57 protein-coding genes and 1 pseudogene (2 of these 58 only partly in view) are annotated in these 56,323 nt (G+C 64.1%); 26 read left to right on the top strand and 32 right to left on the bottom strand.

The features are described 5' to 3' along the window. The 3 genes from hemC to C479_RS08405 form a co-directional block, all read right to left on the bottom strand. A protein-coding gene (gene hemC, locus C479_RS08415) for a hydroxymethylbilane synthase (RefSeq protein ID WP_049907171.1) crosses the window boundary here: on the bottom strand, window positions 1-468 show its beginning. It extends 669 nt beyond the left edge of the window; the window shows 468 of its 1,137 coding nt (coding positions 1-468); the start codon lies at window positions 466-468; its stop codon lies off the left edge, out of view. Window positions 469-542: 74 nt separating this feature from the next. Further along, window positions 543-977 carry a hypothetical protein gene (locus C479_RS08410; protein ID WP_007700897.1) on the bottom strand — a complete coding sequence of 145 codons (435 nt, stop codon included), beginning with the start codon at window positions 975-977 and terminating at the stop codon, window positions 543-545. Window positions 978-1,058: 81 nt separating this feature from the next. Continuing rightward, entirely contained in the window at window positions 1,059-2,675 is a 1,617-nt protein-coding gene (locus C479_RS08405) for a uracil-xanthine permease family protein (protein WP_007700894.1), read from the bottom strand. Window positions 2,676-3,032: 357 nt separating this feature from the next. Between C479_RS08405 and C479_RS08400 the strand changes: the two genes are divergently transcribed. Next, on the top strand, window positions 3,033-3,701 hold the full coding sequence (locus tag C479_RS08400; RefSeq protein WP_007700892.1) for a hypothetical protein: 669 nt from the start codon (window positions 3,033-3,035) through the stop codon (window positions 3,699-3,701). A 13-nt stretch (window positions 3,702-3,714) separates the two neighbouring features. Here C479_RS08400 and hemL read toward each other — a convergent pair whose 3' ends face one another. After that, a complete protein-coding gene (gene hemL, locus C479_RS08395) occupies window positions 3,715-4,989 on the bottom strand; it encodes a glutamate-1-semialdehyde 2,1-aminomutase (RefSeq protein WP_007700890.1) in 1,275 nt (424 codons plus the stop codon). A 164-nt stretch (window positions 4,990-5,153) separates the two neighbouring features. Here hemL and C479_RS08390 point away from each other — a divergent pair, with 164 nt between their 5' ends. Continuing rightward, a complete protein-coding gene (locus tag C479_RS08390; protein WP_152415843.1) occupies window positions 5,154-5,954 on the top strand; it encodes a hypothetical protein in 801 nt (266 codons plus the stop codon). A 123-nt stretch (window positions 5,955-6,077) separates the two neighbouring features. On the opposite strand, the gene hemB is transcribed toward C479_RS08390, so the two are convergent. The 4 genes from hemB to C479_RS08370 form a co-directional block, all read right to left on the bottom strand. Next, window positions 6,078-7,166, bottom strand: a complete 1,089-nt coding sequence (hemB, locus tag C479_RS08385) for a porphobilinogen synthase (RefSeq protein WP_007700885.1) — start codon at window positions 7,164-7,166, stop codon at window positions 6,078-6,080. Between the two features lie 101 nt (window positions 7,167-7,267). Further along, entirely contained in the window at window positions 7,268-7,639 is a 372-nt protein-coding gene (locus tag C479_RS08380) for a fluoride efflux transporter FluC (protein WP_007700883.1), read from the bottom strand. Further along, the gene (locus tag C479_RS08375; protein WP_007700880.1) at window positions 7,636-8,082 is read right to left on the bottom strand and encodes a fluoride efflux transporter FluC; all 447 of its coding nucleotides are present in this window, start codon (window positions 8,080-8,082) and stop codon (window positions 7,636-7,638) included. Before C479_RS08375 ends, C479_RS08380 begins: the two co-directional genes overlap by 4 nt. Window positions 8,083-8,260: 178 nt before the next feature. Further along, window positions 8,261-8,503, bottom strand: a complete 243-nt coding sequence (locus C479_RS08370; RefSeq protein WP_007700878.1) for a hypothetical protein — start codon at window positions 8,501-8,503, stop codon at window positions 8,261-8,263. A 106-nt stretch (window positions 8,504-8,609) separates the two neighbouring features. On the opposite strand from C479_RS08370, the gene C479_RS08365 reads away from it, so the two are divergent. Together C479_RS08365 and C479_RS08360 are read left to right on the top strand one after the other, a co-directional pair. Further along, on the top strand, window positions 8,610-9,512 hold the full coding sequence (locus C479_RS08365; RefSeq protein ID WP_007700876.1) for an MBL fold metallo-hydrolase: 903 nt from the start codon (window positions 8,610-8,612) through the stop codon (window positions 9,510-9,512). Window positions 9,513-9,690: 178 nt separating this feature from the next. Beyond that, a complete protein-coding gene (locus C479_RS08360) occupies window positions 9,691-11,685 on the top strand; it encodes an AMP-dependent synthetase/ligase (RefSeq protein ID WP_007700874.1) in 1,995 nt (664 codons plus the stop codon). Between the two features lie 238 nt (window positions 11,686-11,923). Here the strand turns inward: C479_RS08360 and C479_RS08355 are convergent, their stop codons facing one another. The 4 genes from C479_RS08355 to C479_RS08340 form a co-directional block, all read right to left on the bottom strand. Next, window positions 11,924-12,523, bottom strand: a complete 600-nt coding sequence (locus tag C479_RS08355) for a metal-dependent hydrolase (RefSeq protein ID WP_007700872.1) — start codon at window positions 12,521-12,523, stop codon at window positions 11,924-11,926. A gap of 240 nt (window positions 12,524-12,763) precedes the next feature. Then, on the bottom strand, window positions 12,764-13,081 hold the full coding sequence (locus tag C479_RS08350; protein ID WP_007700869.1) for a nucleoside triphosphate pyrophosphohydrolase: 318 nt from the start codon (window positions 13,079-13,081) through the stop codon (window positions 12,764-12,766). A gap of 128 nt (window positions 13,082-13,209) precedes the next feature. Next, a complete protein-coding gene (locus C479_RS08345; protein ID WP_007700866.1) occupies window positions 13,210-14,187 on the bottom strand; it encodes a hypothetical protein in 978 nt (325 codons plus the stop codon). 54 nt (window positions 14,188-14,241) lie between these two features. Then, the gene (locus C479_RS08340; protein ID WP_007700863.1) at window positions 14,242-14,613 is read right to left on the bottom strand and encodes a hypothetical protein; all 372 of its coding nucleotides are present in this window, start codon (window positions 14,611-14,613) and stop codon (window positions 14,242-14,244) included. Between the two features lie 422 nt (window positions 14,614-15,035). Between C479_RS08340 and C479_RS16060 the strand changes: the two genes are divergently transcribed. Next, complete coding sequence (locus C479_RS16060) at window positions 15,036-15,407, top strand: hypothetical protein (protein WP_152415842.1); 372 nt, start codon at window positions 15,036-15,038, stop codon at window positions 15,405-15,407. A gap of 572 nt (window positions 15,408-15,979) precedes the next feature. Continuing rightward, window positions 15,980-16,822: a hypothetical protein gene (locus tag C479_RS16055; protein ID WP_152415841.1), complete on the top strand. Its 843-nt coding sequence runs from the start codon at window positions 15,980-15,982 to the stop codon at window positions 16,820-16,822. Window positions 16,823-17,274: 452 nt separating this feature from the next. On the opposite strand, the gene C479_RS08335 is transcribed toward C479_RS16055, so the two are convergent. Continuing rightward, window positions 17,275-18,411, bottom strand: coding sequence for a thiolase family protein (locus tag C479_RS08335; protein WP_007700860.1), 1,137 nt, complete (start codon window positions 18,409-18,411; stop codon window positions 17,275-17,277). Window positions 18,412-18,650: 239 nt separating this feature from the next. Here C479_RS08335 and C479_RS08330 point away from each other — a divergent pair, with 239 nt between their 5' ends. The 3 genes and pseudogenes from C479_RS08330 to C479_RS08320 all read left to right on the top strand — a co-directional run bounded on the left by C479_RS08330 (window position 18,651) and on the right by C479_RS08320 (window position 23,894). Beyond that, window positions 18,651-20,618: a beta-propeller domain-containing protein gene (locus C479_RS08330; RefSeq protein ID WP_007700857.1), complete on the top strand. Its 1,968-nt coding sequence runs from the start codon at window positions 18,651-18,653 to the stop codon at window positions 20,616-20,618. Between the two features lie 86 nt (window positions 20,619-20,704). Beyond that, window positions 20,705-21,622, top strand: a pseudogene (locus C479_RS16985) (DUF5806 family protein); the annotation flags it as partial. 445 nt (window positions 21,623-22,067) lie between these two features. Then, window positions 22,068-23,894: a histidine kinase N-terminal 7TM domain-containing protein gene (locus C479_RS08320; RefSeq protein WP_007700852.1), complete on the top strand. Its 1,827-nt coding sequence runs from the start codon at window positions 22,068-22,070 to the stop codon at window positions 23,892-23,894. 84 nt (window positions 23,895-23,978) lie between these two features. Here the strand turns inward: C479_RS08320 and C479_RS08315 are convergent, their stop codons facing one another. Next, window positions 23,979-24,590, bottom strand: a complete 612-nt coding sequence (locus C479_RS08315) for an MBL fold metallo-hydrolase (protein ID WP_007700850.1) — start codon at window positions 24,588-24,590, stop codon at window positions 23,979-23,981. 248 nt (window positions 24,591-24,838) lie between these two features. Between C479_RS08315 and C479_RS08310 the strand changes: the two genes are divergently transcribed. Together C479_RS08310 and C479_RS08305 are read left to right on the top strand one after the other, a co-directional pair. Continuing rightward, window positions 24,839-25,012: a DUF5786 family protein gene (locus C479_RS08310; protein ID WP_007700848.1), complete on the top strand. Its 174-nt coding sequence runs from the start codon at window positions 24,839-24,841 to the stop codon at window positions 25,010-25,012. Between the two features lie 7 nt (window positions 25,013-25,019). Next, entirely contained in the window at window positions 25,020-25,595 is a 576-nt protein-coding gene (locus C479_RS08305) for an endonuclease dU (protein ID WP_007700845.1), read from the top strand. A gap of 74 nt (window positions 25,596-25,669) precedes the next feature. On the opposite strand, the gene C479_RS08300 is transcribed toward C479_RS08305, so the two are convergent. Further along, window positions 25,670-26,011, bottom strand: a complete 342-nt coding sequence (locus C479_RS08300; protein ID WP_007700842.1) for a winged helix-turn-helix transcriptional regulator — start codon at window positions 26,009-26,011, stop codon at window positions 25,670-25,672. Window positions 26,012-26,149: 138 nt separating this feature from the next. Here C479_RS08300 and C479_RS08295 point away from each other — a divergent pair, with 138 nt between their 5' ends. The 3 genes from C479_RS08295 (at window position 26,150) to C479_RS08285 (ending at window position 28,326) form a co-directional block, all read left to right on the top strand. Further along, on the top strand, window positions 26,150-26,770 hold the full coding sequence (locus C479_RS08295; protein WP_007700839.1) for a uracil-DNA glycosylase: 621 nt from the start codon (window positions 26,150-26,152) through the stop codon (window positions 26,768-26,770). A 142-nt stretch (window positions 26,771-26,912) separates the two neighbouring features. Continuing rightward, window positions 26,913-27,659, top strand: a complete 747-nt coding sequence (gene hisH, locus C479_RS08290; RefSeq protein WP_007700837.1) for an imidazole glycerol phosphate synthase subunit HisH — start codon at window positions 26,913-26,915, stop codon at window positions 27,657-27,659. 196 nt (window positions 27,660-27,855) lie between these two features. Next, the gene (locus C479_RS08285; RefSeq protein ID WP_007700835.1) at window positions 27,856-28,326 is read left to right on the top strand and encodes a hypothetical protein; all 471 of its coding nucleotides are present in this window, start codon (window positions 27,856-27,858) and stop codon (window positions 28,324-28,326) included. 142 nt (window positions 28,327-28,468) lie between these two features. On the opposite strand, the gene C479_RS08280 is transcribed toward C479_RS08285, so the two are convergent. From C479_RS08280 to C479_RS08260, 5 genes are all read right to left on the bottom strand, one after another. Beyond that, window positions 28,469-28,618: a 50S ribosomal protein L40e gene (locus C479_RS08280; protein WP_007700833.1), complete on the bottom strand. Its 150-nt coding sequence runs from the start codon at window positions 28,616-28,618 to the stop codon at window positions 28,469-28,471. A gap of 84 nt (window positions 28,619-28,702) precedes the next feature. Further along, window positions 28,703-29,797, bottom strand: a complete 1,095-nt coding sequence (locus tag C479_RS08275) for an aminopeptidase (RefSeq protein ID WP_007700830.1) — start codon at window positions 29,795-29,797, stop codon at window positions 28,703-28,705. An 89-nt stretch (window positions 29,798-29,886) separates the two neighbouring features. Continuing rightward, entirely contained in the window at window positions 29,887-30,609 is a 723-nt protein-coding gene (locus C479_RS08270; RefSeq protein WP_007700828.1) for a queuosine precursor transporter, read from the bottom strand. A 204-nt stretch (window positions 30,610-30,813) separates the two neighbouring features. Then, a complete protein-coding gene (locus C479_RS08265; protein ID WP_007700825.1) occupies window positions 30,814-31,068 on the bottom strand; it encodes a hypothetical protein in 255 nt (84 codons plus the stop codon). 430 nt (window positions 31,069-31,498) lie between these two features. Next, window positions 31,499-32,086 (bottom strand): hypothetical protein, encoded by a 588-nt coding sequence (locus C479_RS08260; protein ID WP_007700822.1) that lies wholly within the window; start codon window positions 32,084-32,086, stop codon window positions 31,499-31,501. A gap of 612 nt (window positions 32,087-32,698) precedes the next feature. On the opposite strand from C479_RS08260, the gene C479_RS08255 reads away from it, so the two are divergent. The 3 genes from C479_RS08255 (at window position 32,699) to C479_RS08245 (ending at window position 36,341) form a co-directional block, all read left to right on the top strand. Next, window positions 32,699-33,847 carry a thiamine pyrophosphate-dependent enzyme gene (locus C479_RS08255; protein WP_007700819.1) on the top strand — a complete coding sequence of 383 codons (1,149 nt, stop codon included), beginning with the start codon at window positions 32,699-32,701 and terminating at the stop codon, window positions 33,845-33,847. Then, window positions 33,844-34,929, top strand: coding sequence for an alpha-ketoacid dehydrogenase subunit beta (locus tag C479_RS08250; RefSeq protein ID WP_007700816.1), 1,086 nt, complete (start codon window positions 33,844-33,846; stop codon window positions 34,927-34,929). The genes C479_RS08255 and C479_RS08250 overlap by 4 nt, the downstream gene beginning before the upstream one ends. 815 nt (window positions 34,930-35,744) lie before the next feature. Further along, window positions 35,745-36,341 carry a CPBP family intramembrane glutamic endopeptidase gene (locus C479_RS08245; RefSeq protein ID WP_241430175.1) on the top strand — a complete coding sequence of 199 codons (597 nt, stop codon included), beginning with the start codon at window positions 35,745-35,747 and terminating at the stop codon, window positions 36,339-36,341. Window positions 36,342-36,446: 105 nt separating this feature from the next. Here C479_RS08245 and C479_RS08240 read toward each other — a convergent pair whose 3' ends face one another. The 5 genes from C479_RS08240 to C479_RS08220 all read right to left on the bottom strand — a co-directional run bounded on the left by C479_RS08240 (window position 36,447) and on the right by C479_RS08220 (window position 42,149). Further along, on the bottom strand, window positions 36,447-37,727 hold the full coding sequence (locus tag C479_RS08240; RefSeq protein ID WP_007700811.1) for a YcaO-like family protein: 1,281 nt from the start codon (window positions 37,725-37,727) through the stop codon (window positions 36,447-36,449). 34 nt (window positions 37,728-37,761) lie between these two features. Continuing rightward, on the bottom strand, window positions 37,762-38,847 hold the full coding sequence (locus C479_RS08235) for a TOMM precursor leader peptide-binding protein (RefSeq protein WP_007700808.1): 1,086 nt from the start codon (window positions 38,845-38,847) through the stop codon (window positions 37,762-37,764). Continuing rightward, window positions 38,844-39,758 (bottom strand): SagB/ThcOx family dehydrogenase, encoded by a 915-nt coding sequence (locus tag C479_RS08230; RefSeq protein ID WP_049907170.1) that lies wholly within the window; start codon window positions 39,756-39,758, stop codon window positions 38,844-38,846. Before C479_RS08230 ends, C479_RS08235 begins: the two co-directional genes overlap by 4 nt. Before the next feature lie 628 nt (window positions 39,759-40,386). Continuing rightward, window positions 40,387-41,280 (bottom strand): ABC transporter ATP-binding protein, encoded by an 894-nt coding sequence (locus C479_RS08225; RefSeq protein ID WP_007700803.1) that lies wholly within the window; start codon window positions 41,278-41,280, stop codon window positions 40,387-40,389. Further along, window positions 41,277-42,149: an ABC transporter permease gene (locus C479_RS08220; RefSeq protein ID WP_007700800.1), complete on the bottom strand. Its 873-nt coding sequence runs from the start codon at window positions 42,147-42,149 to the stop codon at window positions 41,277-41,279. The genes C479_RS08225 and C479_RS08220 overlap by 4 nt, the downstream gene beginning before the upstream one ends. Before the next feature lie 222 nt (window positions 42,150-42,371). Between C479_RS08220 and C479_RS08215 the strand changes: the two genes are divergently transcribed. Next, a complete protein-coding gene (locus C479_RS08215; RefSeq protein WP_007700797.1) occupies window positions 42,372-42,569 on the top strand; it encodes a hypothetical protein in 198 nt (65 codons plus the stop codon). Between the two features lie 57 nt (window positions 42,570-42,626). Here the strand turns inward: C479_RS08215 and C479_RS08210 are convergent, their stop codons facing one another. Then, the gene (locus tag C479_RS08210) at window positions 42,627-43,406 is read right to left on the bottom strand and encodes a hypothetical protein (protein WP_007700793.1); all 780 of its coding nucleotides are present in this window, start codon (window positions 43,404-43,406) and stop codon (window positions 42,627-42,629) included. After that, window positions 43,403-44,452, bottom strand: coding sequence for an ABC transporter ATP-binding protein (locus C479_RS08205; RefSeq protein ID WP_007700790.1), 1,050 nt, complete (start codon window positions 44,450-44,452; stop codon window positions 43,403-43,405). Before C479_RS08205 ends, C479_RS08210 begins: the two co-directional genes overlap by 4 nt. A 737-nt stretch (window positions 44,453-45,189) precedes the next feature. Here C479_RS08205 and C479_RS08200 point away from each other — a divergent pair. After that, on the top strand, window positions 45,190-46,797 hold the full coding sequence (locus C479_RS08200) for an acetolactate synthase large subunit (RefSeq protein ID WP_049907207.1): 1,608 nt from the start codon (window positions 45,190-45,192) through the stop codon (window positions 46,795-46,797). Window positions 46,798-47,177: 380 nt separating this feature from the next. Continuing rightward, complete coding sequence (locus C479_RS08195) at window positions 47,178-47,846, top strand: O-methyltransferase (protein WP_007700785.1); 669 nt, start codon at window positions 47,178-47,180, stop codon at window positions 47,844-47,846. Between the two features lie 21 nt (window positions 47,847-47,867). Here the strand turns inward: C479_RS08195 and C479_RS08190 are convergent, their stop codons facing one another. From C479_RS08190 to C479_RS08170, 5 genes are all read right to left on the bottom strand, one after another. Then, window positions 47,868-48,287, bottom strand: a complete 420-nt coding sequence (locus tag C479_RS08190) for a type II toxin-antitoxin system VapC family toxin (protein WP_007700782.1) — start codon at window positions 48,285-48,287, stop codon at window positions 47,868-47,870. A 1-nt stretch (window position 48,288) separates the two neighbouring features. Then, the gene (locus C479_RS08185) at window positions 48,289-48,552 is read right to left on the bottom strand and encodes an AbrB/MazE/SpoVT family DNA-binding domain-containing protein (protein WP_007700781.1); all 264 of its coding nucleotides are present in this window, start codon (window positions 48,550-48,552) and stop codon (window positions 48,289-48,291) included. 178 nt (window positions 48,553-48,730) lie between these two features. After that, window positions 48,731-49,159 (bottom strand): hypothetical protein, encoded by a 429-nt coding sequence (locus C479_RS08180; protein WP_007700778.1) that lies wholly within the window; start codon window positions 49,157-49,159, stop codon window positions 48,731-48,733. 112 nt (window positions 49,160-49,271) lie between these two features. Beyond that, a complete protein-coding gene (locus C479_RS08175; protein ID WP_007700775.1) occupies window positions 49,272-49,559 on the bottom strand; it encodes an amphi-Trp domain-containing protein in 288 nt (95 codons plus the stop codon). A 78-nt stretch (window positions 49,560-49,637) separates the two neighbouring features. Next, the gene (locus tag C479_RS08170; RefSeq protein ID WP_007700771.1) at window positions 49,638-49,946 is read right to left on the bottom strand and encodes a hypothetical protein; all 309 of its coding nucleotides are present in this window, start codon (window positions 49,944-49,946) and stop codon (window positions 49,638-49,640) included. 136 nt (window positions 49,947-50,082) lie between these two features. Between C479_RS08170 and C479_RS08165 the strand changes: the two genes are divergently transcribed. The 6 genes from C479_RS08165 to arsN2 all read left to right on the top strand — a co-directional run. Then, a complete protein-coding gene (locus C479_RS08165; RefSeq protein ID WP_007700770.1) occupies window positions 50,083-50,739 on the top strand; it encodes a helix-turn-helix domain-containing protein in 657 nt (218 codons plus the stop codon). Window positions 50,740-51,062: 323 nt separating this feature from the next. Next, window positions 51,063-53,810, top strand: coding sequence for a S8 family serine peptidase (locus C479_RS16915; RefSeq protein ID WP_049907169.1), 2,748 nt, complete (start codon window positions 51,063-51,065; stop codon window positions 53,808-53,810). A 121-nt stretch (window positions 53,811-53,931) separates the two neighbouring features. Further along, on the top strand, window positions 53,932-54,222 hold the full coding sequence (locus C479_RS08155) for an antitoxin VapB family protein (protein ID WP_007700766.1): 291 nt from the start codon (window positions 53,932-53,934) through the stop codon (window positions 54,220-54,222). Then, complete coding sequence (locus C479_RS08150) at window positions 54,212-54,619, top strand: PIN domain-containing protein (protein ID WP_007700764.1); 408 nt, start codon at window positions 54,212-54,214, stop codon at window positions 54,617-54,619. Before C479_RS08155 ends, C479_RS08150 begins: the two co-directional genes overlap by 11 nt. A gap of 184 nt (window positions 54,620-54,803) precedes the next feature. Beyond that, entirely contained in the window at window positions 54,804-56,141 is a 1,338-nt protein-coding gene (locus C479_RS08145) for a DUF418 domain-containing protein (RefSeq protein WP_169317775.1), read from the top strand. A gap of 48 nt (window positions 56,142-56,189) precedes the next feature. After that, on the top strand, window positions 56,190-56,323 hold the 5' portion of the coding sequence (gene arsN2, locus C479_RS08140; protein WP_007700759.1) for an arsenic resistance N-acetyltransferase ArsN2. Its footprint extends 316 nt past the window's final position; the window shows 134 of its 450 coding nt (coding positions 1-134); its start codon is at window positions 56,190-56,192; its stop codon lies off the right edge, out of view.

Genomic DNA, 56,323 nt, shown 5'->3' with positions numbered 1-56,323 from the left:
CTCGATGCGCGTGTCGACGTTGCCACGGAGCGGTTCGACGGTGAGGTCGGGCCGCTGGTCGAGCAGCAGCGCGCGCCGGCGCAGGCTGGAGGTGCCGACGGTGGCGCCTCGCGGGAGGTCGTCGAGCGTGGTCCCCTCGGGGGTGAGGAGGACGTCCTCGGCCGGTCCGCGTTCGGGGACCGCCGCGGTGACCAGTTCGTCGGGCTGCTCCGTGGGGACGTCCTTCAGCGAGTGGATGGCCGCGTCGCAGTCGCCGTCGAGGACTCGCTCGTCGAGTTCGCGGACGAACGCGCCGGTCTTGCCCAGCCGGTGGATCAACTCGTCGGCGAGCTGGTCGCCGGTCGTCTCGACCGTGACGAGATCGACATCGTACCGCCGTTCCTCGAGTCGCTCGCCGACCATCCCTGCCTGTCGTCTGGCGAGCAGCGACCCGCGCGTCGCCAGCCGAAGTGTCCCCCGTGATTTCATGTCTTCCTCTCCGGGCCGAGGGTACGAAAACCGCACGCTATGGAGTTGCCCGACTCACGGTCTGGGACTGGTCGTCACGTTGCGTCGGCAGTGTCGCGCGCCGCGTCCATCGCGGCCTCGAGCGCCCCAAAACAGTCGTCGATTGCCGTCGGATGGATGGTGACCGGTTTCGCCTCGTCCCGCACGTGGACGCGGACGAGGTCGCGGCGTCGGAACGATCGGTGGACGCTCCAGAGGCCGGCGAGGACGAAGAACGCGCCCAGGGCGGGGTTTCGTGTCAGGCCGTACAGGCCGAAGGCGACCAGCGCCGCGCTCAGGAGCCCGAGGAACCAGTCGAAACCTTCGTGGGCAACCTCGTCGATCCGCTCGTAGGCGACGCTAATCCGTTCGTCGGTGCGAAGGACGAGCAGCCGATCGTCGGTGACCGCTACCTCTCCGCCGAGTCGGAGGTCGCCGCGGTAGCGCAACCGCTCGCCCGCCTCGAGCTCGAGTCCCGACCTGTTCGGCATCGTCACTCACTGGGGACGGGCCGGGTAAGAATGTGCACGCTTCGAACCGGGATCAGAACGCGGTGCGAACGTCGCGACGGATTAGTCAGCGGTCTCGGCTACCGTGGAGTCGTCACTCGACCGGAGTCGGTCGAACACTGTCTGGAACTCGGATTCGTCCTCGGCGAGCCGGTCCCACTGGGCCAGGCCGCGTTCCTCGCGGGTGCCTTTGATCGTGTTGTCGAGGAAGAACGCGATCAGGCCGCCGACGGCCATCGCCGTCGACCCGATGACGTAGATGGTGTCGGAGACGACTTGCGTGCCGAGAACCGACCCGAACAACGGCGTATCGGCCATCACTTCCTGTTGGAAGTACGCAGTCGTGGTCATCCCTTCGATATCGGCGGCTGCTGCTCCGACGTTGGCCATGTACTCCGGAATCGCGAGGCCGAGGAAGAGTGCGATACCGACAATAAAGACGTTCCGCGAGGCATCGAGATCGACGAATTTCAGATTCGAGAGCCCGACTGCGGCGATCTGCCCGAACATGGCGATGTACAGTGCACCGACGATGGGGCTCGGAATCGTCGTGATGAGCGCACCGAACGGCCCGAAGAAGCCGACGATCAACATGACGATCGCACCGATCTGAACGACGTATCTGGAGGCGACGCCAGTGATCCCGATCGCACCAACGTTCTCCCCGTAGGAAGTAGAGCCGTTGCCTGTGCCCATGATGCCGGCGAAGATGTTGCTGAGTCCTTCCAGTCCGATACCGTGGTTAATTCGCTTCTGACTCGGGGCGCCGACGCCGGCAATCCTGGCGACGGCGTAGTAGTCGCCGATACTTTCGACGATCGAGGCGAAAATCCCCGCGAGCATCCCAATCGCGAACGCGGCGGTGAACTCGGGCATCCCCCACTGGAACGGGACGATCGGCTGGACGAGCGTCGCGTTTGCGATCTCGCCGAAGTCGATGTATCCGAGACTCTTGTCAGTGGGAAGCATGTGCGACTCCTCGGTGTACACGCCCAGGACCGTCATCGCCCCCGCGAAGATCCAGGCGGTTGCGATCCCAAGGAGAACGGGAAACAGTTTCGCGTACCGGCTGTAGGAATCCAGATACTGCGAGAAGAGGACGATGAGGAACAGTGTGAGTCCCAGCAGCCACCAGTTCTGGTTGACCCGGGTGACATCGGCGGTGCCGACGAGTGAGAGTCCGATCAGGACGATCACCGGTGCGATGACGACCGGCGAGAGGTACTTCGTCGCCCGTCCGAGCAGGCCCGAGTAACCGAGGAACACTTGTACGAGTGCGGCCGCGATGACCGCCCCCTGTATCTCTAGCAAACTCGCCTCCCAGCCACCGCTCGTTGCGGCGATGATCGCGAGCGCGGGCGCCAGCAGCGCGAACGACCCGCCCTGGACGATCGGATATCGGTTCCCGACGGTCGTCTGAGCGAGCGTCGAGATTCCGGAGACGACGAAGAAGGTACCAACGAGTTGTGCCGTCGCCCAGGCTGGCATTCCCATCTCTGCGGCCAAAATGAGCGGCACCGCGACCGACGCGCCGACCATCGTCAGGTAGTGTTGCAACCCGAGGAAGATCGATTCGCCGAGCGGCGGTTTGTCCTCGATGCCGTACTCGACGAACGACGCCTCCTCGCGTGTGACGTCGCCACCGTCCGTCTCCGCGACTTCGTCTGTGTTCTCTGTCATTTATGTGTCCTCCGTGTACGCCTCCATCGAGCCCTCGAACCGTCCTGCCCTCGATGGTGGCCGAAGATCTCTCCCGTGTGCGTACAGGTCTGCGCTCAACCTGCGATGGAATGCGGATAAATCTTCCGAGACTCGATATCGGGCTGAGACGGGAGCCAGTGGGTTGGGGCGCCAACGAACCCGTGTTCGGTCCGTGATTGCTCGCAGCCACGGTCGGGTTGGTTGCCCAACTGACTTGTGTTCGGTTATGCATCATCCGGAACCAAAACACAGTGGTGGATTCGTTTGACATGTGCCGGTAAAACATCTCTTTCACCTAGGAATACTTCTTCAGTCTGGGGTTGCGTATGCAGGCGTATGGAACGACTCTCGCGACGCGAGGTACTGGGCGCATCGACGGCGTTCGTCGCGCTCAGCGCCGGCTGTTTGAACGATGGCGGCGTGATCGGCGGCGATACAGACTCGTCGGACGATCCCGCTAGTGGCGGATCGACGGACGAAGCAAACGACAGCTCGGTCCTCTCGTCGATCGAGACGGCCAACGAGATCAAGTCCGCCGGTTTCGTCCGATACAGTCACCCGCAGGCGCCGGAGCAAGCGACGTTCGACGTACTCGACTCCGTGGACGACGCCAAGTCCTGGATCGAGGAGGCGCCGATCGAGGCAGAGAGCGACGTGGCGACGGCACTGACCGAGACCGACTACGAGTCGGCACGAGCGATCGCGATCGAAGCCCGGGCCCCGGACGGCTGCCGCCGCCTCACGATCGAGGACGTCTCGCTCGAAGACGACGAACTCTCCGTCTCCGCGCGCGTCGAGAAACCCGACGACACGCCGGACATGTGTACCACTGCCATCGAGGCCGTCGGCGCCGTCGTCCGTGTGACGACGGTGGACGACCCGCCGAACACCGTTTCGGCCTCGGTCAGGCTCGCGGATGGCGGCTCGGTCGGGATGACGTCGGCGTCCGACTCCGCGTCCGCATCCGAGAGTCGTTCGGTCGGCGACTCGTCAGACGACGCCTGAGTTCGCGATCTCCTTAGAGTGCTTCCTTGTAGGCTTCGAGCGTTCGCTCGACGTCGTCTTCGGTGTGGGCGGCGCTGACGAACTGGCACTCGAACTGGTTCTGCGAGAGGAAGACCTTCTCTTCGAGCATGGACTCCCAGAAGATGCGCCGCCAGCGGTCGGTCTCGGCGCGTTTGACGTCCGCGGCGGAGGTGGGTTCCGCCCCGTCGCGCGTGAATATGACCTTGAACATGCTTCCGGTGCCGGCGACGGTGTACTCTGGTGCCTGGTCGGCGACGACGTCGGCGAGCCCGCCGCGCAGTTTCTCGCCGAGGCGATCGACGTGGTCGTAGACGTCGTGCTCGGCGGCGTACTTGAGCGTCTCCAGTCCGGCGGCCATCGTGACGGGGTGGCCGGAGAACGTGCCGGCCTGGAAGACGTCACCCGCGGGCGTGAGGTCTTCCATGATCTCGGCGCGCCCGCCGACGGCGCCGACGGGGAACCCGCCGCCGACGACCTTGCCGAAGGTGGTGAGGTCGGGCGTGATTCCGAATTTGCCCTGTGCACAGCCGAGGCCGCCGACGCGGAAGCCGGTGATGACCTCGTCGAAGATCAGGAGCGACCCGTGCTCTCGGGTAATCTCGCGAAGGAACTCGTGGTAGTCCTCCTGTGGATGGACGATACCGTAATTCCCGAGGATGGGCTCGGTGAGGACCGCGGCGATGTCGTCGCCGTGTTCGGCGAAGACCGCCTCCATCGCTTCCTCGTCGTTGAACGGGACCGGCCGGGTGTGTTCCGCGAACGACTGCGGAACGCCGGCCGAGGAGGGCTTCGGCTGCTCGGCGTCGCCCTCGACGAGTGTCGATTCCTGGGCGCCGTGGTAGCCGCCCTGCATGACGACGAGCTTGTTGCGCCCGGTGTGGCCGCGGGCCAGGCGGACCGCCGAGACCGTCGCCTCGGTGCCGGAGTTGACGAATCGGATCTTCTCGACGCTCGGGACGTGGCGCGTGACGAATTCGGCGAGGTCGACCTCGACCTCGGTCGGCGCGCCGTACATGGGTCCCTCACTCGCTTTGCGCTGGATCGCCGCGCGTACCTGTTCCGGCATGTCGTGACCCAGGAGCAACGGGCCCAGCCCCATCACCCAGTCGACGTAGCGGTTGTCGTCCTCGTCGATGACGTGCCCGCCGTCGCCCTTGCGGACGAAGAACGGGTAGGGCTCGATCGCCGCCCGGACGGCGGAGTTGACACCGCCCGGCATCACCGACAGCGCCCGATCGTACAGCGTGCGTGACCGGTCGTGCTTCATGCTTGCCGGTTGTCGGCCAGGCGGCAAAGATGTACCGAGGTTCCGCCGGTCGTTCAGTACCCATGTGTCCCACCGACTGGACCGCCTCTAGACGGTTGTCTGATCGAGAACGACACACCTATTGTAATTTGATCCGATAGGTGCGCTATGAAACGGCGCACGGCGTGGCTCGTCATCGCTGCGCTGGCTATCGTCTGTCTCGCGCTCGTGTTCTCCGTGGTGTATCCGTTCTCTCTCTCGACGATCGGTCGGGGCCGGATAGCGCCCAGACGCTCTTTTCGGCCGGTGACCCCGACACGTACGCGTACGAAGCGAGCTACACCCGCGACGGCGAACTGCAACGTGAAGAACGTGCAACCGTCGCCGAAGACGGTGCGGCGCTGGTACGGCATACGTCTCCCGAGTTGACGACCGAGTGGTACCAGCCACCCAACGCCACCGCTCACCACCTGATCAGGTATACGGTCGCCGATGGTGCCGCCATCGAGGCCGTCCTCCCGCTGGACGACATCGAGACGGATGCGGCACAATCGGTGCTCGACGTCGATCGTGACGCCGGGACGGCGCTCGTTCGGGCGAACGGCTCGATCGTCGACGGTCGACTCACCGAGCCCGGCGGGACCATCGTCCTGAGTGGACTCGATCGAATGAGCTACGACCGGACCGGAGAGTCCGAGTCGCAGACCGTTTACGAGCCTAAGAACGGCTGGTACGACGCGCTACAGGAGTATCGCGTCACCGGTGCGTCGGGCGAGGTCCACGTCGATACGGATACGGAGCGGGTCTCGTCGGCGGACGTCTCCTGGACAGAGACGCGTCCGGCTGACCCGTACCTCCGGTACGCGCTGGCCCGATTAGCCGGTGGCGACGAGTCCGTCTCCTTTTCGCTCGACTACGACCTCGCTGTCGACGCCGTCACGCTCGACGAACCGGAGTGGGCTGGGCCGCTCCGGGCGAACGAGTGACCCGCCGGGTGTCGAACCCTGCACACTGCAGACGGCACGGGTACTCGTCGAACTTGCAACCCGTCCGCGAGTGCTGACTTGTCCCGTGCCGAAGTCGTTTCTCTCTCGCTGACATCGGGTATCTCAGGGCTGGAGACGGTCCCCAGCCGGTCCGTCTGCGACGTCTTCGGCGAAGTAGGTCAGAATCAGATCCGCGCCGGCACGTTTGATCGACAGGAGCGACTCGAAGGCGGTTTCTTCGAGATCGAGCCAGCCGTTCTCCGCGGCGGCGTGGAGCATGGCGTACTCGCCGGAGACGTTGTACGCCGCGACGGGGTGGTCAAACTCGCGGCGAACGTCGGCGATCACGTCGAGGTACGGGAGCGCGGGCTTGACCATGAGTACGTCCGCACCCTCTTCGACGTCCAGCGCGACCTCACGGCGAGCTTCGCGGGCGTTCCCGGGATCCATCTGGTAGTGACGCCGATCACCGAAGGACGGCGCGCCGTCTGCGGCGTCGCGGAACGGGCCGTAGAATGCGCTCCGGTATTTCGCCGCGTAGGACATGATCGGCACCGATTCGAAGCCCTCGCTGTCGAGCCCCTCGCGAATCGCACCGACCATCCCGTCCATCGATGCGCTGGGGGCGACGACGTGGGCGCCCGCCTCGGCGTGCGAGACGGCGACCTGCGCGAGTTTCTCGATCGCGGCGTCGTTGTCGACGGTGAGCGTGGGTTCGCGATGCCCGTGTGGGATACCCGGGCCGGACGTACCGTCGGCGTCCGCCTCCCCGTCGCTGTCTCCCTCCCCGTCGGTCGCGTGTGGCGCTTCCAGTCCGTCCTCCAGCGGGCCACAGTGGCCGTGATCGGTGTACTCGCAGAGACAGACGTCGGTGAAGACGGTCGCGTCGGTTTCGGCGGTGATGCGACGGACCGCCGCCTGAACCACACCGTCCTCGGCCCAGGCGCGGGTCCCGGTTGGGTCCTTCGAGCGCGGGATGCCGAAGACCATGACGGCTTCGACGCCGGTCGCGAGCACTTCCTCGACGCGGGCGACACTCTCGTCGACGGGAACGCGTTCGTGACCCGGCATCGACTCGATGGGGACGCGCTCGTCCGTCGTCGCGTCGACGAAGATCGGGGCGATCAGGTCCGACGGCGAGAGGGTCGTCTCGCCGACGAGATCCCGGACGGGATCGCTCCGGAGCCGGCGGGGGCGCTGCGTGAGTTCCATGGCCGAAACGAGGGTCAGACGGCCCAAATATCCCTCGCTCTCTGGGGAGTCCCCTCGCGAACCCGGTTCTGGAGCACTTCGGGTGGTCGCCGATGTTTCCTTCATCCGACGAGCCAGCCGGCCACGCCCAGCCCGGCCAGCGAGCAGCCGAGGGTACCGACGGCGTTCGCCGTCGCCACCCGCCGCTCACCGCGCTCCCACAGCCCGACCGTTTCGACGGAGAACGTCGAGAAGGTGGTAAACGCCCCGCAGCAGCCGACGCCGAGGAGCTGCATCGTCGCGGGTCCTACCCCGCCAAACGCCAGGAGGCCGAGCGCGAAACTCCCGAGGACGTTGACGAGCAGCGTCGGCCAGGGAAATTCCTCCGCGGGGAGGGACACGTACACCCAGTGGCGGAGGATCGCCCCGATTGCCGCACCGGTCCCCACGAGGTGGGCGGGCGAAAGATCGGGCGCGAGGAGGATCTCGATCACGCCGACGCACCTCCCGCCGACTCTTCGCCACCGGCGTTCCTCACGGTGCCCGCGAGCCATCGACCGACGAGCACCGCCGCAAAACCGAGCGCGTAGGTCGCCCCGACGTAGCCGATCGCGGGCGCGGTATCCGCGAGCGCCAATCCGTTGTCTGTCGCTCCGCCCACCGTCGCCGTCTCTAGGACGAACGCGCTGTAGGTCGACAGCGACGAGAGGAAGCCGGTCGTCACGAGCACCTTCGCATTTCGGCTGATCGCCGGCGTATAGTACGTCTCGTAGACGAGAAACCCGAGCAGAAAACTGGCCAGGACGTTCACTGCGAGCGTCCCGCCGAGCGAGCCGGCGACGTCGCCGACGGCGAAGCGGAGGGTCGCCCCCGCGAACGCGCCGATGGCGACGATCGCGGCCGTCTCAAGTCTGGCGAGGACGATCGATAGCGACACGGTCGCCTGTTCGTTCGGAGATGGGCTATATCAGGCTACTGGTCCAGTGAACGTCTGATTCCACGTAACGTCCATCCGAGTAGCCGAGACTGTGGAGGGACGAAACCGGCGGTAGTCGACCGAGAATGCGAGCGGTCTGTGGGTGAGCGAGTCGGTGGGTCGAGGGAACTGGAACCCGTCAGTACCGGCCGCCGTCGCGGGTGAGCACCCAGCGACAGGTGGCCGAGATTCCGGGACCACTGTCGCCCCGGTCGTCGTCTGGGATCACGGTCCCGCACTCCTGGCAGGTGAGCGACCCGCCAGCGCGGCTTTCGACGTACACCGTTCGCTCGTGGTCGCATCCCGAACCGTCGAGTGGCCCCGTCGCTGCGCGCCCACGATCGGGGTCTTCGCGGATGTCGGTCGTGTACACGAGTACCACTGTGTTTGTCGGTACCACACATCAGTCTTTCCCCGAAACGACCCCGATCGCTTGCTGGCCGACCGAGAAACCAGTCTTTTTGCCCCCGCCCGTCCCCTATCGTGGTATGGGAATCGGCGACGTTACCCGGGTGACGGTCGGCGACTGCACGGACCTCCACTACGTCGACACAGGGATGTACGACACGGCCGAGTACGGTTCGGTCTACCTTCTGGACTACGAGCGGCCGGCGATCGTCGACTCGGGGATCGGGACGAACTACGAGCGCATCCTCGCCGCGCTGGACGAGGTGGGGATCGACCACGACGACCTCGCGGCGATCGTGCTAACGCACGTCCACCTCGATCACGCCGGCGGGGCGGGTTTCCTCGCCGAGGCGTGTCCGAACGCGACGGTGTACGCCCCGCACAACGGCGCGCGCCACGTTCGGGACCCGTCACGGCTCGTCGAGGGGACGAAGGCCGCGGTCGGCGATCAGTGGCGCTACTACGTCGAACCGAAGCCGGTGCCCGAGGATCGGCTGGAGCCCTACGAGGACGGCGACGTGATCGGCCTCGGGACCCACGAGTTGCGCGCCCACGCCGCACCTGGCCACGCCCCGCACCACTTCGTCTTCGAGGACCCTGCGAACGACGCCGTCTTCACCGCCGACGGCGCCGGCATCTGGGTGCCCGCCATCGACGAGGTCCGGCCCACCTCGCCGCCGCCGCAGTTCGACCTGGCGCAGTGTCTGGCCGACGTGGAGACGATTCGTGACCTCGATCCCTCGACGCTCTGTTTCGCGCACTTCGGCCCTCGCGAGACCGGTGACGTCCTCGATGCGTACGCGGAGACGCTCTCCGCCTGGGTCGAGTCGGTCAGGGAGCAGCGAGCAGAACTTGGTGACGACGAAGCCGTGATCGAACACTTCGCAGACGCGACCGACCTCGATAGCGTCTGGGGCGAGACGAAAGCCCGTGGTGAGGTCTCGATGAACGTCCGCGGCGTGCTGACGTCTCTTGACGGGTAAACTGCCTGTGTAAGGCGTTTGCGACGATGACAGCGGGTGTCCGCCCGCCGCCTCACTATCTCTTCGGATCACTGCAGATCTTGCACCGGGTCGATCGCCAGCAGGCGGCGAATAAACGCCGATAAATAGGTAACCGGATCCTCAGGCTTTATCATGCGTGAGGGACTCTCACGCGAGTATGGACTTGCTGGCGACGGAACGCGACTACGAGGACGAGGTGACACGAGAGACGACCCTCGGCCGGCTGTTCGAGGACGCCGCGGAACGGTACCCGGATCGACCCGCCCAGCTCTACAAGGGAGGGATCTACGACCGGACCATTACTGGATCGATCCTCCCACAGGCGCCACCGGGCGAGTGGGAGACGATCACGTACGGCGAAATGCGCGACGTCGTTCGCAAACTCGCGGCCGGCTTTCGCGAGCTGGGCATCGATGTTGGCGACCGCGTCGGTATCTTCGCCAACACGCGCATGGAGTGGGCCCAGACCGACTTTTCGCTCCTCTCGATCGGTGCGGTCGTCTCGACCGTCTACGCCGGCTCCTCGTCCTCGAAGGTCTCGTATCTCCTCGGCGACGCCGGTGCGGACGCCGTCGTCGTCGAGAACGGTGATATGCTCGATCGCGTCCTCGAAGTGGAGGACGAACTCGACCTCTCGTTCATCGTCACGATGGATACCGTCGACGAAGCCACTGCCCGTGACGACGTCTATACGCTGGCGGATGTCTACGACATCGGCAGCGACGCCTTCGACCCGGAGGCCTACAGCGAGTGGCTCGACGAACCCGACATGGACGATCTGGCGAGTCTGATCTACACCAGCGGGACGACCGGCAAGCCGAAGGGCGTCCAGCTCACCCATCGAAACTTCCGGGCGAACGTCACCCAGATACGAAAACGCGTCGCCCGAAAGCCGGAGACGCCAGCCGACGTCCCGTCGATCGACGAACACACGCGCGTCGTCTCGTACCTCCCGCTCGCACACGTCTTCGAGCGAACCTCGGGTCACTTCCTCATGTTCGGCAGCGGCGCCAGCGTCGCCTACGCGGAGAGTCCGGACACCCTCCAGGACGATTTCGCCGCCGTCGAACCGACGAGCGCGACGAGCGTCCCCCGCGTCTACGAGAAGATCTACGACGCGATCCGCGAACAGGCCAGCGAGTCCGCGATCAAGGAGAAAATCTTCGAGTGGGCGGTCGACGTCGGCGTCGAATATCAGGAGACCGACTCCCCCGGTCCGATCCTCGACGTCAAACGCAAACTCGCGGACAAACTCGTCTTCTCGACCGTTCGTGATGCTCTGGGTGGCAACATCGAGATGCTCATCAGCGGCGGCGGCAGCCTCTCGGCCGAACTCTGTGCGCTCTACCACGCGATGGGCCTACCGATCTACGAAGGCTACGGCCTCACGGAGACCGCACCCGTCATCTCCGTCAACCCGCCGGGCTTCCCGAAGGTCGGAACGATCGGCCCGCCGGTCGTCGATATCCAGACGGCCATCGACGAGAGCGTCGTCGACGACGATGCGTTCGCCAGCGACCCCGGCGAGGTCGGCGAACTCGTCGTCCGCGGTCCCAACGTAAGCGAGGGCTACTGGAACAAGCCGGGCGCCACCGAGCGATCGTACATCGACGAGGCACCGGGCGAGGTCCACGGCGAACTCGAAACTCCCGAACGCGCGCGGCAGTGGTTCCGAACCGGCGATATCGTCCACCGACGCCCCGACGGCTACATCGAGTTCCGCGAGCGCGCCAAACAGATCCTCGTCCTCTCGACCGGCAAGAACGTCGCTCCCGGCCCGATCGAGGATCGCTTCGCCGCGAGTTCAGTCGTCGAACAGTGCATGGTCGTCGGCGACGGCCGCAAGTTCGTCTCCGCGCTAGTCGTCCCCAACATGGAACACGTCCGCGAGTGGGCCACCGAGGAGGGAATCGACCTGCCCGACGATCCCGAGGCCGCCTGCACCCACGACCGCGTCCGCGAGTACGTTCGCGACGAGGTCGATCGCGTCAACGAACACTTCGAGGACTACGAGACCATCAAGAAGTTCCGCCTCGTCGGCACCGAGTTCACCGAAGCAAACGACCTCATGACGCCGACGATGAAGAAGAAGCGCCGCACGATCACGGATCGCTTCGAAGATCGCATCGAATCGATGTATCCGGAGGACTAACGAACTTTTTGCGTGAACGAGTTGCGGCCAAGAGCCCGCAACTCGTTCACGAAAAACTTCGATGAAAAAGCCGCCTCCGCGGGTGCCGTCCGCTCTGGCGGTCGATTGAGATACTATCGCTCACCGCTTCGGCGTTCGCGTTTTCGAGGCGCTTCACTATACTCTCGCTTCTTCGCTCGCATCGGATCTGACCCGGCAAGGCCCACCGACAGCGACACCGCGCCCATTCCGTTCCGCGTCACCCTATGACCGCCAGAAACCGGTGGCCTAGACGCTTCAGAGCGTGGAGGCACTCGCGGAGGACCGGTGCGCCGTCGTAGAGCCAGAGGGCTACGACGAGACCTGCCAGTCCGAGCTGTATCAGGACGTACGTCGAGAGGTCGCCGCTCGTGAGCTCCGCGTGATAGCCGTTCAGAAAGTAGGTAAGCTGTTCCTGAAAGCCCGGCGGGTCGCCAGCTGGTGGGACCGTACCGAACGGCCAGCTGATGGTCTGTAGATAGAGAACGCGATCCTGGACGAAGCCGTAGAGGAGGTCACCCGGCAGGTGGAACAAGTAGCCGACGGCGAGGGCAATGCCGATTCGGCGCTTCCCGAGCCGGTTGGCGAGCACGCCGGCGACGAGCGAAATCGGGAGTGCGAAGAAGATCGAGTGGCCGATGGCGTAGCCCGACTCGAAGACGCCGAACTCCCAGGCCAGCGGCTTGTCGACGAGATCGGGCACGAGTGCGCCGACGGCGACGGCGATCGCTTCCAGCCCGCTCGGTCCGTCGCGCCACCACAGGTGAGCGAGCAGCGAGTACGCCAGGTAGCCGACGAGGACGTGTTCCCAGGGCCACATCGTCAGTTCAGGTGGTCCGTGATCGCGTTGTTATGGAGGTGATACACGGGCCGACGCGGATGGTGTCGCCCTCGCCATCCTCGACGGCTGCTCGAAGTCGGTCGTTTCCGAAGATCATGCGTTCACTTCGGCCCGGGGATCGTAATCAGTTGTGGCGGCAGTCCCTGGGTCCGTTCGGATCACGTCTGGTCACTTCGTCGGCCGGGTGACCTGCCGGAGTCGATACCAGCCAGGTCGTCGCTACGATCGCTCGACCCGTTCGAGGACGATCCGTTCCTCGAACCGTCCCCGCCGGTCGGCTTTTCGGGCCCGTTTCTCCTGAAACGTCTCGAGGCTAACGCCACGCGTGCCCCGGATCGCGTGCACTACCTCCACGATATCCACTAGCTCCTCGACGTCGCGGCTTTCGAGGAACTCAGTGACCTCCTCGTCTAGCTTGTCGGCCAGCCGCTCGCGGTACGCCGCGTCGTCGGCGCGGTGGATCGTTGGTTCGTCGCCATCAGCTTCGATGATGGCGGGAATCTCGTCACGAACCAGTTTGTCGTAGACGTCGGCCATGGACCGCCATTCCGCTGGGATGGCTATAGGTGCTGCGCGACGTGGCGCGGGTCGACAGATTCGGTCGTCCCGGCTGTCGTGGTCGGATGCGTGTTGGATCGACACTCGGTGCTGTCAGGATTGGTCGACTAGCGACTCGTTCCGCGACGAGCACGGCCACGGACGACGCCGACGAGGAGCGCGATCGAGAGGAGTGCGGTGACTGCGGCCCCGGAAATCGCGACGAGAACGAATCCGGATGTCGCCCCCGGGTGGACGTACTGTCCAGCGAACCCGGCACCGACGCCGACGAGTGCGACCCCGGCTCCGACGATGGCGGCTTTCAGTCTCAGTCGGTGGCCTCCTCCCGTCAGCCCGCCGGCGTCACGATCGGCTGCGGTGCTCGCCGCTGGCTCGGTCGCGAGCGCGGCCGCGACGGCTGGCGCTCGATCTGTCGAGACCGCGAGCCACCTCGGTTCGTCCAGTCCGCGCGGGCCGCGACAGCGAAGCAGAGTGATCGCACCCAGGCGAACCGTCCACCAGTCCGTGATCGACGACTGGGTCCGGGTTCGACCGCGGTAGGTCACCCGGTCGTCGTCGGGATCGATCTCCCCACTCGCACGGCCCCGGTCCAGCAGCCTCGAGAGGAGTCCGCCCGCGAGTCCGGCGACCACAGCAATGGTGACCACGATCGGCCCGATCAGCGCCCAGCCGATGGCGTAGCCGAGCCCGCCCAGAAGGGCGGCGACTGCCGGCGCGACGACTCGGCGATGGACGTGTAGCGTCTGCCCCGTCGCGTCGGGGACGAGACCGTCGGCCGTGGACGTCGATTCGAAGCGTCCCCAGAGTTGCCGTGGGACGGGATGGGTCGCGACCGCGTCGAGATCGGCTTCGACGCCGTCGAGCCAGGTGCCGTCAGTTTCGACCCACGATTGCGCCCGTCCGATCGCGAGTATCACCGTAATGAAACCAGCGATGGGGCCAATTCCGGTCGGGACGACGGGGGACGCGAGCAGCAGTATCGACCCGAGGACGGCCCAGCCGTCGACCAGCACCAGTTGCCACCAGCCGAGCCACCGGAGCGTCGGATTGGTGGCCGGATCGAACGACCAGGAGACTGACGCCATACGGGCCGTCTCGTCCCGACGTGGGATTACTCTCCCGGCCGGATGGGGCGGCAATCAGGAACCGCCGCCATCGTCGCTGGCCGCATCGCCATTGTCGGCCTGACGCGCCATAGACGCCGTCGCGTCACCGTCGGATCTCCGTCCCGACCCCGACTGCGTCGCGGCCGGATCGGCCGGCTCGTCCCGTCTGGAGGGGTGAATCTCGTGTGTCTGTTCGCGAAATGGATCGTCGGCGGGATCGTAGAAGTGCTCGCTCCGGGCAAGCAGGTAGATCGCCAGGCCGGCGATCGGAATCCCCCCGACGATCGCCGCCCACTTCCGGGCGTTCATCCCGATGTCACCGGCGTCGTAGTGGACGAACGCCGCCAACAGGAGCTGGATCCCGATCGGAACGGCGATCAGGAAGACGAGCAGCGGAGTGACCATACGTCCGGTAGGGGGCGGAGGATGAAAATCGTGTGCCTCGCTCGCGGTCGATTACTACCACCGTCCGCCGCTTATCGAACGTCGAAGTCGATTGCAGCTCCCTGGCCGGTGCAGTGAGCCGCGACGGTCTCCCGAGGGCATATCTGTAGCCGTCTATGACCCGTATTCCGATTAGACGACCCTATCGTAAACTCGGGCTGAGTCCGGGCGGATGGGGTATGGGTACCATCCTACTGGAAATATCGGCTAGATTGGATTCGATGTGTAATACATGGCTCCGTTCACTATTTATGCAGAGGCCGAGTGGCGGATAGGTTAGCTATTAAGATATTAGGAATGTAGATAAATACAAATAACATTTATAATATTATTATGACTAACAACCGAAAAGCATATTGAAAAGGGAAATGTAGGAATTGATAATGGAGCGTCGAGTGCTTCTCGTTAAGGGTGGTCTTTTAGCAACGATGATAGCTGCTAGCGGTGGGTTATTTTGGAGTATAACGGAAAAAGATCTATCGGTGGATATAATCAACCACACAGGCGATACTAAATGGGTTACCCTGACCATTATAACCTCTTCAGGAGAACGTCTCTATAGTGAATCGTTTGATATTAATGGGAAAACGACTATAAGACAGCCCAATATTGCAGATGTGGGAGAGTGTGAGGCAAGACTTCACGTTGAGGGCCGTGAACATACCCATAAAATAGAGACAATGTTTTGCCACTCGCCTCAGATTGTTTTCGAGATTCATGGTGGACTCCTACTTGGCAGCCAGCATAGGTGCTAATATAAATGTATTTTTTGAAACTAGTCTCTCTCCCTAACTCCTCCATAAAAAATAAATTTGTTTATTTGCTATTTATTATTTTAAAAGTTGAGAATAATGGATAAGATTATTAAAATCCGTCTCTATGTTTCTGTATAGTTCGACAAGCAACCAAGAACATTGACCGAAGAAGTGCCCTCAGAAAACTCGCTGTCACATCAGCAACCGGGGTCTTAACATCAGGAACCAGCTTAGTGACTAATCCTGCGGTCGGTTCTGTGAGATCTAGTTCTAGCTTCCACGGGTATTCGTACGATCCGAATACAGTCGAAATCATGGGCTTAGCAACTGGTACTGTTGAAATTGATGGGGAAGAATTGATAGCAGAAATCGAGGTTGAGGATTCGACGAACTCATCTCGAGTTCAGACGTTCTCCTTACATAAGATGAAACCATCCCAAGACCTTCATAAGCGCGGGCGGAATTTACGCTCTTATATTGAATTCCGACAACAGGACAGGAAACAACCCGCTCAGAAGATTGTTTTGGGTATCCGAGGCTCATGCATATCAGGATGTATTAGGACCCCATCGATGGAGCGGACGGCGTTTGTGCTACAGCCTGATGATGCCAATAGACGACTTGCTGAGTTCCTTTACTCGGCACAGCCAAAAAGGCGAGAAACAATAACAAATGAAGACGAGTATAACCCACGCCCAAGCGAAAAACTCGGATATCGTAGTAAGAACGCAACCGGGGCTGCGGCCGGTGATTATAAGGATATAAATTGGACGATAAGACGGGACTATGGGAATAAATTTGATTCTGATGGCTGGAAATGGATTGCCTATCTCACTGGAGACGATAGCGATGATCGATACAACCATGATCAACTCCCCAACGACACTTTTAATCGCTGGAATCTCCAATCATATTTTATGAAAACCCCATCTCCTGATGATGGAAGCACCAATATCTGGGAGCACAGTTCAGAATATTATGTGACATGTACACCTGGTAGTGATGAGGACACTGAAGACCCGGATATTATGTTCCTCTCAGAACGACCCAATAATGACGACGGATCAACTTATTCTTTTAGTATAGGTATTGGAAAACCGTTTGGCGCGGGAACAATCTCGGTCGGTCCATCCATTTCGATCAATTTAGACACCAGCCATACTGACTTCCAGTACAATCATTCTCACTCGGAGTGGGATTTTGATATGCACTCTTTTCCAGATGAACAGGATACAAATCGTGGGGTTTGGTGGACCGTGGATACAAGTACCAGTAACTCCACTAAAGAGTTCCGATGGATTGTTAGTCATGGATGGTACTATGATGGAGAAACACCTGGGCGGGATCCTGGAATAATATATATGAATGAAGAGATTGAAAAAACATTTGAGCTCCCTGTCGCCCAGGTTAGTTAAAAATAAAATTATTTAAAATATTTTGGTTCACCTTCTCATTAGCTGATTTGGCAGGGGTGGTCACATCACCTCTTAGAAATCATAGTGTATAATGTGATATAATGCAAAGCCGATCTGTTTGGAAGCCCGGGAACATTATAGTGGGGTCTTCGGACGATTAACGTAATTGTGAACGCAGACTTGGACGGATTTTCAATTCCGTTCGCCACCGTGTTTCTCTAGTTCTTGAATGGTATTCGAAAGTGAAAAATCGCCCAAATGGAGGCGAATATCCGGCGCCATCAGTTCGCGCCGTGTCTACTCTCGCTGCACAAAGTCCAAGTTGATTCAATCGCTAGCTCCTCTGAGGGTGGCAGTTTTCAGCATAGGCACCAAAAACTGCCACCGCCTCACAACTTCATACTCAAACTAAACCTTTCGAAACGAGAAACAGGTGTATTTATATTGGACCTTTATCGAACGTCGAAGTCGATCGCCGCTCCCTGGCCGAAGCCGACGCAGAGCGTCGCGAGACCGCGGCCGCCGCCGCGGTGAGAGAGCTCGTGGATGAGCGTCACTGGCAGACGGGCACCGGACGCCCCGAGCGGGTGGCCGATGGCGATGGCGCCGCCGTTGACGTTGAAGATCTCGGGGTCGATGCCGAGCTCGTCGCGGGCGTAGACGGTCTGGCTGGCGAAGGCCTCGTTGAGTTCGACGAGATCGTAGTCGTCGATCTCGCGCCCCGTACGTTCGAGGAGGCCGCGGGTGGCGGGGACCGGGCCGATGCCCATCACGGTGGGGTCGACGCCGGCGACGTTGTTGTCGCCGACCTCGGCCAGAATATCCAGGTCGTGTTCGTCGGCGAATTCCTCACTCGTCACGAGGAGGGCCGCGGCGCCGTCGGAGATCTGCGAGGAGTTGCCGGCGGTGACGGAACCGTCGCCGGTGAAGACCGGTGAGAGTCCGGCCAGCTTCTCTGCCGTCGTTCCGGGACGGAGCCCCTCGTCCTCGGTGATCGTCCCCTCCTCGGTCTCGATCGGGAGGATCTGGTCGTCGAAGCGCCCCTCCTCCGTGGCTGCGACGGCGCGCTGCTGGCTCGTCGCGGCGTACTCGTCCTGTGCCTCCCTGGAGACCTCGTAGCGCTCGGCGACTTCCTCTGCGGTCATCCCCATCATGAGGTCGGTGACGACGTACTCTTCGGCGAGTTGTGGGTGGAGCGCCCGTTCGCCGCCCTGCATCGGCACGCGGGACATGTTCTCGACACCGCCGGCGATGATACAGTCACGCTGTCCCGCGCGGATCGCGTCGGAGGCGGAGATCAGCGCCTGCATCGACGAGGCACACCAGCGGTTGATCGTCGTCGCCGGAACGCCCTCGCCGAGGTCGGACAGCAGCGAGATGACGCGGGCGACGTTGTTGTCCTGTTCGCCGCGCTGGCCGGCGACGCCCCACATCAGGTCGTCGACCTCCTCGCCGGTGAGTCCCGTCTCCTCGAGGATGTGGTTGATCAGCGGGATCGAGAGGTCTTCGCTTCGGACGTCGGCGAAGACGCCGTCTTCTTTGCCCTGTGGCGTCCTGATCGCCTTCGCGATGACTGGCGTCTGTGTCATACCCGGACGCACGGGCGTGAGCCATATAAATGCCGGAGAACGGGCAGAGACGCGGGCGAAGTTTACCCCACCGGCTCGACGACGGCGACCAGGGACTGCGTGTCGAACGACAGGGTCATCCGATAGGACTTCGGTGCGATCGGATCGTCGCTGCTCGCCTCACCGGAATCCAGACCCTCGGTGAAAACGTCCTTTCACCTTACGCCGTTATCATGTAGGTCGGTGTCGTGGGTCGGCACATGGACGAGACACGAACGACGATACTCGCCGTCGCGCTGGTCGCCTTGCTCGTCGGCGGCGCGCTCGGTGGCGCGTTCGGGACGACATTCACCGACTCGCCGGAACCGACACCGGTTCGCGGTGACCAGGCCGACTGGCACGGCGATGGGACGCCCTCGCTCGCACAGTTCGACTCCGCGGCAGCGTTCGAGTCGTACTTCGCGGCGGCCGATCGAGGCCGGTTCGGAATGTACCTCGGCGCCGGCGTCGACGTGGAGATGGCCAGCGACGACGAAGCGATGGAGGAGAGCGACGGCGGCGGTGACGCGGGCGGGCAGGGGGATTCGGCCGGTGACGCCAGCGGCGCCAGTGGCAGCGACGGCCGCGACGTCTCCGGGACGAACGTCCAGGAGGCCGGGATCGACGAACCGGACGTCCTGAAGGCCGAAGGGGAGGCCGCGTACTACGCTGGCCACCGGTTCCGATCACAGTCGGACGAGACGACCATCGTCGATACGACCGACGCGGCCGATCCCGAACCCGTCGCGACGATCCCGGCCTCGGGTGAACTGCTGCTCGTTCCCGAGACAGACACGCTCGTCGTCTTCGACGGCGATCGACTCTGGGGCTACGACGTGAGCGATCCCGCGGCCCCCGAGCAGGTCTGGGATCAGTCCCTCGAGACCGGCCTCGAAACGGCGCGACTCGTCGACGGCGACCTCTACCTCGTTCTCGTCGATCGGCCCGACTCAGGCGCACCGTGCCCGGTCGCCGGCTACGGCGACGACGTCGCGTGTACGGACATCTACCGACCGGGCGTCCAGACCGACGCGGATGCCGTCTACACGGCCGCACGCGTCGATCCTGCGTCCGGCGAACTGCTCGACGAAACCAGCGTCATCGGCTCGACTCACTCTTCTGCGACGTACGTCTCGGAGAACGCGATCTACCTCACGTACACGCGATCGGTCTCCGAGTATCAGGTTCTCTCGGGCTATCTCACTGGGACCGGTACGGCCGACCTCGGTCTCGACGCCGAGACGGTCGACCGCATCGAGACGCTGGACGGCCTGAACATCTCCGAACGTGCCAAGACCGTCGAACTCCGGACGATCGTCGAGCGCTGGTTCGACAGTCTCGACGAGGAAGCGCGCGACGACGCCCGGGAGGCGTTCGACGAGGGGATCGCGGCCTACGCGGACGACAGGCAGCGCGACCTGACGAAGACCGGCATCGCACGCGTCTCGATCGACGGCGGCCTCGACGTGACCGCGAGCGGCGAGGTGCCGGGGACGCCGTTGAACCAGTGGTCGATGGACGAACACGACGGCCACCTCCGGATCGCCACCACGATCCACGGCACCCACGGTGCCGACTCCGAGAACGACGTCTACGTCCTCGACGACGCACTCGAGATCACGGGCTCCGTCGAGGGCCTGGGTGAGACCGAACGGATCTACGCCGTCCGATTCGAGGGTGACGAGGGCCACGTCGTCACGTTCCGCGAGACTGATCCGTTCTACACGCTCGACCTCGCCGACCCGCACGATCCACAACTGGAGGGTAAACTCAAGATTCCCGGCTTCTCGACGTACCTGCACCCGCTCGACGATGCGGGCGATCTCGTGCTCGGCGTCGGCGAGCAGGACGGCAAGGTGAAGCTCTCGACGTTCGACGTCAGTGACCGGACGGATCCCGCCGAGCTCGACGCGACAATCCTTTCGGACGAACGCTACTCCGAAGCGGTCCAGAACCACCGGGCGTTCCTCCACGACGCGGAATACGGCGCGTTCTTCGTGCCGGCCGGCGAGGCGAGTTACCTCTACAGCTACGACGACGGGACATTGACGCAGGAAAAACAGATCGACGTCGGCGGGCCCGGCGTCAGGGCGATGTACGTCGAGGACGCCCTCTACGTCTTCGGCGAGTCCGAACTGGTCGTCCTGGAACGCGGGACGTGGGAGGAAGTGGATCGGCACGAACTGTAGACCGTCTCACTTTTTCGACCGACCAACCCGTCCCGTTCGGCTGCCGGAGGGACAGTCTTATCTCGGCGGTTTGGCAATGACTCGCCATGAACGACCGAGCCGAGGCGGGCGACGACGACCCGGACCGATCCACCCGGGAGGCGTCGGAGTCGCCCGGCTCGACGCCGGAAACCGAGTCGACCGAGACGGCCGCCGACGACGAGGCTGACGAGCAGGCGACGACGGACGCTGGGACGGACGACTCCGAAGCGAACTCCTCTGCTGGCGCCGATCCATCGACCGAGGCAGCCGATAGTGACGGTGCAACGGCCGATGAGTCCGAACCGGCCCCGGATCCTGCCGACGGCGACACCACTCCGCCCGGTGACGAGGCCGGAACGGACGGTGTGGACGCCGATTCGGCCACTACGGGCGAAACCAGCGACGATGCAGTCCCATCCGACGGACCGACCGACGGCGAAACGGCGGCCGATCCGACACCCGGCGTCCCGGACCCGGAACCCGACGACGACCGATCCGTGCCCGAAGACGTCCGCAAGTACGCTCGCTTCAAGAAGATGGACGGGGCGCAGTACGACCGGGTCAACGAGTTCCTGCGCGACCGGACGTACGTCACGGCCCGCGAGTGGGCGATCGCCCGCCTCTGTGCCGACTTCCGGACCGAGACGGGCGTGGAGATGACCAAGATCGGCGAGAATCTTCCCGAGCTGGTGCCGTTCATGACCGACACGTACACGCCCCAGGCGGTCAACCAGGCGCGCTCGTCGTTCGACGACAAGGTCCGGAAAGCCGGCGCAACCTTCCTCTACGGGGCGATGTGTGACTTCTACACGGCCGAGGAGCTTGACGACGTGATGTACGAGGTCACCGAGGTCTCGAAGTTTCTCCTGGAGGTTGAAGGGGTCGACCTCTCGATCGAGGACGAACTCGAGGCCGAAGAGCGTATCTCGAGCGTGATGCGGGAGGTCCGCGAGGCGAGCAAGCAGCTTCGCGAGGAAGAGACGCTGGGTGTCGACGACGATGACGATCCGGACGAAGCCGTGGAGGACCACGACGACGACGATGGTTCCGAGAGCGGATCGACAGACGAAGGTGCCGAGAGCGGATCCGACGACGGTAGTGCTGCAAGCGAATCGACCGACGAAGGTGACGGCCGAGCAGGCGACGGGGGCGAAGACGGGCCTGCCGACGCCGAGAGCGAGCCAGGCGGCGAAACCGATGCCGGGTCGGATAGCGGAACCGAAAACGACGAGACACCGCCCTCCCTCGCCGATCGGGACGGTTCTGACGAGTGACGCGCCGTGTCGTCACTCTAGCACCGCCTCGTATACCGCGGCGAAATCAGATCCGACGTAATTCATCAGACTGTTTATCTTTGTTCCCGCGTTTCGACGCTCGAAACGGCCAGTATTTATTTGGTCTGTTCCGGGTGGATACGTACGTAGTCGGATGGAATTTGCGACGATCCAGGTAGCGGGTATCTACGTGTCCTGCGGAGTCTTACCGCTCCTGCTCGTCCCGTACATTCTCAGTCACCGGCACAAACCGGGCACCACCGGGTTACTCGTCACGATCGCTGGACTCTCCCTCTGGGCGTTCTCGACAGCTGCCGTGCGGTTCACGACGGCGTACTGGCCCCGACAGGCTATCATGTCCGTCTTCGTCGTCGGCATCACCTTCGGCGGCGTCGGCTACTTCTTCCTCACAGCGGAGTACAGCGGCGTCGTCGATCTGACGCCGCGGCTGCTCGCTGCAGTCCTCTCACCACTCGGCGCACTGTTGGTTCTCGCCTGGAGTGATCCCGTCCACGAACTCGTCTGGTCGGGGTCGACCCCCGGGAACATCACGATGGCCACGCCGGGGCCCGCATTCTACGTCTACATCGCGTACGTCCTGTTGGTCGCGACCGTCGGACTGTTCTGTATCGCGCGCGAGGTGGCCGTGGGGCAGGGAATTCGGCGATTTCAGGGCGCGCTGTTGCTGGCTGCTGTCCTTCCACTTCTCGTGATGGGGACGATCGGGGCGTTTTTCCTCTCCGGGTTCGCCTACCCGTGGGCGCCGTTGAGCCTCGTCGTCACGGTGTTTTTCTACACCTGGACGCTCTTTCACACGGACTTCCTCGAAGTCGGCTGGATCGGCCGGCATCGGGTCGTGGAGGAACTCGACGACGCCGTCGTCACCCTCGACGTCGACGACCGCGTCGTCTACTCGAATCCGGCAGCCAGGCGGCTCGCCGGCGTACGTGGCAGTGCGAGCGGTCACGCCCTGGAAACGTTCTTCGAGGACCTTCCCGGAGTTCGCGCCCACCTCGAGGCGGGCGGCGACACCTTCGAATTTTCCCGCGAACTCGACGGCGACCGCCGGCACTTTCAACTCGACTGCTCGCCGGTCACTCGCCGCGAACGACGGGTGGGCCGGTTGGCCGTCGTCCGTGACGTGACGCAACTCAAACGACGCGAGGAGACGCTCTTGGAGCGCGAACACGAACTCGATCTGCTCAGGCAGGTCCTCTCGCGAGCACTCCGTCACAACCTCCGGAACGACCTGTCGGTCATCCGTGGCTACGCGGAGCTCGTGGCGCAGGACCCGACGGTCGACGAAGCGGCCCTGGCGAGGGCGATCGTCGAACGCAGCGACGATATGGTCGAGATGAGCGAGAAAGCTGCGACCATCGAACGCCTCGTCACCGAATCGGACGCGACCAGTCTCCGCCGGCTAGAGTCACTCCTCTCGGAAATCGTCGCTCAACAGCGGACACGGTTCCACGAGGTCACCTACGAACTCGAAACGGGATCGTGTGGGGACGTGGCGGTCGACGACTCGCTCACGCTGGCGTTCGAAAACCTGGTCGAGAACGCCGCGGAGCACAGTAAAGCGACCCGCGCCGCCGGGCAGCCGAGTGACTCCGGCCCCCACCTACAACCGGGCGTCCCCGACCACGGTGCGGGAGCGTCGGACGACAGGGGCCTGGAATCCACCAGCTCAGCCCGCTCCTCCCCGATCGATGCGGATGGCCCGACCGTGACGATTCGGACGATCGAGACCGACGAGGGCGCCACCGTGGTCATCTCCGACAACGGGCCGGGCATCCCGCGCGAGGAACTCGTCGTCCTCGAGCGCGGCGAGGAGACGCCGCTCGAACATGGCAGCGGCATCGGTCTCTGGATCGTCTACTGGATCGTCGAACACGTCGGTGCGAGTATCGACTTCGAGACCGGCGACGACGGGACGACGGTCCGCGTCACGGTTACCGACGCGGCCGCCGTGTCGGCCTGACCGGTCGACGACGCCGAGCGCGACCGGTCTCGCCGATCGTGATCGACGTTCGCGATGCCAGACGCCCTCGTTCGGACCGTCTCGTCACTCGTCGGGATACTTCGGTTCGCGCCGCTCGGCTCGGTCGAGCGCCCGTTCGACGACGGTCCGGACGTCGCCGTGGAACTCGCCGCCGTGGCCCGAGTACATGTGCTCGACTGTTTCGGGGGTTCGTTCGAGGAGCCGCTCGATGCTCTCGATGAGCGTCTCGCGTGACTGACCGGCCATATCGGTGCGGCCGAAACTCCCGTCGTCGAACGCCCCGTCGTCGTGGACGACGACGTCGCCGGCAAAGAGCGTCGTCTCCGAGACGAACGAGACGTGATCGTCCGCGTGGCCAGGCGTGTGGACGACCTCGAACGACTCGTCGCCGATCTGAATCTCGTCGCCGTCGGCGATCGCTCGCGTCCGGAGCGGGTGGTCCGCGAACGCGTATATCTCCGGCCCGAACCTCCCGGAGACGGCCGAGAGCCGATCGATGTGGTCGCCGTGCTGGTGAGTGAGCACGACGGCGTCGAGTGCGTCGACGTGGTCCCGAATCTCGTCGATGACGCCGTCGTACGTCCCGGTATCGACCAGCGTCGTTCGCTCGCCGGGGACGAGGAAGACGTTACAGGTGAACGACTCGGCGCCCGTCGTGACGGTGTGGACCTCCATCTCGATGATAGCTGACGCGACGAACCGTCCTAAACCCGTCGTCCGGTTCGTCCTCGCCGATGGGTACCGTCGTCGTGAATGGAGGCTCGCGAGTGGGGGCGGCGCCGACTCTCTCTGTTTCTGCGGCTGGTGTCTCAGTCGCTCCACGGCTCGATCACCGATGTCCGAACGAATATGTTTGACAACGGGAACGTCCTGTCACTATCCAGCAGTGGCTTTTTGAGCGTCGGTCGTGTTGTGTTACACGTATGGGTTTTGGTAGTTACGACGAGTCCGAACAACAGGACATCGACGCAGACTTCGACGAAGACGACGCCGTCCAGTCGGAGGAAAACGCCCACAAGGGGACGGTCGAGTTCGACAACGGGGCATCGAGCGACGAACTGATCGATCGTCTGGCCGAGATCAAAGACGAGGAGTAGGCGACCGATGCCCGACCCACACGGGCGTCGGGTACTCGGCATCGCCGACTCGTCGCGCTCGGCGTGGTGTACGCTCGCGGGGGCCGTCGTCCGCGGCGATCGCGTCGTCGATGGGGCGTCGTTCGCCACGGCGACCGTCGGCGGCTGCGACGCCACCGACGCCGTGTTGCGTCTCGTCGCCGATCTTGACCGAGCGGATATCGCTGCGCTGTTGCTGGGGACGATCGCCCCTGCGTGGTACAACGTTCTCGACCTCGAACGGCTCCACGAAGAGACGCGGCTCCCGACCGTCGCCGTGACGTTCGAGGAGAGCGACGGACTCGAACAGCCGCTCCGGGAGGCGTTCTCCGGCGAGGCGCTGGCGGCCCGTCTCGAGCGCTACCGGTCGCTCCCATCCCGTCACGCCGTCACGGTCGGAACGGAGACGGTGTACGTCAGGGCCGTCGGTTGCGAGCCGTCGGACGCCGAGACCCTCGTCACTTCGTTCACGCCGGTCGGTGGCCGTCCGGAACCGATCAGGGTCGCCCGCCAACTGGCACGGGCCGGCGCCGCGTATCGAGAGCAGACGCTCGAGGACGTGTAACGGTCTCCGCGGACGTCCCGCGGTTTAGCTGAGCGCACCCACGAGTGGTGACTACGCTTCACCCTGGTTCGAATCTACTCTTCAGGCTGGTCCGAACTACGCGCCACCGCTTGGGCCGCTTCGCCGCCGTCCGTCGCCGGCGAGGATCCCTGAATGAGGGCTTCGAAGTCCTCGACGTCGTCGTACTCGTCCTGGTGCATGAGTGCCGTCTTCCCGAGCGGGGTCACTTCGTAGAGTCCCGAGCGATCGGCCGGGCCGACTTTTCGGACCAGGTTGTAGTCTTCGAGAACGGGCAGTCTCGTGTTGATGTTCTTGCGACTCTTCCCCGTGTGGGAGGCGAGATTCGGTGCGACGTTCCGACCCGTCTCCTTGAGCGCTTCGAGGATCAGAAAGTCGGTAGGCTGTCTCAATTTCACGAAATCACGCTCGTGGTGGCGAGTGGGGGTAGAACTAGGTAATACTTCCGGCCGCGCAGGGCCGTCTCGCCGGGCCGTGGCCGCACGTTTCACCGCCTGTGCGAAAGTCGTAGGTGCGTCCCGGGCGAAGCGCTCGCCATGGACGCCGAACAGGCCGAGCACATGGAGGGCCTCTGTGTTACCGACTGCACGCGCTGTCCCGCCCTCGTCGACTCGCGAAGCCGAATCGTCGACGGCACCGGCCCGGCCGACGCCGACGTGCTCTTCGTCGGCGAGGCACCGGGCGCGCAGGAAGACGCCACCGGTGAACCGTTCGTCGGCCGGAGCGGGACCGTCCTCGACGACCAGCTCCGGACGGTCGGCCTCGAACGCGAGTCGGTTCGCATCACGAACTGCGTTCGCTGTCGCCCACCCGACAATCGCGATCCGACGACGGACGAACTCGAGAACTGCCGCGGGTACCTCGAAGCCGAGATCGACCGCGTCGACCCCGACGTCGTCGTCACGCTCGGAAAGGTACCGAGCGAGCACCTCCTCGAGCGCTCCGTCGCCGTCACGTCGGAGACCGGCTCCGTCGAGGAGGTCCGCCTCGGTGAGGCTGACACGCCGCGACCCGTGCTGATCTGTCTGCACCCGGCCGCGACGCTGTACGATCGCAGCCAGGAGTCGGCGTTCGCCGAGACGATTCAGGAGGCGGCGGCCATCGCCGGCGTCTCGCCGACGGACGAGGGTGGCCAGTCTCGCCTCGGTGAGTACTGATAGTAACGATTCTCTGCTCGACCCGATCGGGTCTGCGGTCGGTCCGCGGCGCTGCGATCGGTCGATCCACTCGGAGCGGTCGGGCTGCCGACCCGCTCCAGCGAACGAAAGGGCCATGCCGTTCCTGCCCCGATATTCTTCCATGAGCGAGCAGGCAGGCCGGTCGTCGCCCGAGACGGTCGACGCGACCGTCGCCGTGGTCGACTACGGGCTCGGTAACCTCCACAGCGTCACACGCGGCCTCGAACGCGCCGGCGCGAGCGTCGAGATCACTGCCGATCCCGAGCGGTTCCACGCCGCCGACGGCGTCGTCCTCCCCGGCGTCGGCGCCTTCCGCGAGGGCGTCGAGAACGCCGATCCGCTCCGGGAGGACCTCCTGGCCGTCGCCGACTCCGATACGCCGTTGTTCGGCATCTGTCTCGGGATGCAGATGCTCCTCACCGACAGCGAGGAGGGGTCCGCCGGCGAGTCGGCCGTCAGTGGACTCGATCTGATTCCCGGCACGAACGTTCGCTTCGACGAGGGCCAGAAGGTGCCCCACATGGGCTGGAACGACCTCTCCGTCGAGCGCAACCACCCGCTCGTCTCCGGCGTTGCGCCGTCCGGGGCCGACGGGAACGGGTCCAGCAACGAACAGGACGCGAGTGCCCACGACACGGAACCGGACGACCGTTCCGTCGACGGCGAGTACGCCTACTTCGTCCACTCGTACTACGCCGTCCCGGACGACGAGTCGGCCGTCGTCGCGACGACCGACTACGGCACCCGCTTTCCCGCCGTGATCGCCGACGAGTCAGGAACGGTGTTCGGGACGCAGTTCCACCCGGAGAAGAGCGGTGAGACGGGACTGCAGATTCTGCGGAACTTCGTCTCACTCTGTACGGCGTGAGGGGTGGCCGCCCACGTTACGAGTCTGGGTCAGACTTGGGTTCGAACTGAATCTGTAACTAGTCGGTCGACGTGCGTTGGGGTGCCGTTCGAGGCGAGTACGATCTCCCTCGCTGCTCGTGTTCTCACGTTTCCGCTACAGTCAGCCGGTCGAACACATCCGTGGATTTATATTATACCGCATGATTCTGCAGTCTATGGAGGACCATTCGGTAATTGCCCTTCGACGCCGAACGATCATCGGCGGGACGCTCCTCTGGGTCGTCTTTCTCGGCCTCACGTTCTCCGCACTCGTTCTCGAGGGCGGCTCACTGCCGCTGGTGCTGGCGTCGACGCTCGCCCTCGTAGCCGGTGGCGCGCTGTTCAGCGTGCTCCTCTCGGTCGATATCAGCGTGGCTGGCTACCCGCTCGATCCGTTCCAGCGTGCCTCGCTCGGATACGTCCTCCTCGCCGCCGCCGTCGGCCTGGTGTACGCCCCGCGTGCGAGCGTCGGGCCTGGCGTCCTCGTTCCACTGAGCTGGATCGCGCTTCTCGTCGGCCTCGCCACCTGGGAGGCCAGCGCCCCACGGGCGGTTTCCGGCCCGTCGATGCGGCAGGTCGGCCTCATCGTCGCCCTCACGCTCGGTTTCGTGGTCGCGCTGCCGCTGGGGCTGAGCGTGCTCGGGTAACATCGGTCATGCGACGGTGCGATCGGCGAGTCACCGGGCGCCGCCGAATCCAAGCCTCGCTCCGCGAGATAGAGCGCCGTCCGAACGCGGCTGTTCGGACACGGAACGGCCGTAATCGTGTGAGAGTAGAGCGTTCGGTCGCTCAGGCGGAGCGCGATTCGGTCGCCTTCGGGCGGAGGTTGCCGTAGCCGCACTTGCGACAGCGATCCGCACCCTTCGCGTTCCGGGCGTTACATTTCATGCAGATCATCTTCTCGAGCGTTCGCGCTTCCGCGGCGTCGAAACTGGCCATACTCGGTCCGTAGCCCCTCTCGCATTTGAATCTGGTGATCCGTCCGTTCCCGTCTCGTCCTCGAGGGCAGTGGGGCAGCGGTGACTACCCGTCGAAGCCGTCTTCCCACTGGAAGGTGCCGTTTCGCTGCACCACGTCGCCGTCAATCTCCAGTCGTGAGCCCTCGCTGACGTCGGTGATCATGTCGACGTGGACGGCCGACTCGTTGCCCGTCTCGCCGTCGGGGAGACAGGAGTCGTACGCACGTCCGAGGGCCAGGTGGACGGTGTCGCCCATCTTCTCGTCGAAGAGGATGCTGTCCGTGAAGCGATCGATGCCGCGATTCATCCCGATGCCGAGCTCGCCGAGGCGGCGTGCGCCCTCGTCGGTGTCGAGCACGTCGGCGATCACGGCTGCGCCCTGCTCGGCGTCGGAGTCGACCACCTCGCCGTCCTCGAAGCGGAGGGTGACGTCGCGGACGGGCTGGTCCTGAATCGTCATCGGGACGTCGAAGGTCACCTCACCCTCGGTTGCGTACGGGGCGGTGAAGACCTCGCCGCTGGGCAGGTTGTGCGAGTCGTAGGCGACGGAGGCGGCGCTGTTGACTGCGCTTCGCTCCTCGATCGACATCGTGAGGTCGGTGCCCGGGCCGACGAGGCGGACCTCGCTGCCCGCGTCGAGGCGCGCTTTCAGCTTGGCCATCTCGTCGGCGAGCGCCTCCCAGTCGCGGAGGATGGCGTCGTAGGCGAAGTCGCGGTACTCCTCGTAGGCCATGTTCGCCTGCTGGGCGAGCGAGCGCGTCGGGTGGACGGTCGACACCCAGCGCGTGTCGAAGCGTGCCTCGCGGACGGCCTGGTGGGCGCTGCGGTAGGCCTGGCGCGTCTCACCGGGGACGTCGGCCGTCGCGCTCGTGTTGCGGCCGCCGCCGATGCGCAGGTAGACGTCCGCGGCCTCGTACAGCGCGAGTTCGTGGTCCGGTTCGTCGAAGTCCTCGCCGCTAGCGCGCTGGTAAGCGCGGGTGAGTTCGCCCGACCCGTACGTCGCGAGGAGGGTCGCGCCGCGTTCGCCGAGTTTCTCGGCGACGGCGACGGCCAGTTCGTGGGCGTCGGGGCCGACCGACAGGACGACGTCGTCGCCGGCCTCGATGCGGGCGCTCCAGTCGACGAGCACCGCGGCGTGCTCGCGGACACGTGGATCCATACCGCAGGGTCTGACGTGAGAACACAAACCCGCGTCGCTTCCGGTTGCGGTCGCCGGCTGTTGGGCGTCGGGAACCGATCGTCGGCCGCTCACTCGGCGGCGACGGCGCCGCCCGTCGGCCCCGTGGCCCGCTCGCGGACGAGTCGAACGACCCCGTAGACGATCGGCGTATCGACGAGGGCGATGGCCAGTTTCAGGATGTACTGCCCGATCATGAGGGCGGCTATCACGTCTACCGACCTGGGGTCGCCGCCGAGGATGATGGGGGCGACGTAGAACGCGACGGAGACGAAGATGACGGTGTCGATGGCCTGGCTCGTCCCCGTGGAAGCGATGTTGCGCAACCAGAGCTTCCCTCGGCCGGTTTCCTCGCGGATCCGGTGGAAAAACCAGACGTCCCAGTTCTGGCTGACGAGGTAGGCCAGCGAACTTCCGGCGACGATGGAACCGGCTGGTAGCACCACCGACTCGAACTCGCTGGCACCGACCGGGGAGAACTGATACACCGGTGCGGCGGCGGTCGAAAAGACCAGCGCCAGTGCGAGGAAGTTCATCGCGAACGCGGCGTTGACGACGATCTGGCCGGCGCGCTTGCCGTACAGTTCGGTGTAACAGTCACTCGCGAAGTACGTGACCGCGTAGGCGAGCGCCGCGCCGGGCATCACGAGCTCGCTGCCCGTCACCGGCAACGAGATCGGAATCGAGAACGCGAGCACCTTCGCGGCGGTCAACTGGGCGGTCACCAGCGCCGTGACGAAGACGGCGATGAGTGTCACCTGCGGGAGCGTCGGTGTGCCGGTCGACTCTGTCATTGGCGGTCGTACTGAGCGGACGTACCTAAATGATGCTATTGCGGTGCTATCCTACAATTCGCCGAGTCGTAGCTGGAGATTATCTCCTCTTCGCAAGGTGGTCGGGCCGTCGCCCTGCTCGGTCCGTCCGGTGCGCTGTTCCGCGCTCGCGAGACTGCCGCGGGGCTGCTCGATCCGTTCATCAGTCGTCGTAACGATTTCCGATCAGCTTCGAAGCCGACTCGAGTAATACAGAGGGACCAATAGGACGAGGAACACGCTCCCCATCCCGGCGACGGCCAACCAGATGACGGCGAGCGTCCGCTGGTCCAGATAGCCAGCCACCTCCGCGAGCCAGAGGATGCTGTAGAACCCGACGACGAGGAGGCAGGCGACGTAGATGCGCAGTCCCCAGCCCACGACGTGGTAGAGGCGGGTTCTGGTCACCCACGGCCGTGGTGGAATCGAGAGTCCGTTCATCGTGGTGGGGCAATTTCGTTCGCCGGTTTGATCGATTGCCGTTCGGCCGAATCGGGCAACTCCCGGCCAAACGACCGGTCACGCCCGCTCGGACGTCTGTCGTCCCGGTAACGTTCGAGTGAGGTATGTGGTGGGACCGTCATAACCGTAGTGGTTGTCTCGCGCTCGAATGGGGCCGGGACGGCAGAGCTAGCTTGCGTCAGTCAGGGCGGGCGCCCTTGCCGCTGGAGGCCCTAGGGGAACATGGTCCGGCAGCGGCCGGACCGAGACCGCTGAGCGACCGGAGCGCGGGCTGGTGGGCCGTCCGCCGCTTTCGGGTGCGTCTCGGAGGCGATTCGCCCGGTCGAGTACTTCCCTGGCGGGGCTTCGACCGGGCGCTCTTCGCCGGCAGGGCGACACCGAGCGTCGTCGAGCCGACGAGCCATCGCACTCACTCGTCATCGCTTTCGTCAGAGTCGTCTTCGTCGTCGCCGGTCACCGCCTCCCAGAGCGCGCCCAGTATGTCGTCCGATCGGTCGTCGCTTCGATCGTCGTCGGGCTCGTCGCCGGCGCCATCGCGGTCTCGGCCGGTGCCCTCGCGGTCCGAGTCCCGATCGGCCTCGTCATCGCTGTCCCGATCTTCGTCACGCTCACGTCCTGCTTCTCGGTCGTCTTCGCCGCCGCGGTCGTCTTCTTCATCGCGCTCGGTGCCCTCCCGCTCACCGTCATCGTCCGAGTGCTCCCTCACGCCGTCGTCACGCTCGCCTGCTTCGCCTGGGTCGCCGTCTCCCTCACCATCTCCACTATCGCCGACGGTACGCGACTCGCTTCGATTGCCGTCGGAATTCGGTTCCGTCGCGTCTCCGAGCTGGGCTGCAGTATCGAGGCCGTCCGCATCTCCTGCCGGCTCGATCGCCATCGAACCGTCGCCGGCGATGGCCCAGGCGGTCGCCGCGATCGTCCCGGCGACGAGAACCGTGAGTACGAGAACGTACGCGCTCGACGCACTCTCACCGCGCGTCCGCCGATGTCGGTCCACAGTCTGGGTGTATCGCTACTCGCCCATCGTTACTCGGCCCGATCAGGGTGGTACGACGTCCGTACAGCGTGGCGGGTTCTCGGCCGTTCGAACGCACCGACGATCACGTCACCGACCGTCTGCCACCGGTCCTCCAGATATCTCGTCAGTCTGAACTATTCTGGTTTACAGACGCCCAACTGCGGTCGTGATAGCGCGTCAACGGAATCAAGCTCCGTCAGTACTTTCCGATAAATCTGGATGTTTGTCCAGTAACTTGCCACCCGTCCGGCGAGTCTGGCAGGAATGGCGTGTGACAACGTAACTCACGAAGAATTATGTAGAACCCCCACAATGGTGGAACCATGGCGTCCGCCAGCCAGTCCGAGTCGCGTTCGTCCGCCAAGCAGTCTCTCCGGCGTCGACTGACACCAAACTGGCTTATTCGAGTAACATTTTGATCGGCGGACACCCGTCTCGGCTCGTTGACACCGGGTCCGAGGCGCTGTCGTCCGTTTCTCGGTTCCCGTAACCAGCGGGGTCGAGCCGGTTCGTCCACCCGTCAGCCTGGCGGGTGGACGACGAGACATCAAACGTCAAACACGAAACCACCACACCGAACCCACCGAAACGATGAGCACATACGACGAAATCGAATCGACGCAATCGCCCGAACCGACCAGTCCGCCGGAAGACGCCGTCCAGATCCTGGATACCGACGGCAGTCTGCTCCCCGGCGCGAAGCGACCCGACCTCACTGACGAGGAGCTCCTCGAGATGTACGAGGAGCTCGTCCTCGCCCGTCGATTCGACGAGCGAGCGACGGGACTCCAGCGCCAGGGACGTATCTCGACGTACGCGCCCATGCGCGGCCAGGAGGGCTCGCAGGTCGCGACCAGTTTCGCCCTCGACGCCGCAGACTGGCTCGTTCCGACATACCGCGACCACGCCGCCAAACACGCCCACGGACGGTCCTACGAGTCGTTGCTCCAGCACCTCGCCGGCTATCGGGAGGGGTACGCCGTTCCGGACGACGTCAACGCGCTGCCGGAGTACATCCCGATCGGCACGCAGGTGCCCCAGGCGATGGGGCTCGCGTGGGGCTTCACCATGCAGGACCAGCACGACCGCGCCGTCCTGTGTCACTTCGGCGACGGCGCCACCTCCACGGGCGACTTCCACGAGGGACTCAACTTCGCCGCCGTCTACGACGTCCCGTCGATCTTCGTCTGTAACAACAACCAGTGGGCGATCTCGATGCCCTTCGAGTCCCAGACGGCGACGGAGACGATCGTCGAGAAGGCCGACGCCTACGGCGTCGAGGGCGTCCGCGTCGACGGCACCGACCCGCTCGCAGTCTACGCCGTGACCCGGGCGGCCGTGCAGAAGGCCAAACACCCCGCGGAGGGTGAACGCCGCCCGACGCTCATCGAGTCCTGTCAGTACCGCCTCGGTGCCCACTCGACCGCCGACGATCCCTCGGCGTACCGCGACGAGGACGACGGCGAGGACTGGGAGGACCGCGATCCCGTCGAGCGCCTGGAGCGCTACCTCTATCGCGAGGAGATCCTGGACGACGACCTCGCCGACGAGATCGCCGACCGCGTCGAGGACTGCCTCGCGACAGCGATCGAGCGGGCCGAAGCCACTGAGACCGATCCGGGCCGGATGTTCGAGCACGTCTACGAGGAACCGACCGATCGTCTGCGCGAACAACTGGCCGACCTCGACGGCCTGCGCGAGCGCCACGGCGACGAGGCGTTCGAGGAGGTGGGCGAATGAGTACGGCTGCCGACGGACTCGAATCGGCCGGCGACGACGCGGTCGATCAGGAATCCGACGTGGCGACCGATACGATCGATCTCGACGCCTACGACGGCCCCACCGAGTCGCTCTCGCTCGTCGAGGGGGTCCGCGACGGCCTCGAACTGGAACTGGCCCGCGACGACAGCGTGGTCGTCCTCGGCGAGGACGTCGGCACCAACGGCGGCGTCTTCCGCGCGACGGAGCACTTACAAGACGAGTTCGGCCCGAATCGCGTGATCGACACGCCGCTGGCCGAGTCGGCGATCGTCGGCTCCTCGATCGGCCTGGCCCTCTCGGGGATGCGCCCGGTCGCGGAGATGCAGTTCATGGGCTTCGCCTCGCCGGCGTACGACCAGCTGGTGAGTCACGCCGCCGCGATGCGCAGCCGCAGTCACGGCCAGTTCACGCTCCCGATGGTCGTCCGCATGCCCTACGGCGGTGGCATCGCGGCGCCGGAGCACCACTCCGAGTCCAGAGAGGCCGCACTGGTCCACGAACCCGGCCTCAAGGTCGTCACGCCGAGTACACCGACCGACGCGAAGGGGCTCATCGCCGCCGCGGTCCGCGACCCGGACCCCGTGATCGTCCTCGAACCGAAGCGCCTCTACCGTGCGTTTCGCGAGGACGTTCCCGAGGAGCCCTACACCGTCCCGATCGGCGAGGCGTCGGTTCGCCGCGAGGGCGAGGACGTCTCGCTGTTCACCTGGGGGGCGAGCACCCAGCCCGCCCTCGCCGTCGCCGAGGACCTCGCCGCGGAGAACGGGATCGACGTCGAGGTCGTCGACCTCCGCAGCCTCTCGCCGCTCGACATCGACACGATCGCCGAATCGGTACAGAAGACGGGCCGCGCAGCCGTCGTCCACGAGGCCCCGAAGACCGCCGGCGTGGGGGCCGAGGTCGTCGCCACGATCAACGAGGAGGCGCTGTACTACCTGGAGGCGCCGGTCACTCGCGTGACGGGCTTCGACGCGCCAGTCCCGCTCTCCACGCTCGAAGACTTTTACCTCCCGCAGGCGCTGCGGATCCGCGAGGGCGTGCTGGAAGCCGTCGAGGCCTGATGCGTTTCTCCGGTCCGTTCCGGCGACCCTCTCCCATCGCCGCCGGTCGCGCAACCGAACGAATTCCGTCCGTACCGTTGCCCTCACCCGCTTTACGCGGAACTGTCGATTCTGCTTTGTGCGACCTCGTCGACGACCTTCCGGTACGCACGGCAAACCGGCGGTCGGCGGACCCATAACTCGGGAGTGACGGTCGTTCGAGCGTACCGTCTCCATCCGGTCTCTCGTCGTTATTTCGAAATCGAGGGCGAATACACGGGCCGTCATCGACGAGGATCAGCGATTCGAGTCGCCATTCAACCGGCCGTGGTGAATCGGGGGTCGTCGCGGTTCCCCGTCGAGGGTGACACCAGGAAGAACCGTCGAAACGTTAATATAATCGGGTGTAAAAAAGATAGTTTGGTGTAACACACCATGGACGTAGAACTAACGGACGAATCCAGTGATGACAGCGCGGCCGCCGTCTCCAGCGGCGGTTGGTGTACGTGCAGTAGCTACACGACGACGTGTACGTGTACGTGGACGGGGTAGTTGGCTATTCGGTTGCCACGGACTGGTCGCACGCGGGCTCGACGGGCGCCCAGCGAACTGCACCCCATTTTTGATCGGATGACAGGAACCAAACGGAGGCAGGCGACCACGAACCGCTTCGCCACGTCGGGGAGTGCTGGCACTGAAAGCGAGTCGGGAACAACGGGGGGACCGTGCAGCATCGATGCGTCCGGGTCGGGTGTTTCGGACCCTCCGAGGGGCGAACGGAGTACGACCTGCCACACATGGCGTTAGACCCCTCTCCCGCGCCGACGTGGGTACACGTGTTCCTCGGGTTCCCGCTGTTGCTCGTCGGGTACTTCTCGGTGGTTATCGGCAGTGCAACCGCCGCCGGATACGAGTACCGGCCGAAACACGACGACGTATTGTATCTCCCGTTCATCGTGATTGCATCGGCCGCGTTTTACATCAGCGACGTGACGTCCGTTCCCATTCCCGTCGACGGCTGGTTCGTCGTCTTTCTCCCACTGGGCGTGGCGATGTACGCACTCGACATCTTCGTCTGGTCGTGGTGGGTCGGTGTGCCGATCGAGCGAGGGACCGAGGAGACGGTATGGAAGCTCCCGATCGTATTCGGAGCGATCGGCGAGGAGTATCTCTACCGTGGTGTGCTCGCGGTCCTGATAGCCAGCATCGGAACGATCTGGTACGTGGTGCTCTCCGGTGTGCTCTTCGGAATCAACCACTTTTCCAAGGGCCGGAGCGAGATCGTCTTCAAATCCGTCAACGGCATCGTCTACGCCCTCTGTTTTCTGGCGACCGGTTCGCTCCTCGCACCCGTCCTCGCACACGTTGGCTACAACGTCGCGTACGTCTCGTTCGTCGCCGGCGGCGTCCGCTTTCCGACCGTCCACGGATAGGGTTCGACGGGAACCCCGCGATCGAAGACGCGCGATCGCCACTGATAGCGAAACCGGCCGGGACGTAGATAGGCAGTGGAACACCGAGAAGCGACCGGATCGCCGTCAGGCGTAGGGATGCGGTTTGGCGGTCAGCTCGTCTCGTTCGCCGTCGAAGGCCGGATGATTCACCGGGAGGGTTCCCGGCGGCGTAATCGGGACGAGCTCCGGCACGATCACCTTCGTTACCCGCGGCCCGGCGCGAGCGACGTCGGGCGTCGTTACATCGAATCCGATCGGCGTGTATCCGACCCGATCGAGTTCTTCGAGACAGTAGTCGAGTTCGTCTCGCTTGTCCCAGCCGCTCGTCTCTCGATCGGTCGGGCGGGTTTCGTGATCGCCGTCGACGATGAACGCGACCTCGTCGAAGTTCTCCGGTAGCGCGTAGTAGAGGACGTTCTCCTCGAAATTGTCCTCGGCGTGCCCGGGATCGAGCTCCGACGGATCGTGGTTCATCGCGATCTCTGCGATGAACGGCAGTCCCTGGATGCTCTCGACGATCGCACCACGAACCGCCTCCGCGGGAGAGACCGACGTATTTCCGCCGAGGATGAACTTCGGCCGCTCGTCCCGCTCGTTGATCAGTGCACCCCCGACCGACGTCATCGCGAGCGGCGAGTCGTAGACGACCGGCTGGACCGAGATGTGTTCCTGTGGGATGCGTTCGTCGACGAACGCCCGGACGTCCGGCATCGACGAGAGGTCGACGCGATCCGGCGTCTCTTGTCTGCACCACATCTTCATAAACGCGTCCCGCTCGATGAGTTCGTAGAGCGAGCCGAGCAACGCGTTCGTCAACGACGATCCCGCCGCGGCCCCGTTCGAGGTTCCGAGGAACCGCGGGTGTTCGTGATAGTCCGGTCCGAACTGCATCCACACCAGCTGGACCGGAACGTAGACGGCTTCGCCAGTGATGAGGTGCGTTCCCGCGGTCCAGCTGATCTCGGTTTCGTGCGTGAGCGGCGCGAGCCGCTCGTCTCTGATGGCCTCGCTGTAGATGTCGAGATACTCGAAGTCGATGACCGCCTCACGTGCAGCGAGCTCGTCGTAGCTCGCAGTGACGAAGTCGTCCGGCTCGGGAAAACAGAGCGAATACCGTTCGACGGTCTCCCCGATGGCGCTCAGGTACGAACTCTCGAGGGTCTGGCCTTTGCCCCCGAGTGCCAGCTCGAGTTCGCCATCGGCCTCCGCGAGCCACCCCACGCTCGCCGTGATCGGTTGGCTCAGCGACGCCTCGGGCTGTCCCCGGCTCTGTTGGAGGCCGTAGAGGGAATTGATGAGTCCGGTTTTCTTGCCGATCAGTCGCTGGTACTGGGGATCGACGACCGCTCGCCCGTCTCCGCTCATCGATCGCTCACCTCCCCTGGTGCGATCAGCATCGTCAATCGTCCCCCGCCGACTGTCGACTCCCGAGTACCATGTCGTCGAGCGTAATGAACCGGGAGACGTCCGGTGATGGATCACGACCGCAGGCCCCACATCGCGGAAGTTTCAGCACCTCGTTGACCTCCATCGCCAGGTTGAGGGAATTGATCGTGAGGACCCGCCCGGCCGTGTATCCGACACCGAACGCCAGCAGATGCAACAGGTCGAGCGACAGGTGCCCGGCTACCGTGCGAGAAAACATCGGCAGACTGGCCGTTGCAACGTCCGAATCCTCCCGTTCCGTCTCGAAGGTTTCGTAGCCGCCGATGTTCGAGACGTTCGAGAGCATCCGTCGATGAAAACACTCGTAACAGGCCGTTTCGCCCGGGAACATCGCCGGTCCGACGATTCCGTCGAACCCACGAATCTGTCCGACGATCCACGGCGTCCCCGTCTCGATCGCGTACTCGTTGACGTCCCGGATCGTCTTCGACGGGCCGTCGGCCAGGTACGCGACGAAATCCGCGTCGTCGACCGCGCCGGGCAGTTCGTCTTCGGTGACGGCGGTGAGGCGATCGTCGTCACTACCCGCTGCCGGGAGCTGCTGGCCATCGAGCCCCGCGTACCCGACCGCCGCCACTCCCATCGCGAGCACGTCTTCCGCGACGTGTGCGCCCATTCGACTATCGTCGACGATGAGGATGGACTGTTCTTCGAGTCGTCGTCGCTCTCGCTCTCTGAACCGGGATTTCAGTACCAGATGTGAGTACATCGGCCCGTCTACCGCGTCGGCATCGTAGATAGCGTTGCTATCCGCCAGCGCGTAGAGCACGTCGGCGACCTCGGATCGTTGATCCGCTTCGAACGCCGCAAATATCTCGTCGATGTGCGTCTCCCCGTCGATGAGATCGAAGAGAGCGCCGATGTCGTCGTCCTCGTCGATGTCCGAGATCGTGTAAATCGGCCCGGACCACGGTCCCGCTCGAACGTGAATGGTGTTGTCGTCCAGCATGACCGGGACGAGTTGCGGGTTGAAGACCGGCCGTTCGAGTTCCTCGCGCACCTGTTCGATCGTCTCGGTGTCGTTGCTATCGTCAGTCATTGGTTTTCACCGTCGGCCCCGTGACCGACACAGAGTGTGTAAACGACCGCTTCGTTGACGCCGTCTACGTCGAGATACTCGTTTACCGAGTCGTCCTTGAATGCGGCCACCGGAAGGGAAACCAGCCCCATCGCTGCGGCGGAAAGCAGGATGTTCTGTCCGAGATGCCCGGACTCCTGGAGAATGTATCGATAGCCGCGTGGACCGTACTTCGCCATCGAACGCCAGAACGCCCCGGTGAGCATGAAGACAATGGACGACGTGGCGGGATCGAAGACGTCCTCGGACAGCGCGAACAGGTCGTCCATTCGGTCCGGTAGTTCGTCGTCACGATTGAGCACGCGCAACTCGTGGTCGTCAGGGACGTAGTAGTAGAGCCCACGATCGAGGTCGTCGTCACCGTGTACGACAGCGAGGTAGATCTCGACCGGGTAGAGTGCTCCGCCCGAGGCGTACGACCGGAACTCCTGCAGTACCGTTCCCTCCTCGCCGATGGGCCGTTCGGCACTGACGCCGCAGCTATGCTTGAGCAGCGTCGAGAGTTGCGACAGTGAGAGCGATTCGCCCGCCTGTTCTCGGACGCTTCGCCGTCGTTCGATGGCCTCGGTGAACGACCCCCCGAGCGAATCGGGCTCCGGCAGGTTGATCGTTTCGTACCCGTCGTAGTCCGGCGACAGTTGCGCTTGCATGTACGCATAGCTCGGATTCTTCGTGAAGGCTGCGGCGGACGGACCCAGTTTGAGGTTCGTTTTGTCGCTGTACTTCGTGTTTTCGTGAAACAGTTCGGCGAGGTGTTCACCCCGGAACTCCTTTGCGACGAACTCGTCGAGATACGATTCGTCCATCCGGAGTTGCGACGGTTCGTATCCCTGGCTACGGAGTTTCCGTAGGGAATTTACGTCAATTTCCATCACCACCAACTCCTAGAAAGGATCCCCCTTTCTTCCCCTGTGAACTGATACTACTTGCATTCCAATCATCGTCGTAACAGTATAAATTCAGATATAAGTAATTTGTGGTGGTATTCAGCAAATATTATTCGACAAGACTGCTCGGTTCAGTCTGGCCGAACTCCACAACGTGACTGCTGGAACCGTACAGCTTGGCGGATGAGACGAGACACGAGCTAACGCGGCGGCTTGGGATGAACACACTACCGTGGCGGAACTGATGGGACGATGTCTCGCTGCACAGAACAGCCAATCTGGACCACGCACCGTTCGAATCCCGTACGTACTTTCTCCAGCCTTTCTGAGCAGGTCGAGACGCCGGCCCCCTCTCGGAATCGCGGAGGGCGTTTACCGTGTGGGAGTTTCGCAGCCCGACTGCCGTGCTGGCCCACCTGACTCGCATCGCTCGTGGATCGCCACGAAACTGTGTTCGGTGGCCCTCGACCTGATCGCGCGGACATTTTCGTCCGCTCGTCTCCCTCGGCGCTGATCACGGTGGGTGTAACCGGTCTCGTCCGTCGAGTGCAGTCCGAGACCGGCCCACCGAAAGACGGCGCAGTCGGCGATCGATGGGTCCGCCGTACGGTGATTACGGTCGGCGGCTCTGTGAGTAATAGTTAAAGAGGTCGGTGAGCGTCGGATCGACGGTTTCGATCGAACTCACGGCGCCAGCTCCACCGTCGCAACTGGCCTCGGCGATCGCTTCGACGGTCGAATCGGGAGACACGAATCCTCGCACCTGTTCCCCATCGTCGAACGTCCGTCCATCGACGAGGTTCGATCGAAGCGCTTCCGAGAGTGCGACCTCGGGAATCCGGACCACCGATGGCAGCTCCGCGAGCAGCGTCTCGGTGTCGCCGGTCGAGGTAATCTGCCCGTCGCGCAGGAACAGCAGTCGGTCCGCGACTTCGATGTCGGACGGCAGGTGGCTCGAAACGACGAACGTGGCTCCATCCGACCGAAGCGAACGAATAATACTGTGCAACTTCTGCACCATGGCCATGTCGAGTGCGGCGGTCGGTTCGTCGAGGAAGTAGATGGTCGCGTCGATGCTGAGTGCTATCACGAGTTCGAGTTTTCGACGCATTCCGCCCGAATACTCGCCGACGGGCGTGTCGAGATCGTCGACGATCTCGAACGCCTCGGCGTACTCCTCCCACCGAGCCGTAAATTGCGGATGCAGCCTCGAGTAGAACGTGATGTTCTCTCGGCCCGTGAGCGTGTCGATAGCCATCGTGTTCTGAAGCAGGAAACTCACGTCGATCGAACTGGACTGGATCGGTCTGCCGTCGAGGGAAACCGCGCCATCGCTGGGCGGTTCGCTTCCGGCGAGGATCGACATCATGATGGTCTTTCCTGCGCCGTTCGGGCCGAGAACCGCCAGTATCTCGCCCTCTTCGACGGCAACATCGACGTCGTCGAGAACGACCCCCGTACCGTCGAACCGTTTCGTGATGCCGGTCGCATCGAGCAACGCCGTCATTCCCACGCACCTCGCTTGTACATCGAGTACCGCATCGCGAGTAACCCCGCCGTCAGGAAGACGACCGCGTAGAGGGCCAGGAGGCCGAGGTAATCGGGACCGACGGGCATCTCCGGTGGCACCATTCCGGCCGCTTCCCAGGGCGCCCCGTCGGCGGGTTCGGGATCGATCTCGACCATGTGGTAGGACAGCACGCGCGTGGCCAGTGAATTCGGCAGGTAGTTCAGGAGCGAGAGATCGCCGGCGAACGACGACGGCGCCGTGCCGTTGAATCCCGTCCCGAAGTACGAGATGAGCGCGATACTCAGCGAGATGATATTGACGTATTGCCCGTTCGTTGCGATGACGGCGATAAACAGCGCGAGGACGATCCAGATCAGACTACTCAGCAGAAAGGCGCCGACGACGATGGGAAGCGCCGAGAGCGAAGAGAGACTGTAGGATGCGCCCGTCAGGACGCTCACGACCAGCACGAAACAAAATGCGATCGCAGCCATCAGGATACTCGCACACGATCGACCGATGAAATCCGCGGAGGGACTGAGTGGCAACGCTCGAAACGCCGAATACCGTCGCTGCTCGATGTCGTCGGCGAGTTGCTGGCCAAACGCGTTCAGACAGACGATGACGGCACCGAAAACCCCGTATCCGATGGCAACGATCCCCATCACCGCGGGTTCCACTGCCGATGGAACCTGATCCAGATCGATGAAAACGGTGATCGTCATCAGGTAGAAGAGTGTGGGGAACCCGAACGACCAGAACAGCGCGGTGCGGTTGCGCGTTATCTCCAGAAGGTGTCGGGTAAAGAACGAGTGGACCTGTCGAATCCGCCGTCGGTCGCCGGTTGTGTCTGTGTTTACCGACATTATCTCCTGCGTAATGTTATCAGAGCTTCTCATCGGATATATATTTATCCATCGGAGAAGAGGTACGGAAACTGGGCCACAATCACCCGGTCCGGGCCAGGCGCTGTGACCCCGAACCTGACCGGACAGGCTGTATGCGAGCTATCAGCCACGGACACGGCCGACTACACCTTCTCGACAGGAACCCAAAAATAATGGTGTTCGGGGGATATAATTACCAGCATGCCACCCATCACCGACGACCAGCTGTTCGCCATTATCGTCTACGCAGCCATCGGGCTGTTGGGACTCCGTCTCTGGGAGCGATTCGTCGGCCAGTCCCGGGTCGTCGAGTACGCGTTCGACGCAGGCGTCGTTATTCTCTGTCTCTCAGTTCTCGGCGTTGGCTACCTTCGTCTGCAACGATACATCTCGGTGTGAGAATCGCGCAGCGTTCGCAACTCTGCCCACCGCAGGAACGAGTGCAGGACGACAGTCTCAGTAGTGGCCCATGACGCCTTTCTTGCGGGCGCGGTTGAGGAGTGCGATGAAGATCGCGTACCCGATGGCGAGAAACGCGATGGACTGGCCTACCAGCAGTGCGAGGTCGGCGGCGGGAAGCTCGTAGAGTCGTTCGCCGCCCTCCATCGACCGTTGGAGGAGCGCGCTCCCGAGGGAGATCGGGAGCCACTTTAGCCACGGGAACGAGTCGACGGGTGCCGCGATGAGGCCGACGAAGAGGAACTGAACGATCGTGAAGATGTTCTCGACGCGTTTGAACAGTAACGCGAGCCCGCCGAGTATCAGGCTGATGGCGATCGGACCGGACAGCGATAACACCAGAATCGGCACGATCGTCAGCAGATCGATGTGAAGGGTCACACCCGTCGTCAGGACCATTAGTACCAGTATTATCCCGCCCCAGACGAACGTCTCCAGGATGAACACGATGATAATGGTGGCGTTGATCGCACCGAAACTGTATCGGGACATGAACAGCTGCTCGAGCGTTCCCCACTGGGCCTCGTCGATGAGGCTCCCGGTGTAGGACTGATAGGCTCCGACGGCCATCGTCCAGTAAAAGTAGCCCACGATGATCCCCTCGAGGTGGTCGGTGATGGCAAACTGGCTGAACGCGTTCCCGGCGAAGAAGATGATGAGAAAGAACACGTAGATAGTCGCGATCTGTGAGACGGTGTTGAATGGATATCTCTTCAACAGTGCGATCCGTTTCCGTACCTGGGCGCGCAAGAGGACGTAGCTGGCGTTCGGATTCACGGTCGTTCCTCCGTCGTTTCGGTGAGGTGGAGATACGCGTCTTTCATGTCCGGTTCGACGTCCTCGATCGAGACCGGAACGGCACCGGTCGTTTGCAGGTCTCCAATCAGATCGTAGAGGCGTTCTCCGTCCGGGACGGTGACTTCGAACGAAACCGTTCGATCGGTGACCGTCCAGTCGCTAATGTCGTATCTCGGTGCGAGATGCTCGTGGAGCTCGTCGGGGTCGTCGATCGTCACTGCCACCTGGTAGGCCTTCGTCTGGAACAGGTCGATCAACTCGTCGACGGAGCTGTCGGAGATGACGCGTCCGTCGTGGAGGATGATGACGCGATCGCAGACCTCCTGGATGACGTCCATGTCGTGGCTGCTGATAACGACGGTCTTCCCTTCGTCGCCCGAGAGTCGCAGGAGTTCGGCGCTGAGGATTTCGGATGCACGCACGTCGAGTCCGAGTGTCGGCTCGTCGAGAAACAGGATCGACGGTTCGCGCGCTAGTACGCACGCGATAGACGCCTTCTGTTTCATGCCACGCGAAAGTTCGTTGACGGGTGTCGAAGCTCGATCCGCAAGATCGAGCAGTTCCAGGTACGCGTCGTGTCGGTCACGGGCCGTCTTCGGATGAATTCCCTGCAGGCTCGCGAAAAACTCCATGTTCTCGCGCACCGAGAGTTTCCAGTAGATGTTCCGGGCGCCTTCGAGCGTCGCGCCGACGCGATCGTACCGGGCGCTCCGCCGTTCGTCGATACCGATTCCATCGACGAGGATGTCACCAGCGTCCGGGGTCACGAGGCCGAGAACGGACTTGATGATCGTCGTTTTGCCCGCACCGTTCGGCCCGAGCAACCCGACGACCGACCCGTGTTCGACCGAGAAGGAAACGTCGTCGACTGCGTGGACGGCGTTCTCACCCGAATCGTACGTTTTCTCGAGGTTGCGAACCGTGAGCGCAGGATCTCCGGAAACCGGCGAGTTCGTCGCCACGTCGGCCGCTACGGACGGAGCCGACTCGTGTTCGTCGTCCGTGGCTGATTCGATTTCGTTCATTGGGTATTGCGACCGAACGTCATCTATCACGTCTGATCGATGACGTGGGATGGTTTGCTGGCCCGCTTCGATTACGTCCGAATTCGGGCGTTCTGTTGCTATAATTTTTTTGGTGTCTTTGCAGTAAGACATCGGCCATCAGTTCTTGATCTATGACATTCTACAGAGAGTCTCGTATTGCGCCCCAGCTCCTTGTGAACGTCACTCGATCCAGCCGTTGGAACGTCGTTCGTAATTTTGGTCGGACCGGAACTGTCTAAGGGTCCGTTGGGGAGGGTGGCAGCCGTATCCATTGCCCGGGCTCGGCCGGGTCGTTGCCACGGATCAACGAGGGGCCGCTGTCCGCACCGAGAGAACTGACTACCCGTACGATGGGTTTCGAACCCCGTCTGGTTTTACTGCCCGAGGCACCTCTTCTACAGGCGCTGTGGATCCCCCAGGGCGTTCTGGAGGCCACCGAGGCCTGAATCTACTGAATTAGTTCCCGCGGACCGGCGCCGTTTCCGTCGTCGACGGGTTTCTCGCTACCGAACGAATTCCGCCCGACACTTTTGGCCTCACCGGCCCTACGTGGGGCCGTCGGCGTCCCGCTCTGCGTGCGCTCGTCGACACCCAACCATGGCGCTCAGCAAATCGGCGACCCACGGCCCTGTGCCATCGCGAGTGAGACGCCTTCGAACGTGCCCCGACCGGCGCGCGAGACGCGCCGAACGGGGCCCGGACCGGGGGTGGCGAGTGTGACCTCCGCGTCGGATCTCCTCGTCGCCTGTCTCGAAGCCGAGGGCGTCGAGACGGTCTACGGCGTTCCAGGCGAGGAGGTGGAGGACCTGCTGTTCTCGCTCCGGGCGTCGTCGATCGAGTTCGTCCCTACCAGACACGAACAGGGTGGGGCGTTCATGGCTAACGTCCACGGCCGGGTGACCGGCGAGGCCGGCGTTTGCCTCGCGACGCTCGGTCCCGGTGCGACCAACCTCATCACGGGTGTCGCCGACGCGGAACTCGACAAGAGCCCCCTCGTCGCGATCACCGGCCAGGGCGGGCGCGAACGCTTGCACAAGGAGAGCCACCAGGCGCTGGACGTGGTCGACGTCTTCGAACCCGTCGTCACCTGGAACGCCCAGATCGCGGCGCCGGAAACCGTCCCCGAGTCGGTCCGCAAGGCGTTCAAGCTCGCCGAGTACGAGAAGCCGGGCGCGACGCACCTGGAACTACCGGAGGACGTCGCCGCCGAGGCGGTCGAAGGGGGGTCGGTCGACGCGACGCCGATCTTCGAATCGGAGCAGGTTCGCCGCCCAGACCCGGACGACGCGTCCGTCGAGCGAGCCGCGTCCGTGATCGACGCCGCCGATCGACCGATCGTCCTCGCGGGCAACGGCGCCGTCAGGACCCGGGCGGCGGACCACCTCCGCAACTTCGTCGACCACCTCGACCTCCCCGTCGTCGCCACCTACATGGGCAAGGGCGCGATCTCGGATCGCGACCCGGCCTCGCTGATGACGCTCGATTCCGGACCGGAGGGAGAGGCCGAGCGGGCGATCGAACGCGCCGATTGCGTGATCGCGGTGGGCTACGACATCGCCGAGCACGACCCGCAAGTGTGGAATCCGGACCTCGACACCGCGATCGTCCACGTCGACCACGAACCGGCGGAGGTGTATCGCCACTACACGCCCGACGTCGAACTCGTCGCGGACGTCGGCGCCGCCCTCGAGGCCGTCGGCGAGCGGATTCCGGCAGAGGCACACTCGCTGTGGTGTGCGGACCGTCACGATCGCATCCTCGCACAGGCCACGTCGCCGCCCGTCGCGGATGATCCGATCACCGTCCGGAACGCCCTCCCGCTCCTGCGCGAGGCGATGGCCGACGACGACGTGCTCGTCTCGGACGTGGGCAGTCACAAGATGGCGATCGCGCAGGCGTTTCCCACCTACGAGCCGAACACCTGCATCGTCTCGAACGGCCTGGCGAGCATGGGTATCGCCGTTCCCGGCGCGCTCGCTGCCGATCGTGCCCTCGACGCGAACGTCGTCGCCGCGACCGGCGACGGCGGCTTTCTCATGAACGCCGCGGAACTCGAGACGGCGACGCGACTCGACTGCGGCTTCACGGTCGTCGTCTTCACCGACGACGATTACGGCCTGATCTCCGAAAAGCAGGTCGACCATCGCGGCACGTCCACCGGAACGGGGCTGGGAAACCCCGACTTCGTGGCCTTCTCGGAGAGCTTCGGTATCGAGGCGTATCGGCCCGGGACGTGGGACGAGGTCGAATCGGCGTTCGCGGAGGCGGTGCCTTCGGACGAGCTCGCGTTGATCGAGATCCCGCTTGAGAGTTCGCAGGCATAATCCGCCCTGAGTACCCTTCGTCTGGTCGGGGCGGGTTGAAAACCGCGATAACAGCCGCCCTCTGCTGCTCGTTTTGTGGGGTCACCGTCCCGCCCAGCGTACCGGAGGGGTTTTGTAGCGACGGACGTTCGTCCCTCACAGACGGCACGGTCAGGCGACCACCTTTCGACCCGCGTGGTTTCCACGTGTGGTTACGGTTGACTGACCTACCCCGTCTCTCTAACAGTCTGAGCGACTGCTCTGTCGTCAGCGACGTGCACTCTTCGAGCGGTGCCGCGGGGCGGTCTGGCGGCCGTCTGTAAGCGGACCGCCCCGAGTGTCAGCGTCTGACTGTCTCCAGATCCCCGCTGCTTATGTCTCTCTCCGCCCTCGCCTCGCGCATGCCCAGCTACATCGACGAGGAGGCCGAGCGATACGTTCGGGCGCTCGGTCCCGAACACGACGACCTGCACGCGGAGATGGCGGCGTTCGCCGACGAGCACGACTTTCCGATCATCGGCCCGGATGCGGGCGGCGTGCTTCGATCCTACGCCGCTGCTACGCAGGCCGAGCGGGTCTTCGAGTTCGGCTCCGGCTTCGGCTACTCGGCGTACTGGTTTTTAAAGGGGATGGCCGACGACGGCCGGATCGTCCTCACGGAGATCGACGAAGCCGAACTCGCGAAGGGCGAGGAGTTCCTCGCCAGCGCCGGCCTGGCCGATCGCGCCACGTTCGAATGCGGCGACGCGATGGAGATCGCCCACGATTACGCGGGGCCGTTCGACGTCGCCCTCATCGACCACCAGAAGTCACGCTACGCCGACGCGTTCGACCTGATCCGCGACGAGCTCGCGCCGGGCGGCGTCGTCATCGCCGACAATATGCTCTACGGTGGCCACGACTTCCACGACAGTCTGGACTACGTCACGGGCGACGGCGACCTTCCCGACGACGAGAACGCCCGCGGGATCGTCGCCTATCTGGAAGCGGTTCGCGGCGCCGAGGGCTTTCACACCTCCATCCTTCCGGTTGGAAGCGGTCTCGCGGTGACGGTCAGAGACGTGGCCTGATGGCGGCGCCGACGATCCGATCTACCGTTCGAGGATGATCGTTTCGATCTCGTCGATCTCGGCGAAGTCCGGGTCGCCACTGTAGAGGCGCTCGCAATCGTCGTGGAGGGTGGCCGTCGCGACGTGTATCGCGTCCGCGTACGAGAGCTCACACGACCCTCGTTCGTAATACTGGAACCTGATATCGGCGGCTTCGGACGCGACCTCGTCGATGAGCGGCATACTCTGGATCTCGTCTGCACTCGTGAGAATCCGGACCGCTTCGTCCGCGCCGTCGTCTCCGTCGACACACCGGATTCGGTATCGGACCTCCGCGACGACGGTCGGCGCGATCAGCCCTCCCGCCTCGGTCGTCGCGTCTCGTATCACCGCTTCAGCAGCATCGGCCGCCTTCCCGTCGAGCAGGTACTCGAGCCACACCCACGAGTCTACGAAGTACATCTCACGACTCGAACCCGGCCTGGTCGGCCCAGGCTCGTTTCGATGCCGCTCTCATCTCGTCCAGATCGATGTCGTGATCCGCGAGTCGGTCGCGAAGTGCGTGCAGCTCTGCCATCGTCGATCGCTTCCGGTGGACGGTGATCTGCCCCTCGTCGTCGAGGACGAACTCGATCTCCGTTCCCGCGTCGAGTTCGAGTCGCTCCCGTATCTCCTTCGGGATCGTCACCTGCCCTTTGCTCGTGACGCGCGCCTCCTTTGCGATCATCTCTTCTCTTACGTAACAATGGCTTCCTTACAATTGAGTGTTTTCCTTACTTCGATCGGTCTGATCGTCGTTTACTCCGAACCGGCCGTTTCAGCCACTCCGAGTGCGTACGCGCCGCTGTCGATATCGGTTTCGTCGAGGCTGGTGCCACCCGACTTCTACCCGCTTGGCACCGGCCTCAAAGTGGCGGGCCCTGATCGATGTCCTCACCGGATCGAATCGCCTCGATCTGCTCGTCGATCTCCGCCGTCGCGAGTTTCACGAAGTTCTCCGTCGGGAGTCCGGCGTGGACATCGATCGTGATCATCGCGTCACAGTCCGCGACGATCTCCGGCGCCCACCAGCCCCGGGCCAGCTTCGAGACCTCCGTGACGACTGCCGTCGCCTGAACGGACGCCTCGTCACCGTCCCCACTCGTGTCTTCGACAGGCTCGACGGCAATAAACGCCGTCGCCCGGTTCCACAGTTGCGGCGGGCTCGTCGAGACTTCGACGAAGAGGTCCGCGAGCCGCGTCTCTTTTACCGGCTTCTCCTGGAGTTCGTCGCGGAGCTCTTCGAGGGCGGCGATCTGTACCTCGGTCGGCAGCGGTCCGTCGTCGCTCGTCATCGTGCCTCCGGTCGATCGTACACGTGACTGCTCACGGGCGCCGTTCGGGGGCGACGGCCGTAACTGTTCGGCTACATCGATGTGGGCCGGCTGGGGCCGGCGGTGAATCGCCTCACTCGATCTGCAGGTCGCCGTTCCCGTCGCCGCCGGTGGCTCCGTCTTCCGGCCACTCGAGTTCGAACTCGACGCTGCGTTCGCCGGGGCCGTCTGCCGGGCCTTCGCGTTCGGCTTTCACCTCGAACGTGGGTTGTGCTGGCGGGTCCATGGTGACCGACTCGCTTCCCGCTTTCAGCGTGATCGGCTCGCCGCCGTCGAGTTTGTCGGCGACCGATCGGAGTGTCGCCGCGATCTCTTCCCGGGAACGGCTGGCCTCGGATTTGAAGAGCACTTCTTCGGGCATATCCACCAGTAAGGGCCCGATACGGATGAACTATCCGGTGGCGGGTGTCGAGCGGTCGAGTCCGCGCGCGACGGACGCTTACGCGGGATCACTTCGAGCGGCGAGCCAGCACCCCATCGCACCCATCAGCGGTCCCGGAAGCATCACGGCGCTTACGAGGCCGTAAAAGGCGACGCTGTCGGTCGGCGGCACGGTCCCCAGAACGAGCGTGTACCCGACGACGAGCGGAATCCCGACGAGCGCGACCGCGATTCCACAGAGGACGACGACGAGATCGATCGTCACGGCTGCCCACCCGACCGATCGTCGGTGCGTCGGCGTTCCCGATTCGGTGGCTGGATCGGTTCGTCTGCGGCCCTGACTGTCGTCGGTCTCACGTGGCTCCATCCTGCATCACGGGCGCTACTAAGCGCCGGCCGCAGTAGTCGCCACTCCCGCATATTTCTCGTGGGTTTATTTGGGACGTTCACCGCTTCGGCGGTCGGTCCCAACGATCTTGTTGTACCGCTGCACATCGCATCGCATGAAACGCGTCCGCCTCACTGTCCACCCGGGCGGCCTCGACCTGCCCGCCGCGTTCGAGGCCGTCACCGGCGCTCGGGAGCCGTTCGCCGAGGTCGAGGTCGTCAACTGGAACGTTGGGCCGCCCGACGCGGCCTTCCTCCTCCGCGTTCGTGGCGACCTCGATCGCTTCGAAGCCGCGCTCGCGACCGATCCCGCCGTCGAGGACCGTGAACTCGTGGCGATCGATTCCTCCGAGGGCTACTGTTTCGTGGCCGGCGTCGGTTCGAGCGATGCGCGGGCGTTGTGGGAACCGTTCGCTCGCGGGAGCCTAATGACGGTGCCGCCCGCCGAGTGGAACGGGGATGGCAGTTACACCTTCGCAGTCGTCGGTCGAGACGCCGACATCCAGGCCGCCGTCGAGGCCGTCCCCGATGTCGTCCGCGTCGAAATCGAATCGGTCGGCGGCGAGCGACTGGCGGCGGACAGCGTCGTTCGCCGACTGACGACGCGCCAGCGCGAGGCCGTCCAGCGGGCGATCGAACTGGGGTATTACGACAGTCCGCGTGAGGCGACCGCCACGGACGTCGCCGATGCTCTCGGCTGTGCGACGTCGACTGCGGCGGCTCACCTTCGGAAGGCGGAGGCGACGCTCGTCTGCGGGCTGTTCGACGGCTGAACGACTTCGGAGTGTCCCCTCGCAGGACGAGTGGACCGGTGATGGGTCGACCGCGGTTAGGTCGCCGTTCTTCACGCCGTCGACACCCTGCCCACGGGCCCGAGCGTCACCCTTCCGAAGGCACCTGGCGGCCGCCGGCCGATTTTTCGTCACCCGTCTTCGCGACCCAAAGTTGTCATTCTGCGAGAAAATAACCATAGGTTCTTATAATTATGTATGGGTATGAATGACTGTCACGCCAGATTGGCACTGCGGATTTCGGACACGACTCGATTTTGGTCGGTCCGGCTGTGCCGGTGGCCGTGATCCCCTGGCTGAGAGTCATGACACGGAACACAGACGCCGACGACAGCACGCATCGCTTCGACCGCCGAACTGTGATGAAACTCGCGAGTGTCGCGGGTCTCGAGGCAGTGTTCGGAACCGTCTCCGGGACGGCCGACACGTCGGGCCCCGGCCCGATCGACCCGGATCGCGAACCGCCGTGGGACGCCCGCGAGGGGGCGCCCGATCGGTGGGTGCGCGACCGCTGGTTCGTCGCGTTCGACGCCGAACCACGGGCACGCGGCGGCGGTCCGAGCACCCAGGCGAACGAACGAGCCCAGTTCCGCGCCGACGTCCGGGCCGAGGGCCTCGGCGTCACCGAGCGCCACGACTTCACTCGCCTGTGGAACGGGCTCTCGGTGACCGCCGAGTTCGGCGACGCCGTGGCGATGACGGCGCTCGACAGCGTCGCCGCCGTGTACCCCGTCGCGATCGTCGATCGCCCGGAACCCGCGGACGCCTCGCCAATGCTGGAGACGGCCCTGTCGATGACCGGCGCCGACGCCGCCCAGTCCGAACTCGGGTTCACGGGGGACGGGCGCTCGGTCGCGGTGATCGACACCGGTATCGACTACAATCACCCGGACCTCGGCGGGAGCGGCGACGGGTCGGTCGTCTACACCGCCGAGAGCGAGAGCGACCGGACGCTCACTGGTCCTGCGGGCGACGTCCACCCGCGGATCAGCCACGGCTGGGACTACGTCGGCGCGGGCTACGACGCGGGTGATCCGGGGGCGGACGAGCCGAACCCGGACCCCGATCCGATGGATCCGCAGGGCCACGGCACGCACGTGAGCGGTATCGTAGCCGCCGACGCGGCTGGCGAGGAGGGTGTGACAGGCGTCGCACCGGATGCGACACTCGGCGCGTACAAGATCTTCGACACGGGCTCTAGCACCGCCGAGATCATCGTCGCCGCGATGGAGGATGCCTACGCGGACGGGATGGACGTCATCAACATGTCCCTCGGCGCGAGCCTGCAGTGGGGCCAGGCGTACCCGACGACGGCGGCGAGCAACGAACTCGTCTCGCAGGGCGTCGTGGTCGTCAACTCCGCGGGGAACGAGGGGGAGATGGGCGCCTGGAGTATGAGCGCGCCGGCGAACGCCCACGACGTGATCAGCGTCGCGAGCGCCGAGAACACGCATCTGACGGCCAACGGCTTCGAGGTCGACGGCATAGACGACCCGGTCCCGTACCTCGAACTCTCCGGAGCCGAGCTACCGCCGACCGAGGGTGAGTCGGCCCCGCTGGCGCTGCCGGCACAGAGCGAGATCGGCGGCGAGACGGGCTACTTCGGCTGCGACCCGGCCGACTTCGCCGACTTCCCCGAGGGCCACGTCGCCCTGATCCAGCGCGGCCACTGCGCGTTCGCCCAGAAATACGAGAACGCCGTCGCTGCGGGTGCGACGGGCGTCGTCATCTTCAACAACGTCGCCGGGCTGTTCAGTGGGACGATCGCAGACGCGGGCGTCGAAGGTGTCTGGGGGGCCGGGATCAGCGACACCGGCGGGGCGGCACTGGTCGACTTGCTGGAATCGGGCGAGACGGTCACCTTCGATTTCACCGAGGAGACGTTCACGGTTCCGAACCCCAACGGCGGGCTGCTCTCGTCGTTCTCCTCGTACGGCCAGGACGTCGAACTCGCCTTCGGCCCGAGCGTCACCGCGCCCGGCGGGCTGATCACGTCAACCTATCCACTCGCACAGGGCGGCTACGCAATGCTCTCGGGCACGTCGATGGCCGCGCCGCACGTGGCGGGCAGCGTCGCGTTACTACTCGAGGCCGAACCCGACCTCGACCCGCTCGACGTCCGCGACCGCCTGCAGAACGTGGCCGAGCCCCAGCCGTGGTCGCTCGCGCCCGACATCGGCGCCCTCGACCACTCGTTCCGACAGGGCGCGGGCATGATCCAGGTCGACGACGCGATCACCGCCGACCAGCGCGTCACCCCGGGCCAACTCTCGCTGGGCGATGGCACGGCGGCTGAAGCGACGGTGACGCTCACCAACGACGGGGAGGCCGACATCACGTACGAACTCGGGCACGCGGGGTCCGTCGGTACTGCCGTCAACACCTTCTCGCCCGGGTTCTACCTGCCCGGAAGCAGCGTGTCGGGGCCGAAGACCGTGACGGTGCCCGCCGGCGAGTCGGTCTCGGTCGACCTGACGATCTCGGCGCCGGGGTACGGACTCCCGAACCACCAGTACGGCGGCTACGTCGCGTTCAGACCGACCGACGAGGTCAACGACGTACTCCGGATCCCCTACAGCGGCTACGAGGGGGACTACCAGGACCTCCCGCTCTTGGGCTACTACGCCGCGGCCGACGACTTCGTCGTGCAGGAACCGCGCTTCCAGGAGTCACCCGACGACCCGGACGCCGTCGCCGCCGTCGAGGCCTTCTTCGGCCACTACCCGCAGGAACTGCACGTTACGGCCGTCAACGAACGGACTGGCCAGTCGTTCACCGTCCTCGAACAGGAATATGCACCGCGGAGTCCCGACCCCGAAACCTACTACGAGTACGTCTGGGACGGTCGGACACGGGCCGGAGAGAGCGACAACCGACGACCGGTTCCGCCGGGGACGTACACCCTGACCGTCGAGGCGCTCCGCGCGCTCGGCGACCCCGAGAATCCCGACCACTGGGATACGTGGGAGTCACCGACGTTCCGCGTCTCGCCACCCGGCAAGCGCGCGCCTGCGACGGGTGAGGCCGCTTCTGGGCTGCCGGCGGACGAGTAATGTCGGCGCCGTAATCTGTCGGTCGTTGGTACGACCCGCCGTTTTCGTCCGTGTCTTCGTCCCGACCCGCGAAATCGCGACCACCAGAACAGATTTGTAAACACAAACACAAACACAAACCATGGGGACGAAGACGATCGGTATCAGGGAGGACGTCTACGACCGATTGCGGGCACGAAAGCGCGAGGACGAGAGCTTCACTGAACTTGTCGACCGGCTGATCGACGAGACCAGCACCGACTGGCGGGAGACGTTCGGTCGGCTCGCGGACGAGGAAGCGGCCGAGCTGGACGCAGCCGTCCGGACGTCCCGGGAGCAGACTGGGAGTGGGTACGCAGCGCGCCAGCGGGACGCGATCGACTCGTTCGAAGCGGGAGTAGACGAATCGTCCGAGGACGTCGATGACACGTAAACTCCTGGATACGACGTTTCTGATTCACCACTGGGGTGGTCACGACGACGTGGCCGCGTACCTCGAATCGCAACCGGAGGGTACGTCCTACCTGACGACGACGCTCAATCTCAAAGAGATCGCCGTCGGCCGACAGCTCGTGGGCAAGTTCGACGCAGCGGAGATCCGACGACAGTTCGAGTGGGTCGAAACCGTTCCGATAACGGCGTCGATCGCGTGGGAAATCGCTGCGCTCGAGGCGCCGTTGTACGCTGACGACGACGTTCAGGGTGACAGGATCAACTCACTCGCGATCGATGCGGTTGTTGCCGGGGCAGCGGTCGAGCTGGACGCGACGATCGTGACGAAGAACGACGCGGATTTCGACGCGCTCGACGTTCCCGTCGAGTCGTACTGACGTCGAACCGATCGCTCGTCAAGCACTCGATCGGATTCTGTTCGTCTACGCCCGGGACCCTACCGCGGACGAACCTCCTTCCTTTTTGTACCGACCGTGCCAGATGGCGCATAGACGATGTCCCGTTCCTGGCGTGAAGCGACCGTTCGTTTCCCGATTCGGGCCCAGCGTCGCGGGGTGGCCGATGAGCGGTGAGCGACCGACTTCGTCCGACACGGGGTCCGGGGCCGACGCCGCCGACTCCACGACGGCCGCCGATTCCGACGCAGCTGCGTACCCCGCGTCAGCCGAAGACGTCGCGTCCACTTCCACGTCCGACCGCGGGCCGACGCCGCCCTCGGAGCGGATCGTTGGCCTCGACGCGTTGCGCGGGTTCGCCCTGCTGGGGATCCTGATGGTCAACATCTGGGTGTTCGCGATGCCGGAGGCGGTGCTGGGGAATCCGACCGCCTACGGCGACTTCTCGGGGGCGAACTGGTGGGCCTGGTTCGTCTCGGACGTCTTCTTCCGCCAGAAGTTCCTCGCGCTCTTTACCTTCCTCTTCGGCGCGAGCGTCGTGCTGTTCACCCGGCCGGACGAGCGAGGGGGGCGGCCGACGCTCGAACTCCACTACTGGCGAACGGGCTGGCTTCTCGTCTTCGGACTGGCCCACGCCTACCTGCTGTGGTACGGCGACATCCTCGTCGCCTACGCCGTCTGTGGCTTCTTCGTCGTCCTCCTGCGGGATCTGCCGGCGAAGACGCTGGCGATCACCGGGGTTCTCATTCTCGCGATCCCGTCGGTTACTGAGGTGCTCGCCGGCCTGTCGATCGAGCCCGGCGCGACGTCGACGGCGTGGCAGCCAGCGTGGTCGGTCCTGGAGGCCGAGATCGACGCCTATCGGGGCGGGTGGCTGGCGCAGTTCGACCACCGCCTTCCGACGGCGATCCGGCGCCAGACGACCGGCTTTCTCGCCTACTCTGTCTACCGCGTGAGCGGCTCGATGCTGCTCGGAATGGCCCTGTTCAAGTGGGGCTTCCTGACGAACGACCGGTCGGTTCGCGAGTATCGCCGGCTCGTCGTCGGCGGTGGTATCGCCGGCCTCACCGCCGTCCTCGCCGGCATCTGGTTCATCGAGTCGGCCGACTGGTCCTACCGCGCCGGCATCTTCTGGCGGCAGTTCAACTACTGGGGCAGCTTCGGGCTCGCGGGGGCGTACATCGGCCTTGTAATGCTGTGGAGTCGCTTCCGGCCGGACGGTGTCGTGACCCAGTCGCTCGCCGCGGTCGGGCGGACGGCCTTCAGCAACTACATCTTCCAGACGGTGCTCGCGACGTCGATCTTCTACGGCCACGGATTGGGACTGTTCGCCCGGCTGTCGCGGGTCGAACTGCTCGGCGTCGTCCTCTGCATCTGGGCGATTCAGGTGCCGGTGTCGGTACTCTGGCTCCGGTACTTCCGGTTCGGTCCGCTGGAGTGGCTCTGGCGAACACTGACGTATCGGAAGGTGCAGCCGCTTCGTGCGGATCGGACGGGCGAGTGATCGAATCGACGCCAAATCTATTCCTTCGTTCGGCTCGACGACGGTAGTATGAGTGCGGTTTCCATCACGCTCCAAGGCGCGGACGCGTCCACGATATCGCGGATCGAGACGTTACTGGCCGAGAACGGCCTGCCAACGGCGGACGTGCGGTCGAATCCCAGCCACTTCTTCCTCGCGTTCGA

Source organism: Halovivax asiaticus JCM 14624 (genome assembly GCF_000337515.1).
GTDB classification, from domain to species: Archaea; Halobacteriota; Halobacteria; order Halobacteriales; family Natrialbaceae; genus Halovivax; species Halovivax asiaticus.
Note: the sequence above shows the minus strand (reverse complement) of the source record. Positions and strands in the feature narration are given on the sequence as shown.

What these genes read in the sequence shown, in the direction of transcription:
- C479_RS08255 (WP_007700819.1), top strand. Translation starts at nt 32,699, where the DNA reads ATGAGCACATACGACGAAATCGAATCGACGCAATCGCCCGAACCGACC.
- C479_RS16060 (WP_152415842.1), top strand. Translation starts at nt 15,036, where the DNA reads ATGGAGCGTCGAGTGCTTCTCGTTAAGGGTGGTCTTTTAGCAACGATG.
- C479_RS08330 (WP_007700857.1), top strand. Translation starts at nt 18,651, where the DNA reads ATGGACGAGACACGAACGACGATACTCGCCGTCGCGCTGGTCGCCTTG.
- C479_RS08335 (WP_007700860.1), bottom strand. Translation starts at nt 18,411, where the DNA reads ATGACACAGACGCCAGTCATCGCGAAGGCGATCAGGACGCCACAGGGC.
- C479_RS08265 (WP_007700825.1), bottom strand. Translation starts at nt 31,068, where the DNA reads ATGAACGGACTCTCGATTCCACCACGGCCGTGGGTGACCAGAACCCGC.
- hemB (WP_007700885.1), bottom strand. Translation starts at nt 7,166, where the DNA reads ATGGAACTCACGCAGCGCCCCCGCCGGCTCCGGAGCGATCCCGTCCGG.
- C479_RS08240 (WP_007700811.1), bottom strand. Translation starts at nt 37,727, where the DNA reads ATGAGCGGAGACGGGCGAGCGGTCGTCGATCCCCAGTACCAGCGACTG.
- C479_RS08270 (WP_007700828.1), bottom strand. Translation starts at nt 30,609, where the DNA reads ATGACAGAGTCGACCGGCACACCGACGCTCCCGCAGGTGACACTCATC.
- C479_RS08235 (WP_007700808.1), bottom strand. Translation starts at nt 38,847, where the DNA reads ATGACTGACGATAGCAACGACACCGAGACGATCGAACAGGTGCGCGAG.
- C479_RS08185 (WP_007700781.1), bottom strand. Translation starts at nt 48,552, where the DNA reads ATGATCGCAAAGGAGGCGCGCGTCACGAGCAAAGGGCAGGTGACGATC.
- C479_RS08165 (WP_007700770.1), top strand. Translation starts at nt 50,083, where the DNA reads ATGAAACGCGTCCGCCTCACTGTCCACCCGGGCGGCCTCGACCTGCCC.
- C479_RS08220 (WP_007700800.1), bottom strand. Translation starts at nt 42,149, where the DNA reads ATGTCGGTAAACACAGACACAACCGGCGACCGACGGCGGATTCGACAG.
- C479_RS08195 (WP_007700785.1), top strand. Translation starts at nt 47,178, where the DNA reads ATGCCCAGCTACATCGACGAGGAGGCCGAGCGATACGTTCGGGCGCTC.
- C479_RS08170 (WP_007700771.1), bottom strand. Translation starts at nt 49,946, where the DNA reads ATGGAGCCACGTGAGACCGACGACAGTCAGGGCCGCAGACGAACCGAT.
- hemL (WP_007700890.1), bottom strand. Translation starts at nt 4,989, where the DNA reads ATGAAGCACGACCGGTCACGCACGCTGTACGATCGGGCGCTGTCGGTG.
- C479_RS08285 (WP_007700835.1), top strand. Translation starts at nt 27,856, where the DNA reads ATGGAGGACCATTCGGTAATTGCCCTTCGACGCCGAACGATCATCGGC.
- C479_RS08340 (WP_007700863.1), bottom strand. Translation starts at nt 14,613, where the DNA reads ATGGTCACTCCGCTGCTCGTCTTCCTGATCGCCGTTCCGATCGGGATC.
- C479_RS08310 (WP_007700848.1), top strand. Translation starts at nt 24,839, where the DNA reads ATGGGTTTTGGTAGTTACGACGAGTCCGAACAACAGGACATCGACGCA.
- C479_RS16055 (WP_152415841.1), top strand. Translation starts at nt 15,980, where the DNA reads ATGGAGCGGACGGCGTTTGTGCTACAGCCTGATGATGCCAATAGACGA.
- C479_RS08250 (WP_007700816.1), top strand. Translation starts at nt 33,844, where the DNA reads ATGAGTACGGCTGCCGACGGACTCGAATCGGCCGGCGACGACGCGGTC.
- C479_RS08410 (WP_007700897.1), bottom strand. Translation starts at nt 977, where the DNA reads ATGCCGAACAGGTCGGGACTCGAGCTCGAGGCGGGCGAGCGGTTGCGC.
- C479_RS08355 (WP_007700872.1), bottom strand. Translation starts at nt 12,523, where the DNA reads ATGTGGCCCTGGGAACACGTCCTCGTCGGCTACCTGGCGTACTCGCTG.
- C479_RS08225 (WP_007700803.1), bottom strand. Translation starts at nt 41,280, where the DNA reads ATGACGGCGTTGCTCGATGCGACCGGCATCACGAAACGGTTCGACGGT.
- C479_RS08150 (WP_007700764.1), top strand. Translation starts at nt 54,212, where the DNA reads ATGACACGTAAACTCCTGGATACGACGTTTCTGATTCACCACTGGGGT.
- C479_RS08155 (WP_007700766.1), top strand. Translation starts at nt 53,932, where the DNA reads ATGGGGACGAAGACGATCGGTATCAGGGAGGACGTCTACGACCGATTG.
- hisH (WP_007700837.1), top strand. Translation starts at nt 26,913, where the DNA reads ATGAGCGAGCAGGCAGGCCGGTCGTCGCCCGAGACGGTCGACGCGACC.
- C479_RS08180 (WP_007700778.1), bottom strand. Translation starts at nt 49,159, where the DNA reads ATGACGAGCGACGACGGACCGCTGCCGACCGAGGTACAGATCGCCGCC.
- C479_RS08275 (WP_007700830.1), bottom strand. Translation starts at nt 29,797, where the DNA reads ATGGATCCACGTGTCCGCGAGCACGCCGCGGTGCTCGTCGACTGGAGC.
- C479_RS16915 (WP_049907169.1), top strand. Translation starts at nt 51,063, where the DNA reads ATGACACGGAACACAGACGCCGACGACAGCACGCATCGCTTCGACCGC.
- C479_RS08305 (WP_007700845.1), top strand. Translation starts at nt 25,020, where the DNA reads ATGCCCGACCCACACGGGCGTCGGGTACTCGGCATCGCCGACTCGTCG.
- C479_RS08145 (WP_169317775.1), top strand. Translation starts at nt 54,804, where the DNA reads ATGAGCGGTGAGCGACCGACTTCGTCCGACACGGGGTCCGGGGCCGAC.
- C479_RS08360 (WP_007700874.1), top strand. Translation starts at nt 9,691, where the DNA reads ATGGACTTGCTGGCGACGGAACGCGACTACGAGGACGAGGTGACACGA.
- C479_RS08405 (WP_007700894.1), bottom strand. Translation starts at nt 2,675, where the DNA reads ATGACAGAGAACACAGACGAAGTCGCGGAGACGGACGGTGGCGACGTC.
- C479_RS08175 (WP_007700775.1), bottom strand. Translation starts at nt 49,559, where the DNA reads ATGCCCGAAGAAGTGCTCTTCAAATCCGAGGCCAGCCGTTCCCGGGAA.
- C479_RS08365 (WP_007700876.1), top strand. Translation starts at nt 8,610, where the DNA reads ATGGGAATCGGCGACGTTACCCGGGTGACGGTCGGCGACTGCACGGAC.
- C479_RS08205 (WP_007700790.1), bottom strand. Translation starts at nt 44,452, where the DNA reads ATGAACGAAATCGAATCAGCCACGGACGACGAACACGAGTCGGCTCCG.
- C479_RS08230 (WP_049907170.1), bottom strand. Translation starts at nt 39,758, where the DNA reads ATGGAAATTGACGTAAATTCCCTACGGAAACTCCGTAGCCAGGGATAC.
- C479_RS08345 (WP_007700866.1), bottom strand. Translation starts at nt 14,187, where the DNA reads ATGGCGTCAGTCTCCTGGTCGTTCGATCCGGCCACCAATCCGACGCTC.
- C479_RS08315 (WP_007700850.1), bottom strand. Translation starts at nt 24,590, where the DNA reads ATGGAGGTCCACACCGTCACGACGGGCGCCGAGTCGTTCACCTGTAAC.
- C479_RS08190 (WP_007700782.1), bottom strand. Translation starts at nt 48,287, where the DNA reads ATGTACTTCGTAGACTCGTGGGTGTGGCTCGAGTACCTGCTCGACGGG.
- C479_RS08280 (WP_007700833.1), bottom strand. Translation starts at nt 28,618, where the DNA reads ATGGCCAGTTTCGACGCCGCGGAAGCGCGAACGCTCGAGAAGATGATC.
- C479_RS08400 (WP_007700892.1), top strand. Translation starts at nt 3,033, where the DNA reads ATGGAACGACTCTCGCGACGCGAGGTACTGGGCGCATCGACGGCGTTC.
- C479_RS08350 (WP_007700869.1), bottom strand. Translation starts at nt 13,081, where the DNA reads ATGGCCGACGTCTACGACAAACTGGTTCGTGACGAGATTCCCGCCATC.
- C479_RS08215 (WP_007700797.1), top strand. Translation starts at nt 42,372, where the DNA reads ATGCCACCCATCACCGACGACCAGCTGTTCGCCATTATCGTCTACGCA.
- C479_RS08320 (WP_007700852.1), top strand. Translation starts at nt 22,068, where the DNA reads ATGGAATTTGCGACGATCCAGGTAGCGGGTATCTACGTGTCCTGCGGA.
- C479_RS08295 (WP_007700839.1), top strand. Translation starts at nt 26,150, where the DNA reads ATGGACGCCGAACAGGCCGAGCACATGGAGGGCCTCTGTGTTACCGAC.